This is a genomic window from Dapis purpurea BLCC-M126 (assembly GCF_050015975.1).
Classification (GTDB): Bacteria; Cyanobacteriota; Cyanobacteriia; order Cyanobacteriales; family Microcoleaceae; genus Trichodesmium.
Genome location: NZ_JBNHER010000006.1, coordinates 62,500 through 108,099, shown reverse-complemented (window position 1 = coordinate 108,099; position 45,600 = coordinate 62,500). Strand labels below are relative to the sequence as shown.

Sequence of the window (45,600 nt, the reverse complement as noted above, 5' to 3'; positions counted from 1 at the left end):
GGCATCCCACACCCGCACTGTGTTGTCAAAACTGCCAGAGACTATCTTTGTGCCATCATGGTTAAATGCCACTGAATTGACCTTATCCTGATGCTGTAAAGGCTTGCCAATTTGCTCGCCTGTGTTGGCATCCCACACCCGCACTGTGTTGTCATTACTGCCAGAGACTATCTTTGTGCCATCATGGTTAAATGCCACTGATAAGACCCAATCCTGATGCTGTAAAGGCTTGCCAATTTGCTCACCTGTGTCGGCATCCCACACCCGCACTGTGTTGTCAAAACTGCCAGAGACTATCTTTGTGCCATCATGGTTAAATGCCACTGAATTGACCTTATCCTGATGCTGTAAAGGCTTGCCAATTTGCTCGCCTGTGTTGGCATCCCACACCCGCACTGTGTTGTCATTACTGCCAGAGACTATCTTTGTGCCATCATGGTTAAATGCCACTGATAAGACCCAATCCTGATGCTGTAAAGGCTTGCCAATTTGCTCACCTGTGTCGGCATCCCACACCCGCACTGTGTTGTCAAAACTGCCAGAGACTATCTTTGTGCCATCATGGTTAAATGCCACTGACCAGACCCAATCCCAATGCTGTAAAGGCTTGCTAATTTGCTCACCTGTGTTGGCATCCCACACCCGCACTGTCTTGTCAAAACTGCCAGAGACTATCTTTGTGCCATCATGGTTAAATGCCACTGAATTGACCTTATCCTGATGCTGTAAAGGCTTGCCAATTTGCTCGCCTGTGTTGGCATCCCACACCCGCACTGTGTTGTCATTACTGCCAGAGACTATCTTTGTGCCATCATGATTAAATGCCACTGAATTGACAAAACCCTGATGCCCCTGCAATCGATTTCGCTCCCGGAGTGCCAGAGTTGAATCTAAGATTGCCCCATGGGCTGCAGGAAAAACCCCGCGATTAGGAAACTGAACTAGGGGAGATTGAGTTAGGCCAGCAGCAGCCAGGGCATGAACTGCCCCTTCAACGGGATCGTTAGGAATAATCGCTTTCGCTGTTGCTGCTAGTTGTTCCACTCGTTGACGTTCTGCCTTTTGCATTTGGTACAAGGCGGAGCCAGCAAAAGTAATTGCACCTATAGAAATAATAGTCAACCCAAAAATAGCCCGCTTCTGAAAAAGTTGCTGCCGCCTCTCTTTCTCTTGGCGATTTTCCTCCGCTTGGCTAGATGCCTGAAAAAACTCCACCTGCAAAGGAGTCATATCCTTACTAAGTCTATGGTGATATTCCTGAAGCAAGTCCAGATCGGGAGGTCGCCATAAATTCCCCTCTAGACGCTTATGTTCATTCCAGTGATGTGCTGCCTCGTCTAAGCGCCTTTGAAACCGAATATCTTCCCGACTGCCATCTAGCCATTCCTGAAATTTTCCCCAATGCTCAAACAATGCTTCATGGGTAACTTCTGCGGTTTCGGTGCTGCCTGTTGCCGAGAGGGTAATCAGTCGCACTCCCGGCGCAGAAAATAAATTAACTACTCGTTTTAACTCTTCCGGCTGATTTTGATGAGACTCTAAACTATCCAGCAAAGCCCGACGGCGAGTGTCTTTCGTTCCCTCTCCCAGTTGTACTAATCCCAAAAATACTCGTCGGGCAATTTCCTGTTCCTCTGGTTTGAGGTTGTCATAAATGCGTTGAGCTTCCCCGGCTAAAGCTCCCCCCACACCACCAATGTCTTGGAGAGTCTGGGTTGGTTGTTTCCCCTCTAATAATCCTTCCCAAATCCGAGTCAGGGCAAACTGCAGGAGTGGTAAAGCTCCTTCCCGTCCTTCGGTATCTTTAATTAATAAATTAATCGTGGCCTCATCCAAAGGATGTCCCGCCAACTCTGCGGGTTTAGCGATCGCCTGCCGTAATTCCGCTTCGTTCATGGCAGGTACTAAATAACCTTGTTCAGTAAACAGACGATTTAGTTGGGAATGTTTCTGAGTTTCCCCTAAAAAGTCACTGCGGAATGTGACAATAACTGTAACTCGTTTGGATTTATCTTGGGCAGCACACAGCAAATTACCCACAAAAGCATCTCTTTCAGTTTGATTTTCACAAAGGGTATAAACTTCTTCAAACTGATCTACCAGGACAATTAATGGAGAGATAGCGATATCGGGAAATACATTAGCAATGCGTCGCAACCCATCATATTCCCCACTTTCATTACTGAGCTTCAGTTCTCCCGTAAACTCCCGACTTTTGGCAACCGGAGTCAAATCATTAGTAACAATTCTAGCCAATATTGTTGCTAATGCTTCTAAAGGATTAGTCCCTGGAACTAAAATTGCTACTCTAGCTGTATCGTACCCCGGTATTGGCCTTCGTGCCAGTTCTGGAATTAGCCCCGCCCTGGCCAAAGAAGATTTTCCCGAACCCGAAGGCCCATAAATTGGCAATAAACGAATTGCATCAGCAGATTCATACAAAGAGCGCAGTTTCTCCCACAAATCAGCAATCTGTGTTTCTCGGCCAAAAAAGCGATCGCCATCGGTTTCCTGAAATGCTAATAATCCTTTGTAAGGATTTTCACCAATAGCAGAAGTCGTTTCTTCATCTGAGGGATTTTTCTGGCCAGCAGTTGCTCCAAATACAGGTTGGCCACCACTAACATAGACCACCATCCCACCCAACATCTGACCTATGGACTGATTGCGATTGCCATCAATATGTTGCTTAATTTGCAGATCAGGGTTTGGCGAATTGGGAACTTCAGATTCTTGGGGGGATGACATAAGCTCTCTAAATTTATTAGTGAATGTAAATTTTGATAACAGCTAGTAAATTTTAGATTAGAGGTAATACAGCATATTTCGGGCAAATGATATATAAGGTAAATCGTGAAAACATTTTAGTACACGCATCTTGGCCGCTTTGAGGTGTACCTCATAACACCGGAAAATGCTGTATCAACCAGATCATTTACCTGAAGTAGGACCAGATATCCCTCCTGAAACTGAGTCAACAGAACTAATAATCTGATTACCTTTCCCATAACCAATAGTCTGATGACCTTTCCCCTGGATCTTTTGGTTAATGATGCTTCCAGACTCCTTCTTTGGAGAGCCTTCTTCCAGAATTTGCGCGATCGCTTCTGCTAAACTTGGGTTTTCTTGGAGCAAAGTCTCCAACTCTTCCTGAAACACTGCTTTGCGAGCTTTACTTTCCGGCTTTGCGACTAACTGTTGGGCTGCTATTTTAGCATCTTCTTTTGCTTCTACTTGAGGTTGCAACTTCTCCCAAATCTTTTTAGCCTTATTCCAGGTATCCTCACCAATTTTATTTGCAGCACCCTCGGCTGATTTCTCACCAAGTTTCAGCAAAAAAGGCAGACAAGGGCTAAGTAAACCCATCAGTCCTACAATGTCCATCTAGTTGACCTCTTTATAGTTTATAGTTGTATATATTCAAAATATTATCTATTTTATCCTATTTGTATCGTAATTTTCAGGGAACTAATTATTGTTTGTGATAATTATTTACATCTTATCTGAATCTTAGCCAAACCTCAGTTTCCTACTAAATAAAAATACTTTATACTTTAATTTTTTAGCTTATGTTTCAATCACCTGAATGCTTACTTTAGTCTTAATTTTAAAACTGATAATATCTTTTTGATTCAGCTAAGTTATCAATCAACTAACTTCAAGATATATCACATAAATCAAGGAAAAACTTTTAAAAAAATTATCAATAATAGCACTTTTTATCATAATCAGGTAAACTTTAATATGAATAACCACGGTTCTAATTTATCCTGTTATTGACCTTCTACTCTCCCAGCCAAATGCAATCTAAAATTCAAACCTTACCTAAAGAAGTTGTCAATTTAATTGCCGCTGGAGAAGTGATTGATTCTTTAGCAGCAGTAGTACGAGAATTAGTAGAAAATTCTCTTGATGCTGGTGCGACTCGCATCATAATTTCTATCATTTCTGAACAGTGGCGAGTACAAATTTCTGACAATGGTATGGGTATGAATTTAGCTAATTTAAAACAAGCAGCTCATCCTCATAGTACAAGCAAAATTACTAATCTTCAAGACCTCACAAAAATTAGCAGTTTGGGATTTCGGGGAGAGGCACTTCATAGTTTAGCTAATCTCTCAAATTTGGAAATATTAAGTCGTCCTAAGTCACCTATTTCAGAGAATGAAAATGAAGGTTGGCGAGTTGTTTATAATGAACAAGGAAAGGCTGTTGAAGTTGAAAGAATTGCCATTGCTCCTGGTACTATTGTTAAGGTTTCTAATCTGTTTGGGAAATGGCCTGTACGTCGTCACGGAATGCCTTCTCCTGCTCAACAAATGCGAGGCATACAATTAATAATTCAGCAAATAGCTCTTTGTTATCCTGATGTTACTTGGCAAGTTTGGCAAGGTAGTAAATTATGGATACAAATTAGTCCGGGTGCTACCGCAAAACAAATTTTACCTCAACTTTTATCGACTGTAAGATTGAGCGATTTACAATATATTCAACAAGAAATTGATGAGGAAGAATTAAATATCGAAACAGCAAACTTTTCCCAATATCAAAATTCTCAAGTTTTGGATAGACAATCATTAGAATTAGTATTAGGTTTACCAGATAGATGTCATCGGAGAAGACCAGATTGGGTGAAAGTTGCTATTAATGGTAGAGTGGTAAAAGTGCCAGAATTAGAACAAATAATTATTAGTTCTTTGGCGCGAACTTGCCCTCGCGATCGCTATCCTGTTTGTTTTATTCATCTGCAAATTTTTCCCTATCAAATTAACTGGAACCGTCATCCGGCAAAAACTGAAATTTATTTAGATAATTTGAATTTTTGGCAACAACAAATCAATCTAGCAATTGGTAAAGCATTACAATTTAGTTCGGATATTATGCCGGAATTTCCTTTATCAGAAAGGGTGGAAAAAATCTTAAAAGTCTCAGAAAATACAGGGAATTATCAAACTCGTCGTTCTATAGAAGTTTCCCCAGGTAATACAGAAGAAAAAGAGCGAGAATTAGGATTAATAGAATTAAAGGCGATCGCTCAATTACACAATACTTATATAGTAGCTGAACATCCGAGTGGTATTTGGTTAATTGAACAACATATTGCCCATGAAAGAATTTTATATGAGCAATTATGCGATGCTTGGCAACTTATTGATTTAGAACCACCAATTATTTTACATAATTTATCTTCAGCTCAAATAGAACAACTTCAACGCTTAAATATAGAAGTAGAAACTTTCGGAGATTTACTTTGGGCAGCTCGTACTGCTCCCGAAATGTTAGCCAAAAGAAATGACACTGCTGATGCTTTAGTTGAACTTAGTAAAGGTGGCGATCTAGAATCTGCTAAAGTAGCTACAGCTTGTCGAAGTGCTATTAGAAATGGAACTCCTTTAAGTCTACCGGAAATGCAAAGTTTATTAAATAAATGGCAACTTACTAGAAACCCTCGTACTTGTCCTCATGGTAGACCAATTTATTTACCTTTAGAAGAATCAGCTTTAGCTCGTTTCTTTCGACGACATTGGGTAATTGGAAAAAGTCATGGAATTTGAAGGAAGAAGGAAGAAGGAAGAAGGAAGAAGTAAGAAGTAAGAAGTAAAAAGTAAGAAGGAAATTTTAATATTTTATCACAGGGATTTGGTTTCTCAACCCACGGCAATAATGAAGAATAAATCGGCAGTCTATAACATTTTTTCCTAGGGTTTTGCTTTCCCAAACCACGGTAATAATGAAGAATAAATCGGCAGTCTATAACATTTTTTCCTAGGAGTTTAGTTTCCAAACTCAAAACAAGAAGGAAGAATAAAGAAGGAAGTTTTAATATTTTTTTATAGGGGTTTGCTTTCCCAACCCAAAGCAAGAAATTGTAATTTATAGAATTGCCACAAAAAATCCTTAACTGTCTATAGCAATCCTATTTTATTCATGGCAAAAATCTTACTGCTTTTTATTGCAAAATTCCTTGAGTGGGAAAATTCTCTAACTGAGGTATTTCTGAAAAGTTAATTTGTGCTAATAATTTTAAATATTGGATAATCAATATTTCGAGGTAAATAGGGAAGTCCTCCAAATTTACTTTGCCACCATTGGGTCGAACTAGGTTTAATATCAATTCTTAAATAAGGTTTAATGGTATTAGCGATCGCTTCATGGTAAGGTTCTAACGCTTCGGGTAAGTTGATATCAAATAACGATTTCATAATTAGGTAGTCCTATAGATGTTAGTGATAAAATTATGGCGAGGTAATTAGCTGACGCTTTGGTATAACTCTTGACTTATCCAAGTCAAAAATAATTTTAATTATAATTAGGTACTAATAGACATCTCCAATAATAAAAAATAAAATCAATTATTATTCATAAATTATCAATTACTCCTCCTTCCTACTCCCTACTCCCTACTCCCTAATATTATGAATTATTCCAAATATCGACAGTTATTTGATTCAGAAATTAATCAATCCGATGAAAAAATAGATTTAGCTAAAGCTGCTCTTTATTTAGCTTTGGAAGATGACCAAAAATTTGACCCAGATGAGTATCTAAATGCTCTTGATACAATGGCAAATGAAGTCCAAGAAACATTACCAGAAACTCTCTATCCTTTAAAAATAATTAAGAGTATAAACAACTATCTTTATAATGATTTAGGTTTTACTGGAAATACAATTGATTATTATGACCCAAGGAATAGTTGTCTGAATCAAGTAATTGAAAGACGCACTGGGATTCCGATTACTTTATCCCTAGTTTATCTAGAAATTGCTAAAAGAATTAATTTTCCCATGGTTGGTATTGGAATGCCAGGACATTTCTTAATCAGACCTGATTTTGAAGAAGCTGGTATATATGTAGATGCTTTTAAGCAAGGTGAAATTTTGTTTCCTCAAGATTGTCAAGAAAGATTAGTCCAAATTTATGGTCAACCAGTGGAACTGCAACCTCAGTTTTTGGCAACTGTAAGTAATAAACAGTTTTTAACACGAATGTTGACAAATCTTAAAGCAATTTATTTGAACCGAAATGAAGGTTTAAAAGCTATTGCAGCCATCGATCGGATTTTACTATTATTTCCAAATGCAGTTATGGAAAAGCGAGACCGAGGCGTATTATATTATCAGCTAAATCTTTGGGCAGAAGCTCGTCAAGATTTAGAAAGTTATTTAGTTAATCTTCCTCAAGCTGATGATGCAGAGATAATTAGACAATTACTGGCTAAAATGAGTCAAAATCTATAACTGAAACAAAAGTCAAAGGTCAAAATTTACACGTCAAAAGTAAGATTATCTGAGTAACTAAACTTTAATTAACAATAATTTTAGGTGATTATTTTATACCCAGGAATATAACCAAAAAATAAGCTTGAGAGCTTCCTCTTTTAAGCAGATGAAAAAAATCAACTTCAGTATTTCAAGACTCTGGTTTCAGCAGTCGGTACTGATAACTTAATTGGTATGAGTATTGCCAATGTGGGGAACCTAATATCATATATTTCAGACTTTAGACATAAGAGCAAAAAACCATTGAACAAATGTAGTCATTAAATTGTGAGGAATAGCAGAATGAAAAGTATTTTAAATTTAGGGGCATTGAAGAACAAATTATTCAAATTTGCTGGTTTAAGTAAAGGATTATCAAAGTTTTTCTATATTTCTTTGGCAGGGTTTTTGACAATTATTTCTAGTGTTTTAATCTTTACTTCTCAACCAGCAGATGCAATAGATGAAATTAAAATTACTTATGAATCGATTAATATACCTCTAGCTATTTCTGATTTAGTGAAATTTGCCAATACAGGAGAACAGTCTGAGCAATTAAAGTCACTATTTTTAACAGCGAATGCTAGTCAGGAAAATATTGATAAAGTTCAGGAAATTTTAAGTTATAAATTAGAAGTTCAACCAGATTTTGTAAATAAATTATTAGAATCACGTTACGGTGAACTTGCTATTGAAGAATTTAGTCGCTATTTTGCTCCAAATAGTAATGTAGCCACAGTAACTAATGATATTATTGAAGCAGTTAATAAAATTATTGCGGATGGAGAAATATCATTTTTAGAACTTGTACAAAATTTTAAATGGACGGATAAAATTGTTATTGATGCTAAAGGTATTGAAACCTTTTTTGTACAGGCTATAGAATTTGCTAAAAGAGGACTAGATTTTGTGAGAGAACAACCACAGGTACAAAAAATATTCTGCGAATAATTTGTTTTAGGGAGTAGAGAGTAAGGAAGGGAGATAGAGAGATTGAATATTGAAGTAATCTATAGAATTATAAACATATACTGTATTACCGGATTCTATATTATCCCATATTACTATCAATCTTCACAGTAGTTATGGTTCAGCAATTAATAATTTCCTCTTCTTAAAAAGAAGAGGATTGACTTTCAATGTGAATTATTTAATAATTAACAGTTAATTACAAGTTGCTGATTAACTATAAAACTATTAATAGATAAAAGTTAAAGCTTTTTTTTCTCAAAAATAGTGCCATTTTTTCGGATTGAAAAGCCCAAAAAGTTAGCATTTTAGGCAGAATAATTGTAGAAAAATCAAGGGAGAATTCTTCCGGCTGCTTCCTGTATAATTCCTATTTATCCTAACTAATTTATCCTAACTAAACTATTCCCTATTGCTTACTCTCTAATTATGATAGTATTGCTCCTCCGCTACTCTTTTCAAGCGTCTTAGTTGAGCTTCCATATCTGCTTTTGTCCATGTAGCAGCAAACTGATTAAAACCAAATTTTATTACAGGATTAGGTATCTCAAATTCAAAACGATTTAATAAACGAGTACCTTCACCTTCAGGTTGGCATTCCCAGCGATCGCGACCTTGGAAAAAACCCTGAAATTCCCAAACAATTAAACCAGGTTCTCGTTCAGCTACAACGCTATATAAAGAGGGCTGTAAAAAAGGAATATTTATGATGAATCTACTACGACTTCCCACAAATGTATCCCAATTACCCACAGCTTCACAACGTAGCATAGGATTTAACCACTTGTGCATGAGAATGTTATCTGTAATACAACGTTCCACAATAGTGGCACTGGCACGAATTAAAATATGTTGCTCGAAAACTTGACTAAATTGCATAGTTACCCTCAAGCTATTAGACATACAAGGGCAATCTGAATGATTGCTAATTCAAACTCACATTAACCCAAGAAAACCATGAATGGCACTTGGCAAAGTATTACACAATCAATCAACCTCAGCGAACCAATCCAGGCTAATCCGATCTTAGCCTCAGATATTTTGGCACAAACTCCAGCAAATCCTGTAGATATAGTGTCCCAAAATTTTAACAAAATCTTGATTTTGGACATAGTAACAGCAATTGCAATTCTAGTCGTAGGCTGGATAGTTGCTGGAATTATTTCTAATATAGTTGGAGGACTATTCAAGAAGACCAATATTGATAACAAAATTGCTAGTTGGGTGACAGGTAGTCAGGAACAAGGTCAGAATTTACCTGTGGAGAAATGGATATCCTCTGTGGTGTTCTGGATCATTATGATCTTCGTTCTGATAGCTTTCTTTGATAAACTCAAGCTCACAGCAGTTTCTCAACCTCTCAATGCCTTCCTTACTGAAATAACCAGCTTCTTACCTAATATAGCTGCTGCCCTGATTTGGCTAGGTATTGCCTGGTTAGTGGCAACTATAGCTAAGTTAGCAGTCAGCAGAGGACTTAAGACATTTGGTTTAGATGACCGTCTAAATCAGCAGGTTAGTGATGGACAAACAGAAAGCCAAATGGATGTTAGCGATACTATTGCTAATGCTATCTATTGGCTGATTTTCTTGCTATTTTTACCTCTAATCCTGGAAGCTTTACAATTACAGATTGCTCTACAACCTGTTCAAAACATGGTGGATCAAATCTTACAAGCTCTGCCCAGGATTCTTAAGGCTGTTATTCTGGCTACAGTTGGTTGGTTACTAGCTACTGTGGTTAAGAAAGTTGTTAGTAATCTACTTGCTGCTACTGGTGTAGACCAAATGGGCAGCAGGTTGGGCATGAGTCAAACCAGTGGCAGTCAAAGTCTTTCTGCGATTATTGGTACGGTTGTTTATGTACTGATATTGATTCCCGTAGCGATCGCTGCTCTGAGTGCCTTGAATATTGAGGCCATTACTACTCCAGCAGTGGCGATGCTCAACGATATTTTGACATTTGTCCCCAAAATCTTTGCTGCTGTTGTAGTTCTTGTTATTGCTTACTTTGTTGGTCAATTTGTTAAAGATTTAGTTACTAATCTTCTGACCAGCATTGGCTTTAATAACCTTTTCAATTGGCTTGGTTTAACTTCCACTCCACCATCGTCCCCATCTAGCGACCCAAATGCAACTGTAATTCAGGGTGGACCTGGTACGACCCGTACTCCATCAGAAATTGCTGGTCTTGTAGCTTTTGTGGGTATTATCCTTTTTGCTACGGTTTCAGCAACTCAGATTGTGGAACTTGAGGCTCTGACCTTAATTGTTAATGTAGTAATCTTAATTGCAGGTCGAGTTCTCTACGGTTTGGTAGTTTTAGCTATAGGTTTATACTTGGCTAACCTTGCTTATAACTTAATCACGAGTTCTGGTAATTCCCAAGCTCAACTTTTAGGGCAGCTTGCTCGGATTGGGATTATTGTATTAGTCTCAGCTATGGCTCTGCAACAAATGGGTATTGCTACCAGCATTGTGAATCTAGCTTTTGGACTTTTCATGGGAGCAATGGCAGTAGCTATTGCTTTAGCTTTTGGTTTAGGAGGAAGAGATATTGCTTCTTCTCAAATTAAAGAATGGTTAGAACAGTTTAAGAATAAATAGTAGTTAAAACTTCTGCCAAAATTCTTGCTCTGGGAGAATGGGAAATTTCAAAATTCTATAACCCTTTCTCCCTCTGTTTAAATTTGAACCACATCTACAGAGTCACAAAAATATCTAATAAATCATCCCAGAATTTCACAGATAAATGATAACCAGTCAGAATTTGTGCCGCAGACTCTTCACTTTCTCCTACTGCCCCATCTATCGCATTACGCATTCTCACCGCATGAGAATGATCGATTTCTCCAGTGTGAATCCCCCAGAATTCTAATTTTAATTGAGGTAATACATCTTCTAAATCTTTGCGACTTTGAACTTGTGCCCAAATTTCTTCTAAGATTGGACCACAAATACATTCAGTACCCATACCTGCCATACCTATCGCAACGTGAGCAGGATAGCTTCTTAAATCATTCTCATAATTTTTAATCAGAGCATCAACTCGTGGATTAATGGTATTGGTGAGCATAGTTGCACCAAAACTTTCATTTAAGCCCAATAAGAATAATTTCAGTAAATTATAGTGAGAATCATCCGGGTTTCCATCACCAGTTTCTTCAAAATGAATCTCATCGAGTAATACTTTTAATTTACCTGCTTGAATAACATTACAAACATAGTTTAAGCTAATGGCGTGAATTTTAGTTACATAAGAATATTGTTCTAAAACTTTAATTAATTGAGGAATAGAAATATTTCGTAATGACTGGAGTCTAGTATCTTCGGCGGGGTTGCCGGAGAATTTTGAGGTATCAATAGCTTGCCAAAAACTTTCTTTGATAGATATGGAAGTTGTGAAAACCATTTCTCTTGCTTCTTGTTTAATTGATTGATTTATCTTAATAACAAGAATGGCAATGCTAACTGAAAATTTACGTTATTTAGATTGGGAGATTGATAATAGTTAGCTGAGAAAATAGTTAGTAACAATTGACATAAGGATGATTTTAATGTCTGTAAAAACAGGAGGTTCAAACGTGATTAGTTCATTTTGTGCAACCAACTACTACACAAAGGTATTTTTATTGAGTATTTTATGTCTTTTTTGCAAGATTACTCATAGTGAAATTGACTAAAAATTTTTATCCTGGAGCAGGAAGTTAGGATTTTTAGTCATAGAGTAAAGCGATCGCTTAAAGCAGTTCTAAAACATTTGCCAAGAATGGGTTGAGTATTGAACCAATTGAAGATTACTATAAATTTTCTATCTGATAAAAATTCATCTGATAGGCAATTATATTGATATATCATCAGATAATAAGAGTATTAGAACACTTTGAAAAAAGAATGCTACGAAAAGGTAGCTCTTGATCGGATGTGCTGAAAAATAGCTACTCCAATTCATTTTAGATAGTTATATCTATCGTTTTCCCTTTTTTTTTGAATGTTTATCCCTTCTTGCTTCTTGCTTCTTCCTTCTTCCTTATTTCTACCATTTGTAGCAAACATTTATAAAATTGGTATTAGAGCAATTTCTCTGAATCACTGCACCTAGCGATGAGAACCTTCTATTTCCACCAATACTAGAAAATCGCTGATGAACTTATCCTAAATTACTAATCTTCCAAAGCCATAAATTATTCAACTATTCTGGGGAAATATTTTTTTACTAGCTTTGTTGTTATTCATTGTTATAGCAGTTTTCATTAATATAGAGTAAAGAGATTTGGGTTGAAAGGAAGAAGGAAGAAGGAAGAAGGAAGAAGGAAGAAGGAAAAAGGAAGAAATTTTGTAGTCTACCTTTGTGAAAACCGCTATAAGTAAGTAGACAAAATTAATTACCGAAATATTGTAGTTTAAAGCCTCACCTTTTAAGGGGATAATAAATAAAAAATTTCCTGTTTGTCAATCCTCTTCTTTTCAAGCAGAGGTAATTCTCAATTCTTAATTCTCAATTCTTGAAAAATTCTCCTAACTTATATCATGTCCGTTGGTATCGCTTTTGTAAAAGCCGGGAAAATATCCACCATATTTAAGGTTTTTTCTTCTCTCAAAGCTTCTTCTCTCAAAGCTTCTTCTCTCAAAGCTTCTTCCTTCTTCCTTCTTCCTTAACTTCTCTATACAATACCAATGCTACCGGACATGATATTACTCTTGCTTTTTACCTTTTTCAAAACTGAAATCTTTGATTTTTAACTTCTTAATTAACTCATCTTTAATACGACCCATAATCGAATTTTCATCCAAAGATGCCAAAATATTACTAACTACAGCTTTCGGACCTTCCTCTCCCCAAGATGCACCATTAGCAAGATAAGTTTTAGTTATTTGTCCAATTCCATAAGATGAGACACCAGCCACTGCTGCTTGAGTTACTGCTACAGACAAATAAGGTGCTAAAGACAACCCACCAGTAGCAGGTGCAGCTAAACCCAATAATCCTTTCACAGAACTGAGTCCCAGATTTGCCACTAATTCACTGGCCGTTATACCACCCATACTAATAGCTATCTTTTGTAATAAATCTACTGCTCCGCTTTGGCTCATCTGTATACCATACAATTTTGATAAAGTCAATATCATAGCTACATCAATTATCGCCCCACTGAGAATATCTACCACAGTTACAGGGTTGAGAGCGATCGCCATTGCCTTAGTCATTACTCCCTTCCAAATTACCCTATCTGCACTTTGGGAGCGAATTTCGATTTTCCGGCGTACTAACTGCTCATTCACATCATCAGCATAGAGCATACTATTGAGCGCCACCAAAGATTTACCTTCTTTATCTAAAATTTCTAATATTTTCAGCTTTAAATCTTCTACTTGAGGTTCTCCTCTCACCATCTCTACCTTAAGACTACCATCCGAACGTTGGACAGCCTTAGCCACCAGTGGAGAAGCGGCGGCCATAACTATTTCATTTGGTGAGAGTAATTCACGGACTCGTTCATCACGAATTTTATTGTATATAGCTAATCTATCTGCTTCTGGGTATTGATCTATTTTGTTAAATACCAGCAAAATTGGTTTACCAGCATCTCGTAAGTAAGAAAGAGCTTCATATTCTACTTGAGTAATATCTCCTGCTACAGCAAATAGAAGTAGATCTGCCTGTTTTGCTACCTGTCGGGCCATTAATTCCCTAGTTTCTCCATCTACTTCATCTATACCAGGAGTATCAATCAGTTCCACTTGAGATATTCTGTAGGAAGTTAGAGAATTTGTAGATGATGATTCTATTTCTGTTAAATTCTCTCTACCTAATTCCCATTGTCTAATTTGTGTAGTTTTAGTAACACCGTGAATAGGACCTGTTTGAAATACTTTTTCTCCTAACAAAGCATTGAGAAGTGAAGATTTACCTCTGCCTACCATGCCAAATACAGCAATATAAACAGAAGCTTTTTCTAACTTTTCTAACATTGATTCTAACCCAGAAATTTCTGAGTCTAATCCTGCTCTTTCTTCAGGAGTTAAATCCAGATTAGTTACGATGTCTTTTAAAGCATCCTTAGCGTTACAGATGTTAAGTTCTGCTTGAATATCTGCAAAGCTTGATATTGTTTTGTCTAGTTCTTTATCTAGATTCATTGATAACTTACCCTAAAATTAAAACAGGGAAAAAAAATAAAAAATCTAATAGCTAATTACTAAATATTGAGGTAATTATTAACTTAATTAAGTACAGAGTTCTAGGACATTCGGGAACGGGGAAATGAATAATATCGATTTTTTAGCCATCAAATCATACTTTAATAAAAGTGTTTTTTACCGAATAATTAAGGTATAAAGTCTCTCCTTTAAAGGAGAAACAAGCGGTCGTTTGCGGAGCATTCCGAAGGATGGGATGGCGAGGTCTCCCGCTCTTGCAGAGCCGCTAATTAGGGAGAGGTGATTATCAATTATTAATTATCAATTATCAATTATTTAAGCCGTGCTGCTACTGCCTTTCTCTTACGTTTTTCTTGAGGGGTTTCAAAGTATCGACGCTTTTTCACATCTGCAAGAATACCTGCTCTGGAAACTTGACGTTTGAAGCGCCGGAAGGCCGACTCTATTCCTTCGTTTTCACTGAGTAACACTTGGGTCATTACTTTTTCTGTTGTTCTGTACTTTGCCTATTATTTAGTTATTAATAGTTTACCTATAGGTGCAAGCTAGTTGCAAAATTATTCCCTAAGTTTAAGTTATACCAGTTTCAGAAAATATTCCTACAAAGTTTGGATTGGTAGGACTTAGCAGTCAAGATTTAGGAGAAGCGCAAATCTTTTATGTAGTTTTTCAGGTAATTTTACTTTTAGATATATTTTTTAATTTTGTCTTGTGATAATATTATTATTGTCTTGTTCAGAAAACTCTTAAATCTTTTAATGAATAAAAGATAGATCAATTCTACCAAAGTTAGTAGTTAAGGCAACTTGTATATTTTCTAATGCTTTCACTAACCATATTACTGCTTCTCTTGTAGATGCTTCATAATGGTTAAATAGTATTGCAAATCGTTTTTCTAGGTATGGCTTGACTCTATAGCAAACCAAGACAATTTTTAGGAGGAGACTAGTAGTTGCTATTGGACCCATATTGGCCATCAGGTTGAGAAATAAAAAGTGCTGTGGTTTTTGAATGCTTTCTACAACTAAAAATCCTAACATTTGATTACAGGTTCTCATAAGTAAAAAGTCGTTAAATTTTTTATCGTCACTGTGAGGCATTGTATTTTTTAGTTGCTTATATAGTTTGTTCTTAAACTGATACTTAACATACCTGGAGTCTGCATCAAATGATGAACTTAAGTATTCATAAAAGCTTTCTTTAAAGCAACTATAGGATTGAGGTTGTCTGACATGAGTTAGGAAACTTCTTGCATAATCTTGGTAGTTCTTGCCATTCTCAACTTTACCTACAAATTGTCTAATAGCTGATAATAATTCTTGATCGCTTAAAAGAGTAGGATTTTGAATTTTGTTGGTGTTTTCCCAACTAGACTCTGTAAACTTTGAATCTCTCAACTTGGAAGTAGTTATCACGCCATGTCTAATTTGATGAGTCAGATAGTGGGATAAGTCTATTTCAAATTTTTTCTGTTTTTTTCGTTGTATATTTTTAATAGCTTGCTGATGTTCATAGCTATTATCTGAGGTAATTAAACAATGTTGGTATAAGTAAGGATAACGTGGAATTAGAGTTCTCAAAGGTTGAGATAAAGCACTATGACTATTTCTATAACTTCTTGCTTCTTGGTTTATTAATTCTGCAAAACGTTTTAAAGTTAGGTACTGCTCACTTGTTGTGAATGTCTGAACCAGGTCAAATAGTTTCTTGCTGCTACGGGAACCGTAGTAACGGTGTGCTGGTTTATCCTCGATACTATCAAACAGTTTAATTAAGTCTAGTAACACATCTCTTTTATAGTTGTAGGGTCGTTTTCTATTAATAACTATATGACAACAACGATTTAGGATAAAATTAAATTCTTCCTCAACTTGCAATAATGCAATAATTCTTTCTAGTGCTTTAGCTACTTCTTTATCAGGATATCCAGAACCATTAATAAATAAAATTCTAAACCTATGAATTATCTCTTCTGATGACTCTAGGTCTATCAATTGGAGAAAATGGTTATAGATATACTGTTCATACTGGGATTTGTCTTGTTGATATTCATTCATAAAGTCTTTCATTTTATATATTCCCTAATTTAGTTTTTTCCATTCCAGTACTCTTAGCTATGGGAACAATTGCTAATTTCTGGTTTTGATTGAGGTGTCTGTAGGATTTCCTACAAGATAGCTATTGACTTTACTAAATATAGTTTCTGCCTAGATTCTTTCTCAGAAAAATCATATCTGGCAGTACCTAACACCTTAATTAGACGGTTTACTAATTTCTATCAGTCTCATTATCTTCAAAATTTACGGAGTTTTTATAAAGTTTTGGTAAAGATTTTGCCAAAATTAGGTAGATATAGATATTAATTGAACTGAGTCATCAATAATTATCAACTTCTAAACTAAATAGAATTTTTCAGCACTTGATTACCATCAGGATAAAAAAATACCACATTTTTTGAGTATTAGTATTACATGGATGATTAACTATCTTGCTAGATATTATTAATTGCCAACCGCCTAACGATGTAGTATATACGACTTGCTGTTATCCAGAGAAGGGTTAGAGAAAACTTAAATTACTAAAGCTATCCCAAAGTAGGATATAAAAAGTAATCTTAGATAAAAGTCTGGGAAAATATAAAAGTTTAGACATGAGTCAACAACTTATAGCTGAAGTCAGAAGTCATAACTCAGAAGTCAGAAGTTAAATTCTGGTTGTGACTAAATTTGAGAGGAGCTAGAATCTCCTAATAGTAATGCCAACTACTATACATTTATTCACAACCTATTCATGGTCATGATATATCCTATTTTTGACAATTAAAGACTATTAGGCTTTATCATAATTTTGCTTTAGGTTAGAGTAATCCAATCTAAGATTTTCCCTCATCTCAGTTCAAAATTATGACAATATAGCAATCCTATTTAAGTTGTAATATTTTGGTGGCACTTAGGAGTCAGGAGTCAGGAGTCAGGAGTCAGAATTTTAAAGGTTTTAAACTCAAATTAACTATTATAAAAATTGTCACAACCAATTTAGGATTACTTTATTTGCCAATCTACAAACGAATATTCTCTATAACTTTTGAGAATTATTTAAACTTTTAATTTTGTTTTGCTTACTCAATTATATCCCAGAAAATAAGTTGAGTTTAACAATAACAAATACTCTTATATAATTATTACACATCTTTCAGGAGGACTGCCAATAGCTATGGTTTGTCGCATTACCTTATTCCAACTAACTGAAATCTTGAGTGCTACAACACTTACAGATTTTCAGATTCCAGAAAAAACATTAATTACAGGCATAAATACAGATACTCGTAACTTACAATCTGGTGAAGGATTTTTGGCATTACGAGGGGAAAATTTTGATGGCCATAACTTTGTCAAGGAGGCAATTGAAAAAGGTGCTTCTTGTGTGATTGTTGAACAAGAATATACCTTAAATAATGAAGTTGAACAACTGTCAAAGAATGTACCTATATTACAGGTAGAAAATTCTTTAAAAGCTTACCAAAAAATTGCTCGTTGGTGGCGAGATATATTTGATATTCCTGTGATTGCCGTCACTGGTTCAGTCGGTAAAACAACTACTAAGGAATTAATTGCTGAAGTTTTGGCAACTCAAGGTCAAGTGCTGAAAACTGAAGCTAACTATAATAATGAAATAGGTGTACCTAAAACTCTACTACGACTTTCTGCTGATGATAATTATGCTGTGATAGAAATGGCGATGCGAGGACCTGGAGAAATAGCAGAATTAACGCATATTGCCAATCCGACAATTGGCTTAATTACTAATGTTGGTACTGCTCATATTGGTCGTTTGGGTTCTGTTGAAGCTATCGCTGAGGCTAAGTGTGAATTACTAAGAGAAATGTCTGATAGTAGTATTGCTATTCTGAATTTTGATAATCAGAGGTTGATAGAAACTGCGGCTAAAGTTTGGTCTGGAGAAACTTTTACTTATGGTTTAGAAGGTGGAGATTTACAAGGAAAATTAATTGATTCTCAAACTATAAATGTTGAGGGTGTGGATTTACGTTTACCTTTACCTGGTAGTCATAATGCTTCTAATTATTTGGCAGCTTTGGCAGTGTTGAAAGTTCTTCATGGGAAAAATATTCTGCCAAAAACTTTATTTGAACCTTTAACTAATAATTTATCGATTGAATTACCAGGAGGTAGGGCAAAAAGATATGATTTAGATAATGATATTGTGATTTTAGATGAAAGTTATAATGCTGGATTAGAGTCGATGATAGCTGCTCTGAATTTGTTAGTTGAAACTCCGGGTAAACGTCATATTGCTGTGTTGGGAACTATGAAAGAATTGGGAGAGCAATCTATTTTATTCCATCAACAAGTTGGTAATGTTGTACGAAATTTGGATATTAATGGTTTATTTATTTTGGCTGATTTTAATGAAGCAGAAGCAATGGCGACAGGTGCTGCTGGTTTACAATTTATAGAAGTAGAAGATATTACTGCTGATGATGCTCACCAGAATTTAGCTAGACATTTACAAGAGTTTTTACAACCAGGCGATCGTCTTCTTTTTAAAGCTTCTCATTCTGTGGAGTTAAATAAAGTAGTTGAGCTTTTAATTAATAAATAATGTATTTGTAGCACAGGTATTTGGCAGGTCACAGGTGTATCTTAATGATATGAAATAAGTTGTAATATTAAATTCATAACCGCTGGATGATAATACTCTGCAACACTAATTTAACTGCCAAGCTTGTGACAAAGCAGCTTCTAAATATTGGTGGTATAAAGTTGAGTTAGGATTAATATAAAGAGCATGACGATAAGCATTAATAGCGTAGTTTGTCTTTCCCAACTTTAACAGAACTTCTCCTAAATTATAGTGATACAAGGAAGTGTGAGGAAACAATATAATTGCCTGTCGATACGAGTTAGCTGCTGCTAATAAATTACCGTCTTGTTTGAGTTTTCTAGCTTGCTTAAAATGCTCTATAGCTGTTTTTTTCTCATCCTTTTTAAAAGTTGATAAAGGATAATCTCTGTCAACAAACCAGCTAAATGCCGAACTTTCTATATCCTCTATTTGCTGTTTCGATAAACATTCTTTCCATTGGCCCCATCTGCCAGAATTAATGTGGTTGTTATGCAATAGGGAAACTGGGTCATAAACATCATTTCCTAACCCCTTCATAACATAGGAAATATTTTCTAGCTCTTTAATTCTTTGTTTTTGTTGGCTTAGTTCCAGTTTGTTTGATATGGTCTTTGCTAAATCACTGTTAACCTTAACTTCCAAATAGTTAGCTATTTTTAAAACTTCATTGTACAAATTATTAGTCATATTTTCATATCTAGAAACCATTACTTTATCTATCCCAGTCCACAAATAGTAATTGTTTAATTGCTCGTCTAAGCTTGATATAGCATCCTCAGTAGAGTTAGTAAATTTATTGGCTAACGATACAGCTATGTCGCGCAAATCTCTATAAACATAAACAACTCTTGCTTTATCTGTTACAACTAATGCTTTAACTTCAGCAGAGAAATTATGGGACTTAATTACTAAAAATTTATCCTTTCTAGAGGCGACATTTTCTAGATTCTCTAAAAATTCTTTAGTAGGCACATTAACCCAACCTATGGTCATACCGAGTCCTAAAGATTCAACAATTTCATATACTATTTGGTATTGTACAGTAGAACCTGCTCTAGCCATCCCGGCACAAATTATTAACATAGTTATCCTAGAGGTGTGATATAAAAGACTAAAAAGCTGATTTAATAAAGTGTGCAGCTATTTATCAATTTTGGATCAATAATTTATACCATAACTTTCTCATTTTCTTGGATCAAACTCTCATTATTAATATTTCTACTTTTTAGTAAATAAGTAGACATTTCTCCCTTACCTTTAACGGAAATCATACCTCGCTTTTCCAATACATATCGATCTTTTAGCAATAAATAAGTCTCTTCCGTTACTTGAATTTCACCTATAATTCCATGAGATTCCATTCTACTAGCAATATTAACAGTATCTCCCCACAAATCATAAATAAATTTTGTACTACCAATAACTCCAGCAATAACCTGACCACTATTTAGCCCTATTCTCATGTTTAAATCACTATTATTCTTTTGATTAAAACCCTGGATAACATCCTGCATATCTAAAGCCATATCGGCGATCGCTACAGCATGATTTATATTTGGTTCTGGTAACCCACCTACTACCATATAAGCATCTCCAATAGTCTTAATTTTTTCCAATCCATGAAGTGCAGCTAACTTATCAAACTCAGAAAATATTTCATTTAATAACTTCACTAATATTGTTGGAGAAACACTTGCAGAGAGCTTTGTAAAACCAGCAATATCAGCAAACAATACTGTAACATTTTCAAAATTATCAGCAATAATTTCTGTTCTATCTTTTAAACGTTCTGCTATTGACTTTGGTAAAACATTAAGTAATAGCTTTTCTGACTTTTCTTGCTCTACTTCTAACTGCTGTAAAGCAAATTTAAATAAATTAGTAATTACCAATCCTAATCCTAGAGTTGCCAAGACAGCTAATACCAACAATAAAGTCATTTTTTTACTGGTATTTTTAATCTCGAAACTTGCTTCTTCAAATTCCTGAGCAGCAAGATCGAATAATTTGTTACAAATTATTTCTGTTTGTCGAGCAAAATCATCACTAATATTATTAATATTTTGATTATTTCCCGAGTTTATAACTAATCTTAATGTCTCTTCAAACTGGTAGTTATATTTTTCTATTTTTTCTATATATTCAATTAAATATGAGTGAGATTTATGCCACTTTTTATTAACACCTTCACTGATGAGTAAAACTCGCAATTCGTCACTAATTCGCCGTACATTATTAATCTTTTGATTAAAAGGTATGATATATTTTTTCTGTGCTGTATCTAAACCTATTGTTTGCCATTGCTGAAAAAATTCTCTTTCTTGAGTCCTAGCATCATCCAAAGCGTTATTCATTTCAAAAACTAAACGTTGAATTTTGATGCTAGTTGCCATAACTGACTCAGTTTTATTTCGCACAACTTTCATGGAAAAAAAACTTGCCATAGCTACACCACTAATTAATAGTAAAAGCCCCCCTGATGCCAAAGAAAACTTATAGGTAATGCTTGACTTCATCCAACCTTTGTTTAGGTGTTTTTTGAAGTATGTCAAATTGAAATCAGTCAATGTAATCTCCTCCTGATCCATATTTCCATTGTTCAATCCAGCGGTGGTAATAATATTTTTGTTTCTGTATTTTTTTGACAAAAGGTTCCATTGCGCCTCCCACTGGATATAGCAATGTATAAATTCCTAAGTTGAAATAATGTCTCATCCAATCTAACAAATTCCCTATACCAACTTGAGGGAGAATTTTAATGACTAACTCAGGTTGTTTTAAGGAAGTAATAAGTAAAGTCTGTGCTAAAGCAGGGAACTGTACCACATCTTGCAAAAAAGGTTTAAGTACAGGTTCACCCAGTTGTTCCATTACCTGAAATACCCCTGCTAATAATTGATTAATTTGATGTGGTTCAACTTTTTGATTTACCCCTATACTCATAGAACGTTGAAACAACCAAGTAACTGATACATTAGGTTGATAAGGTTGCAAAAGTGCCAGAGCATTTGAGGAAAGGTTGTTAGTTTGTAAAGCTTCATCAATACCCACGGTTAGACGTTTGAGGTGACGTACCATAGCTCCAAAACCACCAAAACTCAGAGGAGACTGACTCCCACTACTATCTCCTACTGGCAAAATACGATTCCAAGGGGTTTTCAGGGGACTTTGACGATAACAAGGAAAAAAACCAAACAAGGCACGTTGGAATGTAAGTTGACTAAGTTCGACTTTTTGATATTCAGGTAATAGACGTAGGTATTCTTCAAAGAAAAATTCCAAAGAAAATCTATCTGGATGAGCATCTAAATAAGTAAATAAATAAGTAGTTCGCCCATCTCTAGCAGGAAATGCTTCCCAAAAATATTGACATTGATTTTGTATGGGAGTGAATGAGGCAAAAATATCTCCCGTATCATTTTTGGAGTATCCAGTCGCACAAGTACCAACCACTAAACAGACAGCATCAGGTTTTTTTCCTTCCCTTGCTTGCTGAACAATGGGAGAAAAATGTCCCATTGCATCCAGCAGTAGTCGAGTTTTGAAAGATTGACCATTGCTAGTTTGGATGTTTACTCCATCTGGATGAATGACTGTTGCTTCATAAGCAGTATTTTCAAATAGTTGACCCCCTGCTTCTAAAAAGCGTTGTTTCAGGGTTTCTAACAGATAAACTGGATCTACACCAATATTAAGGACATCTTTTACCCAGATATCAGCAGTATCTGGAAAGCCGATCCGAGCAGGGTTATATTCAGTAGCGATCGCTGTTTTTAGTTCTTCTAGAGAAAGGAGGTTTAATTCTACAAATGTTTCTAGTTCTTTGCGGGAAATATTCCACTCTTGCGTTCTACCTTTGAGGATACCTCGTTCTAACAGGGCAACTCGCCAACCTTTTTTTGCCAAGGTAGCACCAATCAGGATACCAAGAGTACCTCCGCAAATTACTACATCCCAGTCATAATTTTCTAGTAATTGAGTTTCTGTTTTAACAGTGGTAGGAATCGGTGTATTTTCTGATCGAAGTTTTTGCCAAACCTGATCGACTCGCCGCAAACTTTCTAAAGGGTTTCCTGGAACTTGGGAGAGGATTTTTTCTGTTAAAGACATGATTTTTTTATTATTAATTTTTGTCGTGATTATTGCTTGTTTTTATATATTAATTGATTGGTTAATTATGGTTATATAACAGTTCTTATATTAATGATATCAAATAACTAGGCAGAGCAAATTACTTATATATTTATTACTCAGTTATATTTATTGTAACCTTCCATGAGTTCCTATTACCGAAAAATTAAGGTATAAAGCTTATCCATTAATGGAGAAAAAGTGGTCGTTTAGCTAGCGCACAACTTCGTTAACGTCTATCACCGACATGTTTGCGGAGCATTCCGTGAGGAAAAAGCGGAGCTTTGCGCTAACAAAACGCGCGTTGTGCGGAGCGCTAAACGCCATATCCAATCTCCCCGTGAGAAAAAAAAATTTCCTTGAGCAAAATCTTTCTATTACAGAAGAGGTAATTATTAATTGTTAATTATTAATTGTTGAACTACCTTTACCAAATGTTAAATTAATTCTATCTAGATACCAGGTAAGCAGGTACACAAAAATAATTGTACTTTTTTCTTTCATTGAAACCTTTTGAACGCAAGAGTTATATCATATCTCTTTGGATAACCACAATAAAAAAATTTAGGGAGTAGACAACAAAGGGAATTTTAAAAAATATTATCTTGACAGAGAAGAACATTTTTATTATGGCTAATTAATGAGACTTGATATTACAGATAATTACCGATATTTAATAACTAATTTTTCAGTTTTATTGAGGTTGATTTAATTCTTTAATACTGTCAGTATCAATGATATTAAATAATAATAATAATATTTTTTTATATAAAAATTAACAGCAAATATTTAAAATTTACTTCTAAAAATATCTGATTGTAATATTTTTTGAACAGAAATATTATTCTATTTTATCCCAAGGTAATTTGCGTTCTTTAATCACAGGTGTAAAAATCAAACTATAGCATTTCCAAATCAAATATAAAATCCAAAACTAATTTATTATCAGACCAACAATACTCCTATTTCTTTCCTAGTTTTCCCTTTTTGGATTAATCTTTATTTAACATCTTCAATTAAAGCACTATAACCTACCTTTTTTGTACAACTAGGATTGTTACTTCAGTAGATTTTGACAAAAATTTTTCCATCATAAATTTTTTGATTAATGTTGGTTAATCAAATATCATTTTTTTTCTCCTAACATATCTTTAAACTTGTCTCTAAAAATTTATTTGCTGCCAAAAACTAGGTTTCTCATACTGTAAATAACTCTAGTTTTTTGCAGCGTTCTGAAATATTTAGATTAGTTTTACTTGGAGACTTATAAATAAAACCTATCTCCTACCCTACTAATCTACTCTTCCTCATTATTTTCATCTTCTATTTCAACTTCAGTATTAATCTGCCTGAGATGAATATGTTTATTTCCTAACTGGATGGAAAATTCATCTCCTGGTTTAAGTCCCATTTCCTCTGTATAGTTAGCTCCTATTACTAACTGTCCATTTTTATGAACACAAGCACGATAAGTAGGAGCGCGTCCTCTTCCATCTTTAGGATGCTTCTCATCTAATTGTACTCCTTTGGCCTGTAGAACTGCATCGTAGAACTTGGCAAGATTTACTCTTTTCTGCTGATCTTTTGTAGTTGTATAATATCCGCAAGCAATCGCGGTATCTTTCTTTGACTTGTCAGGAAGTTCTTTAACTTTTTTCAACAATGCTTTACCTGTCAGTGGAGCATCTAATAGTTCTGAAGTATTTGATTTTTCCGTTGTTGTTTTAGCCATCTTCTCCATCTATTTAAAACGTTCACTCATAAACTTTAACACTTACACCTTCTAATATCAAGCCTCTTTAATCTTTTCTTTTAAGATATTTTTTAATGTAAATGTCTTGAGAGCAATTACCCTTCATAGCGAGAGAGTTAAGATGTCAAAAAAGCTAATGATTAATACCTGATGTGCTAATTATTACAGCTTTACTTAATAGTTAACTGTTTGATGAATTTATCTTTGTGTAAATTTTGATTCAAATAATTTAAACTAATTTTTTCTCCAGCAATATATCCAAAGGAGAAACCTAAATCACTATTAACTCCAGTTGATTTCTGAGTTTTACATTTTACACCTTCTTGTTTTAAATATGCTTGAATAGCTAAAGTATGTTTTTCAAACATTGAGCGTACAACTATAGCAGATGTTGAATTATAATCAGCATTAGCAACTATACCTTTTGTCTCCATATTTTTTCGTCCCTGCTCCAATCTCTGTCTTAATCTAGTTGCACACCCTACCCTAAAAGCATTAATAAAAGCTCTTCCTTTACCTCTATGTTGTTTAACTAATTTATCAACTACAGCCGTTAAATATTTGTAAACTGACTGAGAAACTGTGATATTAGTTTCTGTGCCTACTAATCTCATTTCACCACTGTAAGTAGAACGCATTGCTTGACATCCATTAGCATTAGCAATTCCGGCTAAAATCCACATTTTCCAGGTCACATAACGACCTGTTTTATCAACAATACCCTTAGTAATATCCCCATCCTTGTCTTGTCCTAAGTCTGCTACAGATAAATTATGTTGAGCCAATAATTCTGCTGCTTTTTCTGCTGCTGATGCAGCTTCATGTTCATTAGGTGAATTAGCAAGAGCTAAGAGTTTACTAATTTTTTCCAGGAGATTCCTATCGACCATTTATCTGACCTTAGATACGGCATCTTATCCTAAATTTTTTTCTCTTGTAACTATACCTACTTAAGATACTAATTAATAGGTTTTAGCATTTATTTGAAAATTTTTTTAAGTATACTTTATACTATAGCAATCCTAAATCAGTTGCAAAAGATCAAAAGTCTGTAACTATTACTCCTGTTCTCTTTTTTCTGGTTTCAGAATATTTTTTGCACAACTACAATAGGGCTGCTATATCCTGTAATTATTATATAGAAAGATATGGATATATTTACTCTTGACCAGGTTAACTAATTCTGATAAATTGTCTGGCATTAGTGTATGTTTTTTTTGTAAAAATAAGTACATTCACTATTGTATATTTTTTTTTAAATTAAAATTAAATATAACTTCAATAACCAGAGGTAATTTATAGAGTTATTTTTCTAAATTCAGGTTATAGTTAGGGTTTGCTGATTAAATCTAAGTTTAGCCTTTGCGTCTGCTCTAAAAGTGTAAGCTTTTTGCTCCTTTAAGCTAAAAATGGTAAGATTTTGAGTAGACAAGGGAGGAATATTTTAGTGAGACATATATCCGACTATATCCTCTTTAATTCGCATTTATCCTGATTTATACTCTTACCTATAAGACTTTTTTAGCCAACCCTAGTTTAAAGTTTTCTCAGCCCAGAAAAACTCATGGAGTTATACCATTTCTCAAAAGCTTTTCTATATTTATTTAGTTGAGCAGGGGAGTAAGGGAGTGAGTGATAATTAAAGATAAGAATAATTAACTTTAAATCACCTCAAATTAGCAAAAAAGTGATTTAACCTGTATTAATTACTTAATAGTTGAAGTGTCACCCAAATATAGCATTATTTTGGGGAATTTGTATTAGCTAGTATCATAGTTGCAACACTATCAAGTTTTTCCCAAGATTTTGAAGACAACTTGTGACTTTTTCAACTTTTAAATACTACATAAATTTAGTCTAGATGAACTCAGCTAAATTGCCTTTAAATCAATGATATAGGATTTTAATTTTATCAATATTTATTGATAATTTACCTTGTAATAAATTTTAACGATTAAAGCTTTTATATATAGAAAAGTTGGAAGTAATTTCTCTTCCAACTTTTTACAACATCAGTCGATTATAATAAAACCTATACCTTTAAATTGAATCGGCATTTTCTCTATACCAATCAATTGTATTCTTCAACCCTTGCTTAAAATCTACCTCAGCAACAAAGCCAAATTTTTCCTTAGCTTTTTCTGTATCTAAACATCGCCTAGGTTGACCATTAGGTTTATCAGTTTCCCAAACTAATTCTCCCTGGAAATTCATTAATTCACAAATTAATTCTACTAAATCACGAATCTTTACTTCATGATTAGTTCCTAAATTAATAGGCTCGGATTCATTGTAAAATTGAGTTGCCATGACAATTCCTCTAGCCGCATCTGTAGAGTATAAAAATTCACGACTAGGACTACCGTCACCCCAAACAGGGAATTTTTTATCTCCTCTTACTTGAGCTTCATGTACTTTCCGAATTAAAGCAGGAATTACATGAGAACTCTTAGGATCAAAATTATCTTCAGGCCCGTACAAATTAACAGGTAACAGATAAACACCATTAAAACTATACTGTTGACGATAAGCATCCAATTGAACTAAAAGAGCTTTTTTAGCAATACCATAAGGAGCATTAGTTTCTTCTGGATAACCATTCCAAAGGTCTTCTTCTTTAAAAGGAACCGGAGTAAATTTAGGATAAGCACATATTGAACCCACACAAACAAATTTTTCTACATTTGCTTTATAGGCACAGTCAATTAATTGCGCTCCCATCATCAAATTATCGTAAAATAACTCAGCAGGTTTTTCCTTGTTTAAACCAATACCTCCTACATGAGCCGCAAGGTGAATTATAATATCCTGCTCTTGAACAGCTTTTTGGCAAGCTTCCATAGTCCGAAGATCATAATCACGCGATCGTGGTACAGTAATCTTATCAGGATTGGCTCCTGCCTTATGAAGTTCATCTATAACTTGGCGTCCAAGAAAACCAGCTCCACCAGTCACCATAATTCTTTTATTTTCTAACTCTAATTTACTCATTAAAAACCTCCAAGATTAATACTAATCAGACTTTAGTTCAGGGTATTGTCGATTAAAATCAGCCAGATAAAAAAATGGTAGTCCTGTAGGGTTGAGAATAAAATCTCTTATTTACTATTATTAGTATTTAATGGCTACTCAATATTTTGCCAGCTTTAGGGTATGGCAGAATTTTTGTTTTTCCTGAGATGATGATTATTATAGAAGTAAAATTTAACTTTCCAAATTTTACTGATCATTTAGGAGCTATATGCAGCATTTGTAGCATCATCATCTCAGAGACTTTAACTGTTAATTCATAATTTAAAGTTCTCACATTCTGCATTAGTAAACAAATATCTATGATTGCTACAGCAGCATCTAAAAAGAATTAATTTCTAGTAGGACTGTAGCTAAATATTAAGATGATATTTATCCTAGCTTTCTACTTCATACTTATTCTACTGCTAAGGATTTTTTATTCAATTACTCACTAACTTGACTCATTTATATATTATCTTGATACACCCGATAATTATCTCTATTTTGAGCTACTTTTTCATCATAAAATTTGTTGATTTTGATAGTGCCAAAATACCATTACAAGCACTATCACTTCAAAAAAGTTAAATCATCCTAACTCATCAGTTAGCCCAAAAATTCTAATCAAAACCATTGCCAATAATAGCAGTTTTTTCCAAAGCTTTAATATCAGAATCAACCATCAAATGTACCAGCTCTGTAAATGTAACTGATGGTTTCCAACCTAACTTTTCTTGTGCTTTTGTACAATCACCAATTAACAAATCAACCTCCGCAGGACGTAAATAACGGGGGTCAAACTCCACATAATCTTCCCAATTTAAGTCTACATGAGTAAATGCTATTTCTAGAAATTCTTTAATGGAATGAGTTTCATTCGTAGCAATCACATAATCATCTGCTTGATCCTGCTGTAGCATCATCCACATAGCTCGAACATAATCCTTTGCATATCCCCAATCTCGTTTAGAATCCAAATTACCAAGATAGAGTTTTTTCTGTTTACCCGCTACAATTCTAGCTACAGCACGAGTAATTTTACGAGTTACAAAAGTCTCACCTCGACGAGGACTTTCATGGTTGAATAATATACCATTACAAGCAAAGAGATCGTATGATTCTCGATAATTTATTGTTTGCCAGTGGGCATAAACTTTAGCACAAGAATAAGGACTACGGGGATAAAAAGGTGTAGTTTCTTTTTGAGGGACTTCTTGAACCTTACCAAACATTTCCGAAGAACCAGCTTGATAAAAACGAACTTCAATTCCAGTACGTTGTTGGTAGTCTCTAATTGCTTCGAGTAAACGTAGAGCGCCCATTCCCACTGCATCTACTGTATACTCTGGAGAATCAAAGCTAACCCTCACATGGGACTGGGCACCTAAGTTGTATATTTCTACTGGCTTAACTTCTTCCAAAATTCGACGTAGAGTAGTCCCATCAGTTAAGTCTCCATAATGGAGAAATAATCTAGTATCAGGATTATGAGAATCTTGATATATATGGTCTATCCTATCTGTATTAAAGCTAGAACTACGTCTGATAATACCATGAACCTCATAGTCTTTCTCAAGTAAAAGTTCACTTAAGTATGAACCGTCTTGACCTGTAATACCAGTAATTAGCGCTCGTTTTCTTTCACTCATTGCAGTTAATATTTACAACGTATTGACATACTCTCGGCCTTAAACACACCGAGTTTCCTGACATACTCCCACACTAGATCTAATGCTATAGTGTAGGCTTATAGCTTCCCAGTCCCGGTATCCCGTTTGACTCAACAAGCTTTAAGAACGGAATGTCTTACAGCCCTATGTTTTATATTTGCTACAGAATTTTTCTGACGACAGATACAAATGCCACTTCGGAGGACAATTAACGAATCTTGTCTGAGAAATTTTTCGGGACTTTTCCCCACAGTTTGAGAATCAGTTTTTGTGCAGTTTAGATTTGCAACTATAGTTAACTGCCCAGTATTCTTAACTTTGGCAGAAATATATAGTTAGGAATTCTACCCAACCAGTATCACCAATTAAAGTGATGGCTGTTTGCCTAATGCTGTAAAGCTCAAACATAATATTGCGACCAAGGACACACTATGTCTATAAAGCTTTTTACTATAATACTTACCACCAATCGGGTTAGTTTTGATAAATAAGTAGGGGAATATTCATCAAAATCAGATAGATTAATACCTATACTACAAAAGCAGTAAATATTTTTTGATTTTTTGCCCAATAGCAAAGTTTTATTCTCTATCATCCACATAAAGATGATTGAATAGGTTTAATCTTCACCTCCTGTTTGATTGAATCCTTAACAGACCTGCTTTTAAGAGATTTTTACTCTCCACAGGGTTGACTTTCCGACAAGCTATCGGTAGTTCAATATTTTTCATATTTATCCCCAGATTTCTAGATTAACTTAAAACGATCCTCATAACCAATAATTGTTTAGTTAATATTTATCAACTTGACCCCTTTACCAGTAATTATCCTACTAAATAAAATGTCTATTATTTTGACTTATAAATATGGATTAGAGGTGTAATATTTGCCAAAATACTACCAAACTCTAATCCCACAATTGCTTCAGGTAATTTGAAATCTTTCAGTCATAATTACAAGGATTAGTAAGCACCATTGTTTTTTGGAAAAATAACGATACCAATTGTTTTAAACATAATCCATATATCTATCCAAAAATTTCTGAAGTTTACATAGTAAAGATCTATTTGAACTCTCTTAGGATAAGGAATATCATTGCGACCAGAAACTTGCCACAAACCAGTAATCCCTGGTTTAATAGTAAGAATTTTATCCATGTGATGACCGTATTTTGGTAGTTCTTCAGCCACTAATGGTCTCGGCCCTACTACACTCATATCACCTTTCAAAACATTCCAAAATTGAGGAAATTCATCTAAACTTGTAACTCTCAGAAATCTACCAATCCATGTAATTCGGGGGTCATGTTTTAATTTAAAACTTTCCTGAAATTCTTGGCGCAGATGAGGATATGTTTCCATGATCTCTCCCAACATCTCATCTGCATTTTCGACCATAGTTCTAAATTTTAAACAACGGAATAGTTTTCTATTTTTACCCACTCTTTCTTGAATGTAAAAAACTGAGCCCGGTGAGCTGAATACAATTAGTAAAGCTATCAACAGGTAAACCGGGGCAAACAATATCAGAACCGATAGAGAAAATAGGATATCAAATAATCTTTTAGAAAATCCTACCTCTAGGCCCTCTAGAAATCTACTTTTTTGTTTATCTCTGGGGAGGAAAGGCTGAAAAGCTCGTCCTGTAAATCCTCTAATTACCTTGCCAGAGATGAATTGGCTATCGGCAGTCATCTTACTCCTTCACTTCACACCACACACAGTCCTGATCATAAAGCCTATAGAGAAATAGGAGGCAACTTTGGTTGTGAAAAAGATAACTAATTTTGGACAAGGACGATTTTTTGCCTATTAATTGGGTGTTTCTTTGCCTATATGGACAAATTTTATAAAAATCTTTGAATTGAAAAATTAAACATTATTATCACGATAGTCCCATTCATTAAATATTTTCTCAGTAGTCTGAATTAGACACTTACAACTACAGAGTTAGCAGTCTCAATGATTATATTTTCAATGGCCTCAACAGATAAATTAGGATTAGCTTGTTTAATTAAAGCTACTACACCTGCAACATGAGGTGCTGCCATAGAAGTACCGGCAAGGTAATCATATAGATTACCTGTTATTGAAGGAGGTACAGGGGCATAAATATCTCCTGAATCTGCACGAAAACCATCTCCCCCTGGGGCAACGACATAATCTAAAGATTGATTTCCAGCTTCATTGGAGAAAGAAGAAAATTTTCCATTCTGCTCTACTGATCCAACTGCAATTCCCTGTTGAACAGCTAATCTTGCTGGATAATCAGGAGTGCTTAAATTATCATTACCCGCAGCAGAAACAAATACAACACCTCTCTCAGCAGCATAACTAATAGCTCCAAGTTCACCAATAACTACATTTCTGCCACCAGAGCTAAGGTTAATTACGTCTGCTCCATTATCGACAGCATAACGAATCGCTTCTATCCCGTTGCTTACCTGGCCTGATCCTTGCTCGTCTAGTATCCTGATGGGCATAATTTTGGCGTTTGGAGCAATTCCAGTTGTCCCTGTTCCATCTCTCTTGGCAGCGATAGTCCCTGCAATATGGGTTCCATGACCTTCTTCATCTATTGGGTCATTATCATCATCAACAAAATCCCAACCTCGGACATCATCGACATAGCCATTACTATCATCGTCAATATTATTGTTGGGAATTTCACCGCTATTAGTCCACATTTGGCCTGTTAATTCAGGATGGGTATAGTCCACGCCACTATCAATGACGGCTACTACAATACCATCTCCTTGATAGCCCTGATTCCAAACTTCGGGTGCTTTGACTAAATCTAGTCCCCATTGATTTCCTCCTACATCAGGAACATCTGGAAAAGGGCTAGCTCCAATTGCTCTAGCTACTGCTGCGGAGGCGTCAACTAAACCATATCCAAAAGTATCATTAAAGGCTGGCGTTATAGAACTAGCAGTTTGCGGAAGTTCATTAGCATCTGCGGTATCTTCAAAAATTAAGCGACTTTGAATAAGGTTTGTATCAGATATGTTTCTAATTTTTGCTAATATTAAACCGTTTGTCCGATTTTGAATTAATATGTCTTCTGTGGGGAAGTCTTCTGTTAAAAGGATGTCATTTTCTGTTAGGTTTGCTGGGATTTGAATTCTGTCAAAACTAGGATTAAAATCATCAATAATATCTGCTGTATCTAAGTTGTTATTATTTTCTGAATCGCGCAAAACAAATGTATCATTGCCTGCTCCTCCAATTAATGTATCTTTTCCTAAGTCGCCAGAAATTAGATCATCACCATCTCCTCCTAATAAAACATCATTTTCTTTCCCTCCAAAAATTGTATCGTTGCCTAAATCTCCAAAAATTGTATCGTTGCCTAAATCTCCAAAAATTTGATCGTTACCCTGGTTAGCTTCAATCAAATCATTATCTTTGCCACCTCGTAAAGTATCAGAACCTTCTCCACCAAAAATGTTATCGTTACCTTGATTACCATTAATTAGTTCAGGGTTTAATGAGCCTATTACTGTATCATTTCCATCTAGAGCTCGTAGACCTTCTGGATATGGAGTTAGTAAGTCCACAAGTACAGTAAAGTTATTAGGGTTATTATCTAATAAATAGGAGCGACCATCAGGGCTAGGACCAATCATCGTTTTTATTCTTAACGTTAATTTTCAGTATAAGCATGCTATATTTATTTGCCGTTAAAAAATAAAAAATTAATTATTTTTTTGGTTGTAAGTAGATAATAAAATACTTGAAAAAACAGGCAATAATTAAAGATATTCAAGATTTTGAATTACCTATTCATTCAAGAAATTACTATCGTAATTAACTGATGAAGCTGTTAATTTATCTATTAAATGAAATAATACCAAATCCTGTAGTATCGGTATAAAAAGTAGAGAAACCGGGTTTTTATTCAATGCCCCACCATACTAAAATCTACCTCCCATAAACCCAGTTTCTTATAACACTCTGAACCAAGGGGATTTAATCTGTGTAGTAAACATCATTGAGTTGAGAGGAAAAAATTTTTGCTCTAGATATTTATACATAAGTAATACCTGCATCCTTCATTCTTTGTAATGCTTCATAAATTTTTTCTTCTTCTATTGTTAATGCAATACGAAAAAAACCTTCTCCAGATGCACCATATCCATTTCCCGGAGGCACGATAATACCACATTTTTCTAGTAAAAGAGTGACAAATTCTTGAGATGTATAATTTTTAGGAACTGGAACCCATACATATAAACTTGCTAAAGTTGGTAGAACCGGATAACCTAAATATTGCAAACCTTTGATAAGAATATCTCTTCGTTTTTGGTAAACTGCTACTAAACTTTGTAATTCTTCTTCAGTAGTATAAAAAGCAGTAATTGCTGCCTTTTGAATTGCTTTAAATACTCCAGAATCTACATTAGACTTAACTTGACTTAATCCCTTTATTCCCAAACTATTTCCTACTACAAAACCAATGCGCCATCCTGTCATATTGTAAGATTTAGATAAACTATGAAATTCAATTGCTACATCTTTTGCACCAGGAATTTGTAATATACTAGGAGGTTTATAGCCATCATAAGCCATTTCAGAATAGGCATGGTCGTGGCAGAGCAATATGTCATAATGCCGACAAAAGTCTACTAATTCTTGAAAAAACCCTAAACTAGCTGTTGCACCTGTAGGATTATTAGGATAGTTAATCCACAATAATTTAGCTTTCTTAGCTACTTCTTGAGGAATAGTCTTTAAATTTGGTAAAAATCCATTTTCTGCCCTAAGTTGCATTGTGTAGGGTTGACCCTCAGCAAAAATGGTTGAGGTTCGATAAACTGGATAGCCAGGGTCAGGAATTATAGTATAATCCCCTGGGTTGACAAAAGCTAAAAAAATATTGTGAATTGACTCTTTAGAACCTATTGAAGAAATTACTTCTGTTTCTGGATTTAAATCTTCAACCCCAAACCTACGTTTCATCCAATCTGCTGCTGCTTGTCTATATTCTTTTAAACCTTTGTAGGGGGGATAATGATGATTTGTTGAGTCTTGAATTGCTTCATGCATCGCCTGAACAATATGATTAGGTGTAGGTTGGTCTGGATCTCCTACTCCGAAATTGATAATGTCAACTCCTCTTTCAACTAATTCATTCCGTTTACGGTCAATTTCGGTAAACAGATAAGGTGGTATTTTTTCTAGTCTTTTAGCAAACTGCATGATAACTTCTATTAACTCCTGAACTAAATTAATTCACATATAGCAAAGTTTATCTTGAAAAGTAGTCAGGAGTCTTGCTAAGTCAAAAGTTAAAAATAAAAATTTTAAAAGTCTAGAGTTACAAATAGCAAATCCAAATATTCCTATAATTCTAATATTTTATTAAATAGTTTAGTTTTATTCATGTTTAAGTACTTAGATTTTCACAGATAGTATAGAAAAAATAATTAATATGATTTTTACTACTTACAAATGAATTTTCAATAATTATAGCCTGTGATATATTTATCAATATTTAAAGTATAAATTATTAACTATCTAAGCTTTGATTCAAGTTAAAATTGATTGAATTTTATCATAATATATTTTAGTTGAGATTTGGTAATTCCATATCAGATAATTTTGGAGAATATGAAGAGTAAATAGTTTATCAAAATAACCTCATCAAAATTTATTTACCTTGTCGTATTTAAGCATCTATAATGTTTTCTCCATTTATAGTAAACACCCTGAAAAATAATATCATCAAACTATCTTGAGATAGAGAAATTTGTAATCGAAAAATATTCAGAATCAAGGATATCATACTAACTAAATCCAGTGACCAAAAAAACTGATAACTGAAATGACCGAAAGTACCTTGATAAATATAGTAAGGCAGAGGTTAGAAGACGTTTATACTAAAAGATTAGAACAGACTTTTCACATCAGGATTTATTATCATAACTATTGGATAACTCCACTGTTACCCATTTCCTATTGTCTGTTCGCAGTAATTCCTATTTTTTTAATGTCGATAGTTACTTATGTAACACTACGAATGTAACACTACGAAAAAACTCAATTTAGAATTGTATCTATACTAAGATTCATATTTTTTGTGATTATTGATTATATATAGCAATCCTATTTTTATTCGTGTCTGAAATCTTGATTATTGTCGCTTTTTGCTAAGAAGTAATGGGCAATGGCTAAGATTTTCGGAGTTTAGTTATAGTTTTTGAATTTTTACAAACTTTTTAGAATTGCTATAGTATAGCTAAAGTATTGATTCTATAATAGCTTATTTGCTAAAAATAGAGAATTTTACGATTAATTAACTAAATCACGTTTTACTCAAATGTGTAAAACTTTAAATCACAAAAAATTCCGATTATTTACATAGTAGGAACGAAGTTAATTCGTCCTGCATCCATCTCCTCCATTAATAGCTCTAATGCTTCGTAATCTACATCGGAAATATAGCCAAGTCGTGTCAACTCAAAGTTGATTTGATTTTCTATTTCAGGAGTTAATCGCCGAAAATAGAGAGCTTTAGATACAAGTTTCCGAATCACACAATTTGGTTCCATGGCTAATCTAAATAAAAACTCTACATAGTTAAATTCTCTACTAGATATTTACCCTGATAGGTGATCCAATACTACATGAGAAAGTGATATTCATCATTGAGACTATGAGGCCATAATTAAGTGAAATCTCTGAATCATAGTTTCACACCATAAGTTTTTGGTGCTATCTTGAGATATATCTAACCATAAAATAGACCTTAAATAGTAATAGTGGCAGTAGCAGTAGAGAATTTACTTACACCCGATATCCACAAACCTGCTCGTTACCTTGGTAATGAGTTTGGTGCTTTTCATAAACCTTGGGACAACTCTCAAGTACGCTGGGTATTGACCTACCCAGAAGTTTATGAAGTAGGAGCTTCTAATTTAGGACATATAATTCTTTACAATATCTTAAATTCTCAGCCACGGCAACTATGCGATCGCGCATATTTACCAGCTCCAGATTTAGCACAAAAATTACGGGCCACAGATACTCCACTTTTTGCTGTAGAATCAAGGCGATCACTGATTGATTTTGATATCCTTGGCTTTAGTCTTAGCTATGAATTAGGGGCGACAAATATTCTAGAGATGCTAAGTTTGGCTGGTATTCCGTTGACTTGGCAAGAGCGTCTCAAAGGAAGTCAGAAGTGTCACTCCCAACACTTCCCCTTCCCTTTAATCTTCGCCGGGGGTCAAACAGCAACTTCAAACCCTGAACCCTATGCAGACTTTTTTGACTTCATTGCTTTAGGGGATGGAGAAGAATTACTCCCAGAAATTGGACTAATAGTTCAGGAGGGGAAGGCTAATCAATTAACTAGAGAAGAATTACTTTTAGATTTAGCCCAAGTCCCTGGTGTTTATGTGCCACAATTTTATCGTATGGCTGAAGATGGCTCAGTTTTACCAATTCGTGACGATGTGCCAGAAAGAATACTGCGTCGAGTTGCAACTCCCATGCCAGCTTATTCTATAGGTTTGGTTCCTTATGTAGAAACAGTTCATGACCGACTGGTAATAGAAGTACGACGTGGGTGTACCAGAGGTTGTCGCTTTTGTCAACCAGGTATGTTAACTCGACCAGCACGAGATGTGGAACCAGAAAAAATAGTGGATACTATTGAAAAAGGTATAAGTACAACAGGACATAATGAGTTTTCTTTACTTTCTTTAAGTTGTTCTGATTATCTGGCTTTACCAGCAGTGGGAACTGAAATTAGAAACCGTTTTAAGAATGAAAATATTTCTCTATCTCTACCAAGTCAACGAGTAGATAGATTTGATGAAAATATTGCGAATATTATTGGTGGTACTCGCCAAAGTAGTTTGACATTTGCCCCAGAAGCAGGTACCCAACGAATGCGGGACATTGTGAATAAGGGATTGACAAATGAAGAACTTTTGCGGGGGGTCAAAACGGCTTATGAACAAGGTTGGGATAGGGTTAAGCTCTATTTTATGATTGGTTTGCCTGGAGAAACTGATGCTGATGTTTTGGGTATTGTGGAAACGGTTAATTGGTTGCAGGAAGAATGTAGGGCTAAAGGTCGGAAAAAGCTACAGGTTACTTTGACAATTTCTAATTTTACCCCGAAGCCTCATACTCCTTTTCAATGGCATTCGGTCTCTGTAGCTGAATTTCAACGTAAGCAAGAGTTACTAAAAGCAGAATTTCGGAGGATGAAGGGTGTAAAGGCAAATTATACAGATGTCCGTCTCTCAGGAATGGAGGATTTTCTAGGTAGAGGCGATCGCCGTTTGGCATCTGTAATTCAGCGTGCTTGGGAAAAAGGCGCAGGAATGGACTCTTGGTGGGAAAGTTTAGATAGAGCCTTTGCTGCATGGAGTGATGCTATTGCAGAATCAGATTTGAGTTGGAAATACCGTCAGGTAGAAAATGGTGAGTGGAATGTATTTGAAAATACAGAAAATAATCCCGAACTATACAAAGAACAAATCAATTCCCTGCTTGACCAACCCCTACCTTGGGATCATATAGATACAGGAATTGATAAAAATTGGCTCAAAGAAGATTTGCAGAAAGCTTTAGCAGAGGCAACTATTCCGGACTGCTCTTTTGCAGCTTGTTCTCATTGTGGTGTTTGTGGCCCTGATATGGGTCATAATATTGTTGTTCCCCCACCACCAATTCCAGAATTTGTGGGTCAGTTTGTGCCTAATCAAAATCGAGTACAACGTCTACGAGTATGGTTTGGGAAGTTAGGAGAGATGGCTTTGGTCAGTCATCTAGATTTGGCTAGGTTATTCGCTCGTGCTGTCCGCCGGAGCAATATACCTATTGCTTTTACGGGAGGATATCATCCAAGTCCACGGATTATTCCAGCTAGTGCTTTATCTCTAGGGGTAACTAGCACAGGAGAAGTAGTGGATTTTGAGTTGACAGAAGTAATGGATGTGGTAGGATTTCAAAGTAAACTGGTGAGTCAATTGCCAGTTGGTATACCTGTATATAGGGTAGAAGAGGTAGAGGTTAAAAGTCCTTCTTTATCTCAGGTATTGGAGAAAGCAGAGTATATTTTGAGGGTCAGGAAAACTGATGATTCTGCACAGGATTTGATACAAGACTGTAAGACCATAGAAGAGTTTGAGGGGAATGACTGTTCTACTCTAAATTGGCAAGGGTGGGTAGAGGCAATTATAAATAGGGAATCAATTCTTTGGGAACAAAAAACTAAATCGGGTAAGGTAAAAGTTGTTAACTTACTTGATCGCCTGTTTGAATTGGAGTTTTTAGAGTATCCAACAGCTTTAAATTCTTGCTTAACAAGCTCTTATGAGTCAAATTGGAATTATGAAACTGATGGTATTATTCGTTATGTAGGAAGCTATCAGAATGATGGAACTTTACTAAAACCACAAAATATAATTTATATGCTCGAACAAGTTAGCAAGCTACAATTTGAGTTGCTGCATATTCATCGGCAAAACTTATTTTTGGGGTGATAAAAGTTCCAGAAAAATCTATTAAGAAGTTTCGGTTTTATAAGTGTGGAATTTGAAAAGATTACTCTAGTTGAAAAAAGTATAAACTATAATTAAGTAATTAAGGCTAGAAACGGTTTTAAACAAAGACGTCCTCTTTTATTAGGGAGTTTAGACAACTAAAGTATTAGAGTTTGTTTTGGGGAAAGCCTTAAATTACAATAGATTAAAAAGTTTTCCTAAATTACTGCTTGAGGTTTGTCAGTGTTATCTTAGTAGGTTGATTTTTCGGCGATGACTAAGATGAAATTCTACAAATCCTGTAGAACCTATTTAAGAGCTGCTTGCCTAATCATTAACTTTACCCTTTCTTGGTTTAATCATTTGTTAGTATCAATGGTTCTAACTCGTCTATTACTTAGCCGGAAGTTGCTGGATATACTAGCGACTTCAGAAGCTAATTTAGCTTGAATAAAGATACCATATCAGTGCTATACAAGGCCAACATAAAATTCAATCATGGAATTTGAGGATGATGGCCTTGTAAACTAAATAAATATAACTTATAGTCTGTCATCCCAAATTGCTCAAATAATGTTATAAATAATGATCTAGGATTTGAAACTTTGAGAAACTTGATTCAGTCATAGTGACAAAATTAAGATTTACCTAAGACCTACACCCTAATACCATTAGCTTATTTGTAACAATCTTTTTCCATAAAGCATTATAGCTGGCTATGCCAAAATCTACGAAGGTGTCCATGCTAAAATTCTAGGTAGAGACAATCTTATAGTTTAAGTTTATAAGCTTCTTCAGGATTGCTTGACCCACAAAATAAAGCTGGACGCGCTACTAATTTCAAAGGCTGAAGATCAAAAAATTACTGCATTAAAAGCAATCAAATTAGCTTTGTGTAAAAATGGGTATGATTTGACATTGACATGAATTTAAGAAATAAAGCTTTGACAAAAAAACCGTAAAGTTATGGTGCAGATAATTGTGGATTGTTCCTGGGAAACTGATTAATTCCAGTACACAGTCACCAGATAAATTATCAGTTTATTTATTGATTTTGCTGTGTATTATGAATGAAAAAGTTACTCAGAGAATTTTGACTAAAACAATGCTAAAATTAGTCTGTCTGCAAATTATACACTGAATCATTGATAGATTAATGGAAATTGAAACTAGATGTTAATTAGCCTGAATGCTAAAGTTTTATAGCAGCAATAAAGGTATGAAAATTATAAGTAATTCAGATAGCAATTAACGTTTATAATTAATTAATTAATTTCAGAGGATATTACCCTGATGATAAATTATATTAATTGCTATAGTTATAAATTCCAGAAGTAGGGTATCATTCTAAAAATTTAGAATTGATGCCAAATATCAAGATTTGTAAAAAAAGTTGGATGAGTTTTGTTGTTGATAATTTTAGTAGTTGCTCAGTAACCAAGTCTGTATAAGTTTATGGAAATATTCAGCTTGTTAAGGGTGAACTGAAACGGAAAAAACTCAACTCCAGACCAGGTATGATCCAAAAAACAAAAATATAAAATTCACACAGCAAAGCAGTTAACATCCAAAATTATAAGTAACCTACATAACACTAAAGGTAACTTAATTGAAAACGCCACATTTTTATTAAAGGGAAAGACTTGGTAACCAAGTCTGTACAGGAGGAAATTGAATGCCGAAGCAAATAATTATCGCCGAGCAGCAAAGAATCGCAGCCGTATTTTCCGAAGACCAAATACAAGAACTTGTCGTTGCTAAAGGCAGCCATCAAGTTAGTGATATCTATCTAGGAATTGTAGAAAACGTATTACCTGGAATAGATGCAGCTTTTGTGAATATTGGAGATCCTGAACGTAACGGATTTATTCATGTCAGTGATTTAGGGCCATTGCGATTGAAGCGCTCCTCTGGTGCGATTACAGAATTACTTACACCCCAACAAAAAGTCCTAGTACAAGTGATGAAAGAACCCACTGGTACAAAAGGGCCACGTTTAACAGGAAATGTAACTTTACCAGGCCGTTATTTGGTCTTGATGCCTTATGGACGGGGTGTAAATTTATCCCGACGTATCCGTTCTGAAAGTGAACGAAGTCGTCTCAGAGCTTTGGCAATTTTAATTAAACCAGCGGGTATGGGTTTATTAGTTCGTACTGAAGCAGAAGGAATGGAAGAAGAAGCAGTTATAGAAGATTTAGAAGTTTTGCAGCAACAGTGGGAAACTATCCAAATCGAAGCTAATTCAAATAGAGCACCTGCATTACTAAATCGTGATAATGATTTTATTCAACGGGTACTACGAGATATGTATAGTACCGATGTGAATCGGATTGTAGTGGACTCTAGTGAGGGAGTGAAGCGAGTCAAGCAACATTTACTGAATTGGAGTGGGGGCAAACCATTACAAGTTTTGATTGACCATCATAGCGATCGGATTCCTGTCCTAGAATACTTCCGAGTTAATGCGGCTATTCGAGAAGCTCTCAGGCCAAGAGTAGACCTGCCTTCTGGTGGTTACATTATTATCCAACCTACTGAGGCACTAACGGTTATAGATGTTAACTCTGGTTCTTTCACACGTTCTGCTACGGCCAGGGAAACGGTACTTTGGACAAATTGTGAAGCAGCTACGGAAATAGCTCGTCAATTACGTTTGCGTAATATTGCAGGAGTTATTATTGTTGATTTTATTGATATGGACTCACGCCGAGACCAGTTGCAAGTTCTGGAACATTTTAATCAAGTTCTCAAAGCTGATAAGGCTAGACCTCAGATAGCTCAGTTGTCGGAGTTGGGGTTGGTTGAGTTGACTCGTAAACGCCAAGGTCAAAATATATATGAGTTGTTTGGTCGTACTTGTCCTACCTGTAATGGATTAGGACATTTAGTTCATTTGCCTGGTGAATCAGAAGCTTCGATTGGGGAAGTTAATTTATCTGCAGTTACTCGAACTCCAGATGTTGAGGAACCAACCAAACCTGTGACGGTTACTCCTCCAACTTTGGTTAGTTCTGCCCAAAACCAATCTTGGGAGGCGACACAGAGATATCAAGAAGTTGAACCTGCTAATAATGGCTCAGACTTAGAATTACTGAATCATCCTAGTTATCAGGAATCTACCCGTCGCCGTCGTCGCCGTCGGGTAGGAGTAGGTGAAACTATGCAGGATGAGGCTTTGGAATTACAGGAAAGAGAGTTGGGATCGGGAATGGAGTATCCTATCCTTTCCGAAGGATATCCACTTACAACTCCTAATCGACGCTCAGGAAGAGAAATAATTAGACCTGCTGTGACTGAACCTCCAGAGATAGTGGCGGTAGAAATGACTTCTGATGAGCAGGATGTATATGCTTTGATGGGTATTTCTCCGATAATACTTTTAGAAGAGGGAACTGTAAAAAATCCTAAGTCAGCAATTATCTCTATTAAGAAACCAGGGGAGGGGAATTTAAGAAAAACGAAGGCGGAAAAGGAAGAGGATGTAGAAGTTGAGTCGGTAGTAGATTACGAAGAAGAAGATGTTCAGGAATTAGATAATTCTGATTCATCGGTGTCTTTGGAAGAAGCTGATGATTTTGATGGTGATGAGGAAAATGATAATTACGAGTCAGAATTGAGTGATTCAGATGTTGATCTAAACTCAGATAGCAATGACTCTGATGATTCAGGGCCAATCCGTCGCCGTCGCCGTCGTTCTTCTGCAGTTACAGAAGAATAAGCGGACAATTTGCCAATAATTTCGGTTTTGTAGTTGCTCTAATTACTAATCTGCTAAAGGTAACAATTTACTTAAAAATTCGGTTTAAAGCCTCCTCCTTAAGCAGGTGGAGACTTTATCTGATAGTTATCAAAAGCGGAAAGGTATTTAATATCAAATCCGTTGGCTTCAGTGTTATAAGAAACCGGGTTTATGGGAGACAGATATCAGTATAGTGGGCATTTTATATAAACCCGGTTTCTCTGCTTTTTTATACCGATACTACCAGATTTGATATAATCCCTTTAATAAACTAGCTATTTAAATGTAGTGTTTGCACCTTAAAAACTACAGTTATGGCTTGGATGTACAGTAATGTTTGTACATAGAAAAATTCTAAGCAACAAGTATCAGAGAATCAAAGTTTTTAGGTTTGAAATGTACTATAGGGTATATGAGAACAGGCTTTTCAAATAGAGTAAATGCTTGGGGATAGAAGCATCTCTGGATTAGACGTCAGAGGTCGCAAGGCGTTTAATTTAGGTAGACTCAATGTTTCGCTATGTGACATGAAAGACGTAGCTTTGGCTCAAAAAACCAAGAACCCTGGTTTCTGGAGAATCTCTATGCCTGCCTCTTTTAGAGGAACTTCGCTAACAGGCTGGAGAGTATGTCAACTTTGAGATTTGGCAATTATACTACCTCGTCTAGCTTTAAAATGTGGGTAAAGAGCGAGTCGATGAAGAGCTCTCCCCCAACCCTTCTCCTGCAAGGAGAGGGGGGAGGTTTTACCCACAATTTTAGTCTGGACGCGCTAATACCAAGTCTAATAAATGTTTGCTACAAATAGTTAAACTTTTGTCAGGAGTCAGGAAGAATAGGTAAGGCTTAATTTTGATATTTTTTGGACTAAAAAGCAATATTTACTTTTCTGACTAAGAAATTGAAGTAAGAGGCAATAGACAAAATAACAAGTAATCAACGTCTATAGTGCCATAGCACCTATTATCAATTCTGACTGTTGGCTCCTAAATGCTAATAATTTGTAGCAAACTTTTTTAAATGGTACTTATGACTTCTTCTGAGTTGATTGATTATCCATCCTCACTTCTTAGTGCTGGTGTGGATGAAGTAGGGCGTGGGGCATTATTTGGGCCAGTGGTGGCAGCAGCGGTAATTTTGCCAGAGGAGGTTTTGGATCATTTGGCTAGTAGTGGGGTGAAAGATAGTAAAAGGTTGACAGAAAAGCGTCGGTGTCACTTGGCAAATCAAATCTTGGCCGTGGCTTTGGATTGTAAGATTGGTATGGCTTCTGTTCGGGAGATTGACCGCTTGAATATTCTACAAGCTTCTTTATTGGCGATGAAGCGAGCTGTTATGAAGCTGGAACCTAAGCCTGATTTAGTTCTGGTTGATGGGAATCAAGAAATTAGAGATTTATTTATACCTCAACAAACTATTGTTAAGGGGGATAGTAAGTGTTTGCCGATCGCTGCTGCGAGTATTGTAGCTAAGGTTTGGCGTGATACTTTGATTATGCGTTTAGCGAAAAAATATCCTGTTTATGACTTGACTAATAACAAGGGTTATGGTACAAATAAGCATAAACAAGGAATAGTAAATTACGGAGTTTCGTCTCAACATCGTCTTTCGTTTAGTCCTTGTCAACTTTCCTTATTTCCTTTTTACTCCTAGAAATTATAGGGAAATAAAGCACAGACTAACTCCCCAGCATTTTTGCTAGATTTTAATCAATTATTAGGAGTACATATTGAATATAAGATTAACTATTGCGCAATAGTTTACTTTATATTCAATTCAAAGTTATTTACTAAATTTTTGGCGTTGGTAATACCAGACTTGATAAATGTTTGCTATAAATCAAGGGGCTTGATTATAACTACTGATTTTTTTGACAAAGTTGTTGATTTGACTAAGGTACAAAATTTATCATTATTTTAATTTCAAATCCAGGAGTAGGAGTAACTAGGGTTTGCTGAAAAAGTCTTATGGGTAAGGGTAGGAGTCAGGAGTCAGGAGACAGGATAAATGGGAATTATAGGGAAGGTACTCGAAAAATTATTCCTCAATTTTTCTGCCATAATCATCTCATGCATACTAACTTTTTGCAGCTCTATCCACCAAAAAGCTGGTACTTTTTAAGGGCTAAAAAATCTTAAAGTCTTTATCTGTGAATACTTTTATAATTAATCAGCAAGCCCTAACTATACCTTCAAAAATAGTATCTGGAAAACTAGGATCTTGACATTTTTATTTCCCAAATTTATGAAAGTTATTCTGAGCATTTAAAAATTCAGTTATGTTAAACTCAATTAAGTTTCCTAGCAGTGGAGAAAGTTTAGAGATTACTTTTGCAAGATTCAGAGTAGCATCAGACAAAATTTGGTTGGTAAATTATTAATAAATTAAATTCGTTTACTGGTAATGTTTTTAGTTTTTATCCTGCTAATTTAATATTTTTTTCTGTATCCATTAATCATATTCAATTTGAGATCAAAAAAATAAACTTTCTAACTCAATTAGATTAGTTATTCATAAGAATACCATCCATACCAATGTCGAACTACTAACCAAACAACAGAAAGTAATCCGGCAATACTTAAAGTCAATCCACTGTAGGGAACTAATAATGCAAAAATAGGTAAAATTCCCCCACTGATGGTACAAATGATTGTAGCTAAAGAAGCTTGACGATTTGAGCCTAAACCCCAAACTAAAAATAGCAATATTGGAGAAATTAAACTCCAGGCAAATTTAGCATCAATGAAACG

Annotated in this window: 30 protein-coding genes (1 of these 30 only partly in view); 9 read left to right on the top strand and 21 right to left on the bottom strand. The window is 35.1% G+C overall.

Going from position 1 to position 45,600, the window contains the following annotated elements; all coding sequences use genetic code 11:
• Together ACP6PL_RS01740 and ACP6PL_RS01735 are read right to left on the bottom strand one after the other, a co-directional pair.
• On the bottom strand, positions 1-2,748 hold a 2,748-nt coding region (locus ACP6PL_RS01740), incomplete at its 3' end, for an NACHT and WD repeat domain-containing protein (protein WP_426541895.1).
• Positions 2,749-2,931: 183 nt separating this feature from the next.
• Positions 2,932-3,384 (bottom strand): hypothetical protein, encoded by a 453-nt coding sequence (locus ACP6PL_RS01735; RefSeq protein ID WP_426541893.1) that lies wholly within the window; start codon positions 3,382-3,384, stop codon positions 2,932-2,934.
• 416 nt (positions 3,385-3,800) lie between these two features.
• Between ACP6PL_RS01735 and mutL the strand changes: the two genes are divergently transcribed.
• Positions 3,801-5,555, top strand: coding sequence for a DNA mismatch repair endonuclease MutL (gene mutL / locus ACP6PL_RS01730; RefSeq protein WP_426541892.1), 1,755 nt, complete (start codon positions 3,801-3,803; stop codon positions 5,553-5,555).
• A 395-nt stretch (positions 5,556-5,950) separates the two neighbouring features.
• On the opposite strand, the gene ACP6PL_RS01725 is transcribed toward mutL, so the two are convergent.
• Complete coding sequence (locus tag ACP6PL_RS01725) at positions 5,951-6,043, bottom strand: DUF1963 domain-containing protein (RefSeq protein WP_426541891.1); 93 nt, start codon at positions 6,041-6,043, stop codon at positions 5,951-5,953.
• A complete protein-coding gene (locus tag ACP6PL_RS01720) occupies positions 6,006-6,203 on the bottom strand; it encodes a hypothetical protein (RefSeq protein WP_426541889.1) in 198 nt (65 codons plus the stop codon). The genes ACP6PL_RS01725 and ACP6PL_RS01720 overlap by 38 nt, the downstream gene beginning before the upstream one ends.
• A 213-nt stretch (positions 6,204-6,416) precedes the next feature.
• Between ACP6PL_RS01720 and ACP6PL_RS01715 the strand changes: the two genes are divergently transcribed.
• The gene (locus tag ACP6PL_RS01715; RefSeq protein WP_426541887.1) at positions 6,417-7,241 is read left to right on the top strand and encodes a SirB1 family protein; all 825 of its coding nucleotides are present in this window, start codon (positions 6,417-6,419) and stop codon (positions 7,239-7,241) included.
• A gap of 324 nt (positions 7,242-7,565) precedes the next feature.
• On the top strand, positions 7,566-8,213 hold the full coding sequence (locus ACP6PL_RS01710; protein ID WP_426541885.1) for an alpha/beta hydrolase: 648 nt from the start codon (positions 7,566-7,568) through the stop codon (positions 8,211-8,213).
• Positions 8,214-8,654: 441 nt separating this feature from the next.
• Here ACP6PL_RS01710 and ACP6PL_RS01705 read toward each other — a convergent pair whose 3' ends face one another.
• Positions 8,655-9,110: an SRPBCC family protein gene (locus ACP6PL_RS01705; protein ID WP_426541883.1), complete on the bottom strand. Its 456-nt coding sequence runs from the start codon at positions 9,108-9,110 to the stop codon at positions 8,655-8,657.
• Between the two features lie 78 nt (positions 9,111-9,188).
• Here ACP6PL_RS01705 and ACP6PL_RS01700 point away from each other — a divergent pair, with 78 nt between their 5' ends.
• Positions 9,189-10,838, top strand: a complete 1,650-nt coding sequence (locus ACP6PL_RS01700; RefSeq protein ID WP_426541881.1) for a mechanosensitive ion channel — start codon at positions 9,189-9,191, stop codon at positions 10,836-10,838.
• A gap of 94 nt (positions 10,839-10,932) precedes the next feature.
• On the opposite strand, the gene ACP6PL_RS01695 is transcribed toward ACP6PL_RS01700, so the two are convergent.
• From ACP6PL_RS01695 to ACP6PL_RS01680, 4 genes are all read right to left on the bottom strand, one after another.
• Positions 10,933-11,643 (bottom strand): iron-containing redox enzyme family protein, encoded by a 711-nt coding sequence (locus ACP6PL_RS01695; RefSeq protein ID WP_426541879.1) that lies wholly within the window; start codon positions 11,641-11,643, stop codon positions 10,933-10,935.
• 1,283 nt (positions 11,644-12,926) lie between these two features.
• Positions 12,927-14,372 (bottom strand): GTP-binding protein, encoded by a 1,446-nt coding sequence (locus ACP6PL_RS01690; protein WP_426541877.1) that lies wholly within the window; start codon positions 14,370-14,372, stop codon positions 12,927-12,929.
• A gap of 332 nt (positions 14,373-14,704) precedes the next feature.
• Positions 14,705-14,872, bottom strand: a complete 168-nt coding sequence (rpsU, locus tag ACP6PL_RS01685; RefSeq protein ID WP_426541875.1) for a 30S ribosomal protein S21 — start codon at positions 14,870-14,872, stop codon at positions 14,705-14,707.
• 276 nt (positions 14,873-15,148) lie between these two features.
• Positions 15,149-16,462: a hypothetical protein gene (locus tag ACP6PL_RS01680; protein ID WP_426541873.1), complete on the bottom strand. Its 1,314-nt coding sequence runs from the start codon at positions 16,460-16,462 to the stop codon at positions 15,149-15,151.
• Positions 16,463-17,606: 1,144 nt separating this feature from the next.
• On the opposite strand from ACP6PL_RS01680, the gene ACP6PL_RS01675 reads away from it, so the two are divergent.
• Positions 17,607-19,016: a UDP-N-acetylmuramoyl-tripeptide--D-alanyl-D-alanine ligase gene (locus ACP6PL_RS01675; RefSeq protein ID WP_426541871.1), complete on the top strand. Its 1,410-nt coding sequence runs from the start codon at positions 17,607-17,609 to the stop codon at positions 19,014-19,016.
• A 105-nt stretch (positions 19,017-19,121) separates the two neighbouring features.
• On the opposite strand, the gene ACP6PL_RS01670 is transcribed toward ACP6PL_RS01675, so the two are convergent.
• From ACP6PL_RS01670 to ACP6PL_RS01625, 10 genes are all read right to left on the bottom strand, one after another.
• Positions 19,122-20,123, bottom strand: coding sequence for a sulfotransferase domain-containing protein (locus ACP6PL_RS01670; protein WP_426541869.1), 1,002 nt, complete (start codon positions 20,121-20,123; stop codon positions 19,122-19,124).
• Positions 20,124-20,206: 83 nt separating this feature from the next.
• Positions 20,207-21,607 carry an adenylate/guanylate cyclase domain-containing protein gene (locus ACP6PL_RS01665; RefSeq protein ID WP_426541867.1) on the bottom strand — a complete coding sequence of 467 codons (1,401 nt, stop codon included), beginning with the start codon at positions 21,605-21,607 and terminating at the stop codon, positions 20,207-20,209.
• Entirely contained in the window at positions 21,600-23,150 is a 1,551-nt protein-coding gene (locus ACP6PL_RS01660; RefSeq protein WP_426541865.1) for an FAD-dependent oxidoreductase, read from the bottom strand. The genes ACP6PL_RS01665 and ACP6PL_RS01660 overlap by 8 nt, the downstream gene beginning before the upstream one ends.
• A gap of 1,318 nt (positions 23,151-24,468) precedes the next feature.
• Positions 24,469-24,903: an AbrB family transcriptional regulator gene (locus tag ACP6PL_RS01655; RefSeq protein WP_426541863.1), complete on the bottom strand. Its 435-nt coding sequence runs from the start codon at positions 24,901-24,903 to the stop codon at positions 24,469-24,471.
• Positions 24,904-25,094: 191 nt separating this feature from the next.
• Positions 25,095-25,814 carry a DUF7168 domain-containing protein gene (locus ACP6PL_RS01650; protein WP_426541861.1) on the bottom strand — a complete coding sequence of 240 codons (720 nt, stop codon included), beginning with the start codon at positions 25,812-25,814 and terminating at the stop codon, positions 25,095-25,097.
• Between the two features lie 1,150 nt (positions 25,815-26,964).
• The gene (locus ACP6PL_RS01645) at positions 26,965-27,915 is read right to left on the bottom strand and encodes a GDP-L-fucose synthase family protein (protein WP_426541859.1); all 951 of its coding nucleotides are present in this window, start codon (positions 27,913-27,915) and stop codon (positions 26,965-26,967) included.
• A 641-nt stretch (positions 27,916-28,556) separates the two neighbouring features.
• Positions 28,557-29,585, bottom strand: a complete 1,029-nt coding sequence (gmd, locus tag ACP6PL_RS01640) for a GDP-mannose 4,6-dehydratase (protein ID WP_426541857.1) — start codon at positions 29,583-29,585, stop codon at positions 28,557-28,559.
• 983 nt (positions 29,586-30,568) lie between these two features.
• Positions 30,569-31,300, bottom strand: a complete 732-nt coding sequence (locus ACP6PL_RS01635; RefSeq protein ID WP_426541855.1) for an undecaprenyl-phosphate galactose phosphotransferase family protein — start codon at positions 31,298-31,300, stop codon at positions 30,569-30,571.
• Positions 31,301-31,533: 233 nt separating this feature from the next.
• The gene (locus tag ACP6PL_RS01630) at positions 31,534-33,234 is read right to left on the bottom strand and encodes a S8 family serine peptidase (protein WP_426541853.1); all 1,701 of its coding nucleotides are present in this window, start codon (positions 33,232-33,234) and stop codon (positions 31,534-31,536) included.
• Positions 33,235-33,634: 400 nt separating this feature from the next.
• Positions 33,635-34,807, bottom strand: coding sequence for a pyridoxal phosphate-dependent aminotransferase (locus ACP6PL_RS01625; RefSeq protein ID WP_426541851.1), 1,173 nt, complete (start codon positions 34,805-34,807; stop codon positions 33,635-33,637).
• A 625-nt stretch (positions 34,808-35,432) separates the two neighbouring features.
• Here ACP6PL_RS01625 and ACP6PL_RS01620 point away from each other — a divergent pair.
• Positions 35,433-35,633 carry a hypothetical protein gene (locus ACP6PL_RS01620; RefSeq protein ID WP_426541849.1) on the top strand — a complete coding sequence of 67 codons (201 nt, stop codon included), beginning with the start codon at positions 35,433-35,435 and terminating at the stop codon, positions 35,631-35,633.
• A 331-nt stretch (positions 35,634-35,964) separates the two neighbouring features.
• On the opposite strand, the gene ACP6PL_RS01615 is transcribed toward ACP6PL_RS01620, so the two are convergent.
• On the bottom strand, positions 35,965-36,159 hold the full coding sequence (locus ACP6PL_RS01615) for a hypothetical protein (protein ID WP_426541847.1): 195 nt from the start codon (positions 36,157-36,159) through the stop codon (positions 35,965-35,967).
• Positions 36,160-36,369: 210 nt separating this feature from the next.
• Here ACP6PL_RS01615 and ACP6PL_RS01610 point away from each other — a divergent pair, with 210 nt between their 5' ends.
• The 3 genes from ACP6PL_RS01610 to ACP6PL_RS01600 all read left to right on the top strand — a co-directional run bounded on the left by ACP6PL_RS01610 (position 36,370) and on the right by ACP6PL_RS01600 (position 44,503).
• Positions 36,370-39,108 (top strand): TIGR03960 family B12-binding radical SAM protein, encoded by a 2,739-nt coding sequence (locus ACP6PL_RS01610; protein WP_426541845.1) that lies wholly within the window; start codon positions 36,370-36,372, stop codon positions 39,106-39,108.
• A 1,675-nt stretch (positions 39,109-40,783) separates the two neighbouring features.
• On the top strand, positions 40,784-42,829 hold the full coding sequence (rne, locus tag ACP6PL_RS01605) for a ribonuclease E (RefSeq protein WP_426541843.1): 2,046 nt from the start codon (positions 40,784-40,786) through the stop codon (positions 42,827-42,829).
• A gap of 1,050 nt (positions 42,830-43,879) precedes the next feature.
• A complete protein-coding gene (locus ACP6PL_RS01600; protein ID WP_426541841.1) occupies positions 43,880-44,503 on the top strand; it encodes a ribonuclease HII in 624 nt (207 codons plus the stop codon).
• Positions 44,504-45,357: 854 nt separating this feature from the next.
• On the opposite strand, the gene ACP6PL_RS01595 is transcribed toward ACP6PL_RS01600, so the two are convergent.
• On the bottom strand, positions 45,358-45,600 hold the final stretch of the coding sequence (locus ACP6PL_RS01595) for a hypothetical protein (RefSeq protein ID WP_426541839.1). 798 nt of this gene lie beyond the right edge of the window; only the last 243 of its 1,041 coding nucleotides appear in the window; its start codon lies beyond the right edge, outside the window; it ends in the stop codon at positions 45,358-45,360.

Bases quoted from the DNA above. Each gene is read 5' to 3' on its own strand.
- ACP6PL_RS01735 (WP_426541893.1), bottom strand. From the start codon at position 3,384: ATGGACATTGTAGGACTGATGGGTTTACTTAGCCCTTGTCTGCCTTTT.
- mutL (WP_426541892.1), top strand. From the start codon at position 3,801: ATGCAATCTAAAATTCAAACCTTACCTAAAGAAGTTGTCAATTTAATT.
- ACP6PL_RS01720 (WP_426541889.1), bottom strand. From the start codon at position 6,203: ATGAAATCGTTATTTGATATCAACTTACCCGAAGCGTTAGAACCTTAC.
- ACP6PL_RS01715 (WP_426541887.1), top strand. From the start codon at position 6,417: ATGAATTATTCCAAATATCGACAGTTATTTGATTCAGAAATTAATCAA.
- ACP6PL_RS01710 (WP_426541885.1), top strand. From the start codon at position 7,566: ATGAAAAGTATTTTAAATTTAGGGGCATTGAAGAACAAATTATTCAAA.
- ACP6PL_RS01705 (WP_426541883.1), bottom strand. From the start codon at position 9,110: ATGCAATTTAGTCAAGTTTTCGAGCAACATATTTTAATTCGTGCCAGT.
- ACP6PL_RS01700 (WP_426541881.1), top strand. From the start codon at position 9,189: ATGAATGGCACTTGGCAAAGTATTACACAATCAATCAACCTCAGCGAA.
- ACP6PL_RS01695 (WP_426541879.1), bottom strand. From the start codon at position 11,643: ATGGTTTTCACAACTTCCATATCTATCAAAGAAAGTTTTTGGCAAGCT.
- ACP6PL_RS01690 (WP_426541877.1), bottom strand. From the start codon at position 14,372: ATGAATCTAGATAAAGAACTAGACAAAACAATATCAAGCTTTGCAGAT.
- rpsU (WP_426541875.1), bottom strand. From the start codon at position 14,872: ATGACCCAAGTGTTACTCAGTGAAAACGAAGGAATAGAGTCGGCCTTC.
- ACP6PL_RS01680 (WP_426541873.1), bottom strand. From the start codon at position 16,462: ATGAAAGACTTTATGAATGAATATCAACAAGACAAATCCCAGTATGAA.
- ACP6PL_RS01675 (WP_426541871.1), top strand. From the start codon at position 17,607: ATGGTTTGTCGCATTACCTTATTCCAACTAACTGAAATCTTGAGTGCT.
- ACP6PL_RS01670 (WP_426541869.1), bottom strand. From the start codon at position 20,123: ATGTTAATAATTTGTGCCGGGATGGCTAGAGCAGGTTCTACTGTACAA.
- ACP6PL_RS01660 (WP_426541865.1), bottom strand. From the start codon at position 23,150: ATGTCTTTAACAGAAAAAATCCTCTCCCAAGTTCCAGGAAACCCTTTA.
- ACP6PL_RS01655 (WP_426541863.1), bottom strand. From the start codon at position 24,903: ATGGCTAAAACAACAACGGAAAAATCAAATACTTCAGAACTATTAGAT.
- ACP6PL_RS01650 (WP_426541861.1), bottom strand. From the start codon at position 25,814: ATGGTCGATAGGAATCTCCTGGAAAAAATTAGTAAACTCTTAGCTCTT.
- ACP6PL_RS01645 (WP_426541859.1), bottom strand. From the start codon at position 27,915: ATGAGTAAATTAGAGTTAGAAAATAAAAGAATTATGGTGACTGGTGGA.
- gmd (WP_426541857.1), bottom strand. From the start codon at position 29,585: ATGAGTGAAAGAAAACGAGCGCTAATTACTGGTATTACAGGTCAAGAC.
- ACP6PL_RS01635 (WP_426541855.1), bottom strand. From the start codon at position 31,300: ATGACTGCCGATAGCCAATTCATCTCTGGCAAGGTAATTAGAGGATTT.
- ACP6PL_RS01630 (WP_426541853.1), bottom strand. From the start codon at position 33,234: ATGATTGGTCCTAGCCCTGATGGTCGCTCCTATTTATTAGATAATAAC.
- ACP6PL_RS01625 (WP_426541851.1), bottom strand. From the start codon at position 34,807: ATGCAGTTTGCTAAAAGACTAGAAAAAATACCACCTTATCTGTTTACC.
- ACP6PL_RS01620 (WP_426541849.1), top strand. From the start codon at position 35,433: ATGACCGAAAGTACCTTGATAAATATAGTAAGGCAGAGGTTAGAAGAC.
- ACP6PL_RS01615 (WP_426541847.1), bottom strand. From the start codon at position 36,159: ATGGAACCAAATTGTGTGATTCGGAAACTTGTATCTAAAGCTCTCTAT.
- rne (WP_426541843.1), top strand. From the start codon at position 40,784: ATGCCGAAGCAAATAATTATCGCCGAGCAGCAAAGAATCGCAGCCGTA.
- ACP6PL_RS01600 (WP_426541841.1), top strand. From the start codon at position 43,880: ATGACTTCTTCTGAGTTGATTGATTATCCATCCTCACTTCTTAGTGCT.